This is a genomic window from Gordonia alkanivorans NBRC 16433 (genome assembly GCF_000225505.1).
In the GTDB taxonomy this organism is placed as follows: domain Bacteria; phylum Actinomycetota; class Actinomycetes; order Mycobacteriales; family Mycobacteriaceae; genus Gordonia; species Gordonia alkanivorans.
The window spans coordinates 1-42,751 of sequence record NZ_BACI01000108.1 but is presented as its reverse complement, the minus strand read 5'-3'; the positions used below and the strand labels follow the sequence as shown (position 1 = coordinate 42,751).

Annotated in this window: 20 protein-coding genes and 3 pseudogenes; 14 read left to right on the top strand and 9 right to left on the bottom strand. The window is 68.3% G+C overall.

Going from position 1 to position 42,751, the window contains the following annotated elements:
• Positions 1-309 (top strand): annotated as a pseudogene (locus GOALK_RS19605) (peptide synthetase); the annotation flags it as partial.
• Positions 306-2,198 carry a glycosyltransferase family 2 protein gene (locus tag GOALK_RS19600; RefSeq protein ID WP_006360573.1) on the top strand — a complete coding sequence of 631 codons (1,893 nt, stop codon included), beginning with the start codon at positions 306-308 and terminating at the stop codon, positions 2,196-2,198. The pseudogene GOALK_RS19605 and the gene GOALK_RS19600, both read left to right, overlap by 4 nt.
• On the opposite strand, the gene GOALK_RS19595 is transcribed toward GOALK_RS19600, so the two are convergent.
• Genes GOALK_RS19595 through GOALK_RS19585 form a run of 3 tightly spaced genes read right to left on the bottom strand, consistent with a single transcriptional unit; the run spans position 2,199 to position 4,869 of the window.
• Entirely contained in the window at positions 2,199-3,053 is an 855-nt protein-coding gene (locus GOALK_RS19595; protein ID WP_042377894.1) for an ABC transporter permease, read from the bottom strand. It lies immediately after the preceding gene.
• A complete protein-coding gene (locus GOALK_RS19590) occupies positions 3,050-3,904 on the bottom strand; it encodes an ABC transporter permease (RefSeq protein ID WP_006360571.1) in 855 nt (284 codons plus the stop codon). Before GOALK_RS19590 ends, GOALK_RS19595 begins: the two co-directional genes overlap by 4 nt.
• Positions 3,901-4,869: a daunorubicin resistance protein DrrA family ABC transporter ATP-binding protein gene (locus GOALK_RS19585; RefSeq protein ID WP_006360570.1), complete on the bottom strand. Its 969-nt coding sequence runs from the start codon at positions 4,867-4,869 to the stop codon at positions 3,901-3,903. The genes GOALK_RS19590 and GOALK_RS19585 overlap by 4 nt, the downstream gene beginning before the upstream one ends.
• 305 nt (positions 4,870-5,174) lie before the next feature.
• Here GOALK_RS19585 and GOALK_RS23170 point away from each other — a divergent pair, with 305 nt between their 5' ends.
• The 4 genes from GOALK_RS23170 to GOALK_RS19570 are packed head-to-tail and all read left to right on the top strand — an operon-like array spanning position 5,175 to position 24,253.
• Complete coding sequence (locus GOALK_RS23170) at positions 5,175-13,190, top strand: non-ribosomal peptide synthetase (protein ID WP_050918759.1); 8,016 nt, start codon at positions 5,175-5,177, stop codon at positions 13,188-13,190.
• Entirely contained in the window at positions 13,166-22,594 is a 9,429-nt protein-coding gene (locus GOALK_RS23165) for a non-ribosomal peptide synthetase (RefSeq protein ID WP_006360568.1), read from the top strand. Before GOALK_RS23170 ends, GOALK_RS23165 begins: the two co-directional genes overlap by 25 nt.
• A complete protein-coding gene (locus GOALK_RS19575) occupies positions 22,591-23,454 on the top strand; it encodes a glycosyltransferase family 2 protein (protein WP_006360567.1) in 864 nt (287 codons plus the stop codon). The genes GOALK_RS23165 and GOALK_RS19575 overlap by 4 nt, the downstream gene beginning before the upstream one ends.
• Positions 23,455-23,512: 58 nt before the next feature.
• A complete protein-coding gene (locus GOALK_RS19570; RefSeq protein ID WP_006360566.1) occupies positions 23,513-24,253 on the top strand; it encodes a FadR/GntR family transcriptional regulator in 741 nt (246 codons plus the stop codon).
• On the opposite strand, the gene GOALK_RS19565 is transcribed toward GOALK_RS19570, so the two are convergent.
• The 3 genes from GOALK_RS19565 to GOALK_RS19555 form a co-directional block, all read right to left on the bottom strand.
• On the bottom strand, positions 24,237-25,451 hold the full coding sequence (locus GOALK_RS19565) for an amidase (protein WP_006360565.1): 1,215 nt from the start codon (positions 25,449-25,451) through the stop codon (positions 24,237-24,239). The two genes, GOALK_RS19570 and GOALK_RS19565, sit on opposite strands and share 17 nt — an antisense overlap.
• Before the next feature lie 92 nt (positions 25,452-25,543).
• The gene (locus GOALK_RS19560) at positions 25,544-27,364 is read right to left on the bottom strand and encodes a hydantoinase B/oxoprolinase family protein (RefSeq protein ID WP_006360564.1); all 1,821 of its coding nucleotides are present in this window, start codon (positions 27,362-27,364) and stop codon (positions 25,544-25,546) included.
• A 1-nt stretch (position 27,365) separates the two neighbouring features.
• The gene (locus GOALK_RS19555; protein ID WP_006360563.1) at positions 27,366-29,444 is read right to left on the bottom strand and encodes a hydantoinase/oxoprolinase family protein; all 2,079 of its coding nucleotides are present in this window, start codon (positions 29,442-29,444) and stop codon (positions 27,366-27,368) included.
• A gap of 255 nt (positions 29,445-29,699) precedes the next feature.
• Here GOALK_RS19555 and GOALK_RS19550 point away from each other — a divergent pair, with 255 nt between their 5' ends.
• The 7 genes and pseudogenes from GOALK_RS19550 to GOALK_RS24080 all read left to right on the top strand — a co-directional run.
• Positions 29,700-30,257, top strand: coding sequence for a MaoC family dehydratase (locus GOALK_RS19550; protein ID WP_006360562.1), 558 nt, complete (start codon positions 29,700-29,702; stop codon positions 30,255-30,257).
• On the top strand, positions 30,254-31,465 hold the full coding sequence (locus GOALK_RS19545; protein WP_006360561.1) for a CaiB/BaiF CoA transferase family protein: 1,212 nt from the start codon (positions 30,254-30,256) through the stop codon (positions 31,463-31,465). Before GOALK_RS19550 ends, GOALK_RS19545 begins: the two co-directional genes overlap by 4 nt.
• A complete protein-coding gene (locus GOALK_RS19540; RefSeq protein WP_006360560.1) occupies positions 31,462-32,847 on the top strand; it encodes an MmgE/PrpD family protein in 1,386 nt (461 codons plus the stop codon). Before GOALK_RS19545 ends, GOALK_RS19540 begins: the two co-directional genes overlap by 4 nt.
• Positions 32,848-32,923: 76 nt before the next feature.
• Positions 32,924-34,087 carry an acyl-CoA dehydrogenase family protein gene (locus GOALK_RS19535; RefSeq protein ID WP_006360559.1) on the top strand — a complete coding sequence of 388 codons (1,164 nt, stop codon included), beginning with the start codon at positions 32,924-32,926 and terminating at the stop codon, positions 34,085-34,087.
• A complete protein-coding gene (locus GOALK_RS19530; RefSeq protein ID WP_006360558.1) occupies positions 34,084-34,920 on the top strand; it encodes an HpcH/HpaI aldolase/citrate lyase family protein in 837 nt (278 codons plus the stop codon). Before GOALK_RS19535 ends, GOALK_RS19530 begins: the two co-directional genes overlap by 4 nt.
• Before the next feature lie 98 nt (positions 34,921-35,018).
• Entirely contained in the window at positions 35,019-36,590 is a 1,572-nt protein-coding gene (locus GOALK_RS19525; protein WP_006360557.1) for a hypothetical protein, read from the top strand.
• Between the two features lie 21 nt (positions 36,591-36,611).
• Positions 36,612-37,007: pseudogene (locus GOALK_RS24080) on the top strand (integrase core domain-containing protein); the annotation flags it as partial.
• Here the strand turns inward: GOALK_RS24080 and GOALK_RS19520 are convergent.
• A complete protein-coding gene (locus GOALK_RS19520) occupies positions 37,004-38,152 on the bottom strand; it encodes a polysaccharide deacetylase family protein (RefSeq protein ID WP_373278721.1) in 1,149 nt (382 codons plus the stop codon). The pseudogene GOALK_RS24080 and the gene GOALK_RS19520 overlap by 4 nt on opposite strands.
• 203 nt (positions 38,153-38,355) lie before the next feature.
• On the opposite strand from GOALK_RS19520, the gene GOALK_RS19515 reads away from it, so the two are divergent.
• Positions 38,356-39,270 (top strand): alpha/beta hydrolase family protein, encoded by a 915-nt coding sequence (locus GOALK_RS19515; protein ID WP_040004369.1) that lies wholly within the window; start codon positions 38,356-38,358, stop codon positions 39,268-39,270.
• 169 nt (positions 39,271-39,439) lie between these two features.
• Here GOALK_RS19515 and GOALK_RS19510 read toward each other — a convergent pair whose 3' ends face one another.
• Positions 39,440-41,065: an HNH endonuclease signature motif containing protein gene (locus tag GOALK_RS19510; RefSeq protein WP_006360553.1), complete on the bottom strand. Its 1,626-nt coding sequence runs from the start codon at positions 41,063-41,065 to the stop codon at positions 39,440-39,442.
• A gap of 196 nt (positions 41,066-41,261) precedes the next feature.
• Positions 41,262-42,541, bottom strand: a pseudogene (locus GOALK_RS19505) (integrase core domain-containing protein).
• Positions 42,542-42,751: the final 210 nt, after the last annotated feature.

Sequence of the window (42,751 nt, the reverse complement as noted above, 5' to 3'; positions counted from 1 at the left end):
GCCCTGGTCGTGACCGCCGGCTGGTGGAACCTCCCGACGACCCTGCAGTGGAACGTCTTCTGGGATCTCGGTCGTCAGCAGATCCGGCGCCACCGGCCGACGCCGTACCGGGGTGACATCACCTTGATCCGCGCCGCTGAGAACCCCGACCATCCCGACACCTGGGCGCGGATGGTGACCGGTCGCATGCGCACCGTCACGGTCGCCGCCGACCATCACGCGATGATGCGTGCTCCGCACGTGACCGCCACGGCCGCCGCGGTGTCGGCCGCTCTCTATCTCACCGACAACGAAGGAACCCCGTCATGACCGTGGTCGCCGTCATCCCCACCTTCGAGCCGACGCGAGAACTCGTCGATTCCGTGGCGAATGTTCTCCGGCAGGTGGATTCGGTGATCGTCGTCGACGACGGATCGCCGTCGCTGACGACCGACCCGCGGGGAGCCGTGCGGACCGTCCTCGACGACTGCGCGGCGGCCGGTGCGACTGTGCTCGAGTCGGGATCGAACCAGGGCATCGCACACGCTCTCAACCAGGGTGTCCGTGAGGCGCTTTCGCGAGATGCCGACGCCGTCCTCACCCTCGACCAGGACACCTCACTCGAACCGGACTACGTCCGACGGGCCGTCGATCACCTTGAACTGGCCAAGTCGCTCGGACTGTCGGACGTGATGGCATCGCCGGCCTACATCAACGACGACGTGGCCCCGTTCTGGTTTGCCGTCGAGGGGCTGACCCTGGCTTTCGAGCCCTTGCAGTCGGGCCTTCTCGTCACGCGTAGCCTCTTCGAGAAGATCGGTCTGTTCGACGAGTCGCTGTTCATCGACTGCGTGGAAACCGAGTTCTACCTGCGCGCCCGCGCAGCCGGCGGCCACGCACTCATCGTGCCGGGCAACCGGATTCGGCACCGACTGGGACGGGCCGCAACATGGACCCCGCCGCGGCCGCTTCGATGGTTGCTCCGTGGCCGGGGCGCGGGCGCCGCCGTCGAGTTCACCGAGGATGCGCCGTTCCGGCACTACTACATCGCCCGCAACCGAGCGGTTCTGTACCGCCGCTACTCGCGGACCGAACCCCTCTGGAGTGCCGCGTCGGTCGCGAAGGACGTCATCGCCCGGGGGCGCGCGATGCTCATCGGCACCGACCGACCCGCACGTGTCTACCTGACCTGTGCGGGCCTCCGCGCAGCCGCCGCCGGCGAGACCGGCCGCATACCCGACCGGACGTTGGGCCGCGCCCACGGTCTGACGGGAGGCGATCGAGAGAATGAAGTGGAGAAACCGCGGGTGACCGAACGCTGCGAGGACGTCGAACGTCCGCTTCCCGAGTTGGTGTCGGTCGTGATCTCGGCACTCGACTGCGTCGACGTCATCGACATCCAGCTCGAGGCACTGGCGGCCCAGACCTATGAACGCCCCTTCGAGGTCATCATCGCGGACAACGGATCCACCGACGGATTACGGGAACACGTCGAACACCACTCATTGCGGGAGCGCCTCCGGATGCGCTGGGTTGACGCCTCCGCGGTGCGAGGGATCTCGTACGCCCGGAACGCCGGCGTGGCCTCGGCCGACGGTGACTTCATCGCGCTGTGCGACGCCGACGACCGCGTGTATCCGGAGTGGCTCACCGAATTGACCGCGGTCGCAACGCGTCATTCGGCGGTGGGCGGCGGGCTCGAGACCCATTCGCTCAACTCGCCGGAGGTCCAGAGTTGGCGCCAGATGCTGCCGGCCGATGAACCGTACGCCCTGCAGGGATTCCTGCAGGTGCATCCGACCTGCAATGTCGGGGTCTGGCGGGACGTGTACGAGCGGGTGGGCGGCTTCGATGTCGACTATGTGAACGCCGCAGAGGACTCCGATTTCCTGATCCGGGTCCAGTTGTCCGGGGGGACACTCGGTCTCGCTCCCAAGGCGCTCGTCGCCTACCGTCTGCGGGATACGCTCGCGGGCCTATGGCGACAGTCGGTGACGTGCGGGATGGGCACGGTCCAGCTGTATTCCGACTATCGCCACTACGGGATGCCGCGCTGGCCGTGGTACGTGACCCTCGACATGTTCCTCTTCATTTTGATCCGGAATCCGTTGCTACCCACGGTGATCACCCGAGTGCCGACCGGCAGGTGGCTGTTCACGGCCGGCAACTTCCTCGGCCGGATCAAGGGCAGCATCAAGTACCGCTGCTACTACGGCTGATCATCGTCCCGCCGCCCGCCGGTAGCCGGCGAGCGTCGGCCGCGTGAAGAACAGCAGCAGCGCGGCCGACCAGGCGACGGTGAGCAGGAGCGGTTCGGCGATCGGTCCACCGGCGGCCAACCCGCGGATCGCGTTGACCGCGCAGCTGAGCGGCTGATACTCGACGATCGGCTGCAGCCACCCCGGATACGACTCGGCGGGAACGAAACCCGTGTTGAAGAACATCGCGAGGTTGGTGCCGATGGCCACCCATTCGACGATGTGCGAGTCCCGGCTGAGCAGGGCGAGGGCGGTCACCATGATCGAGAAGGACAGCCCGAAGACGAGGGTGATCCCGAGGATCGCGAGATAGCCGACAACGCCTGACTCGATCCGGAAGCCGATGATGGTGCCGACCGCGAGGACAGCGCTGACCGTGACGACGACGCGGACCGCCTCGGCCAGCAGGCGTCCGACCATCGCCGACGCGCGGTGGACGGGCAGAACCCACATCTTGGTCAGCAGCCCCGAGGTGCGTTCCCTGCGGAGCCCGAGACCGCTGATCGACGCACCGGACATCGCACCGACCAGCGCCACCATCGGGACCATGCCGAAGACGCTCGACGTCCCGGAGTGGGCGCTGACCGATCGGTCCAGTACCAGCCAGAACATCAGGACCATGATCGCCGGGAACAGCAGGGACTGCAGGAGCGTCACCGGATCGGTCGCCCACTTCACCAGGATCCGTTCGGCCTGGATCGTCGAGCCGCGGACCAACGCGCGCGTGGTGGACTCGGCGGTCCATTCCTGGCGCGGCGGGAACCCCAGAACGTCCGGGGAATAGGCGGCAGTTCGGCTCACGGGTACACGAGTCATGGGTACAGCCGCCGGTGGGTCTGGGTGTGATGGGCGAGGAAGACGAAGACCACGGCCAGCGCGCCGAGCCAGATCAGCGCCGGCAGGGCGGTCGACATCATCGGGTTCCCGTCGGCGAGTTCCCGCATGGTGGCGGCGAAGTGGGAGATCGGCTGGTTCCGGGCGAACGGTTGCGCCCACTCGGGGAATCCCGACTCCGGCACGAAGCCGGTCGACAGCAGGCCGAGTACCAGTTGCGGAAGCAGGAGCAACTGGGAGGTGGCCTCCGGATTCCGGGCGATCAGGCCGAGCGAATCCGCGCCGATCGCCAGTACCACCGCGACCGCGAGCGCGAATCCGACGAAGGCAAGAGTGTCGAGTATCCCGCCGTCGAACGAGAAGCCCAGCAGCGCACCGAAGACCAGTGCTGCCGTGATCGAGACCACCGAACGGATCAAGGAGACGGTCATCCTCGAGGCAAGCGGCACCAGGGCCCGCACCGGCATCGACGCGAGTCGCCGGTTCATCCCGCGGAGCTTGTCGAGGGTTGCGCGCTGGGCGGCGGCCATCGCGGTGAAGGCGACGGCCTGCAGCACGATGATCGGCGTCAGGAACTGTGCGTAGTCGATGCCCCGGTCGGCCATCACCAGACGGAGCGGTAGGTAGAAGCCGAGCGCGAAGACCAGCGGCATGACCACCGCGACCGCGAACTCGCCCTCGGCCCACGCCGACCGGACGCCGCGGTCGGTCATCGTCGACCACTGCCGGAGAAAGGGCCATCTCCGTGAGACGACGGACGGGTCGCGGTCGGCGGGCCAGTCGATCCGGGAGAAGGCGTGCGTCTCCCGGTCCGCGGGGTGAGTGGTCGTCATCGCGGTGCATCCTCGGTGGTGCCGCTCGGCGAGCCGGTGAGGGTGAGGAACACGTCGTCGAGAGAGGGGTTGCGCAAGCCGACGTCGGTGAGCCGGATCTCCGCGTCCTTGGCGATGGCGATGACTGCACCCATGGTCTCGACACCGTCGGTGGTGGGGAGGGTGATCGTCGTCTCATCGGCGACCGTCTGCCTCGGGTCGACGCCGAGTCGGGTGCGCAGCAGCCCACACATCTCGTCGGACCGCGACGGATCGTCGAGGACCACCTCGCAGTAGGCGCCGCCGACCTTCCGCTTGAGCTGCTCGGCGGTGCCCTCGGCGACCACTCGGCCCTTGTCGAGCACGATGATGTTGTCGCTGAGGCGATCGGCCTCCTCGAGGTACTGCGTCGTGAGGAGCGTCGTGATGCCGTCGGCCTTGAGGGCTTCGACCAGCGCCCACACCGCCTGGCGGCTGCGCGGGTCGAGTCCGGTGGTGGGTTCGTCGAGGAACACGACCTCGGGCCGGATCACCAGTCCGCAGGCGATGTCGAGGCGTCGTCGCATGCCGCCGGAGTACGAGAACACCGGTCGCTTGCCGAACTCGGCGAGATCGAACTGCTCGAGCAGGTGGTCGGCGCGCTCGCGGGCGGCACCGCGTCGTAGGCCTTGCATCCGGCCGAAGAAGATGAGGTTGTCCCGGCCGCCCAGCGTCTCGTCGAGCGCTGCGTACTGGCCGGTCATCGAGATGGCCTCGCGGACCCCGCCGGGGTTCCGGACGACGTCCTGGCCGGCGACCGTGGCCGAGCCGGAGTCGGGGGTGATCAGGGTGCAGAGGATGTCGACGAGTGTGGTCTTACCTGCGCCGTTGGGTCCGAGGATGCCCAGGACGCTGCCGCGCGGCACCTCGAAGGAGATTCCGCGGACCGCGTGGACGTCACCGAAGGATTTGGTGACGGCGTCCACCCGCACGGCAGGTTCGGTCATCACATCTCCTGAATCGTCGGGCGTCGGCGTACGGCAGGTCCGGCGGGTCTCGTTGGCAGCACCAGGCCGTGTTAAGGTTAGCCTGTGCTAAATCCCGACGGGCAACCCACATGTTCTCGTGGGCCGCATGCCGTGAACTCGGGAGGTTCACCACCGGCGGTCCGCATGTGACGCCGACGAACCACGGCCGTCGAGCCGTCTCACCAAGGCGATTCTAAACGCCCGACCACCCCACCCCAGCCCGGTCATCCTCGCGGTACCGGGTCTTCTTCGGCATGCCCTGACCCACCCGGAAGCGACTAGAAGTGACCACCAACGATGTCCACGAGCGGCACGACGCAGCATCGACGAGCACGTCGGCCCTCGGTGAGCGCCTGGTCCCGTTGTCGGCTGCGCAGCGCAGCATGTGGTTCGCCCAGCAGCTCGTCCCGCAGACCCCGTTCTCGATCGCGCAGTACATCGAGGTGCTCGGCGATCTCGACACCGAACTGCTGACCGACGTCGGCCGGCAGGTGGCCCGCGAGTTCGGCACCGCGATGGTCCGGCTCGTCCCCGCCGACGATCCGACCGAGGCCCCGCTGCAGTACCTCGACGAGGAACTGCGCGATGAGATGATGCACCTGGACTTCCGGGACCACGACGATCCCGAGGCCGCCGCCAGGGTGTGGATGGACGAGGAATTCCGCCGTCCGCTCGACCTCTTCGCCGACCGCCTCATGGAATCGGCGACGCTGCGCATCGATGACCGCCGGTACTTCTGGTACAACCGCGTGCATCACATGCTGCTCGACGGCTACGGTGCATCGGCCTTCGCCGAACGAGCGGCTGCCGTGTACACCGCACGCGCACAGGGCCTTCCGGTCCCACCCCCGAAGTCCGGCTCCCTCGAGGACTTTCATGCCGACGACGAGGCCTACCGGTCGTCGACCCGCTTCGGGCGCGACCGCGACCACTGGGCGCAGCGCCTGAACGACCTGCCCGATCCGGTCCGGCTCGCCGACCCCGTCATCGGTGGGGGAGCCGAATCCCGCACGGTCGGAGGCGAACTCGACCCCGGCCTGATCGCGAACGTCGAACGCTGGTGCGACGACAACTCGGTCACCGTGGCGGCGTTGGCGAGTGCGGCGCTCGCGGTCTACGTCGCCCGGGTGGCCGGTACCGACGACGTGGTACTCAGCCTGCCCGTCTCGGCCCGGACCAACGCGATGCTCCGGCGTTCGGGCGGCATGGTGTCCAACGTCGTGCCCATCCGCAGCGGTATCACCCCCGGCATGGAGATCGGCGACCTCATCGCCGGCATCACCACCGAACTCAGCGGGGCCCTGCGCCACCAGCGTTATCGCTTCGAGGACATGCGCCGCGACCTGGCCGCGCGGTCGGCAGCCGGTTCTTCGGTGGGACGCGGCTTCTTCGGTCCGGCCGTCAACGTGATGATGTTCCGCAGCGAGATGATCCTCGGCGATTGCATCGGTTACAGCCACATCCTCAGCACGGGTCCCACCGAGGACCTCGCGGTGACCATCTACACCGGGGCCGGGTCCGGGGACCTCCGCATCGACCTCGAGGCCAACGCCGCCGCCTATCCCGAACCCGAACTCGTCGCCCACCGCCGCCGCTATCTCCGTGTCCTCGCGGACATCGTCGCCACCGGACCGGACACCCGGGTCGCCGAACTCTACGTCCTCGACGAGGACGAACAGACGCTTCTGGTGCCGGCACGCGGGCCCGTCGCGTCGGAGCCCGTGCTCTTCGCCGACCTCGTGACCCGCACGGCGGCAGCACATCCGCACGCCGACGCCATCGTCGACGGGGCACGCACGCTGCGCTACGACGAACTCGTCCTCCGGGCACACCGGTTGGCACGGATCCTCATCGACCGCGGCGTGGGACCCGGCGTCACCGTCGCACTGCTGTTACCGCGCGGGAGATACTCCGTCGCAACGCAACTCGCGGTTCTTCTCGCCGGCGGCGCCTACGTGCCGATCGACCCGGCGCTGCCCGACGACCGGCTGAGCTACCTCCTCGACGACAGCGCCGTCGATCTCGGCATCGTCGGCCCCGGTGGTCGCCCTCGGCTCGACGGGTTGAACAGCCTGTGCGAGTGGATCGGCTTCGACGACGACCTGGTCGTCGCCGCGTACCGGGACGCCTCAGCACACCCCATCGCCGACGCGGACCGGCTCCGCCCGTTGCACGTCGACGACCCGGCCTACGTCATCTACACCTCCGGCTCGACCGGCGCCCCCAAGGGCGTCGTCGTCAGCCATCGCGGTCTGGCCTCCTTCGCCGACGAGCAAATTCGCCGCTACGGCGTCCGATCGGGCTCGCGCACCATCCACTTCGCATCACCGAGTTTCGACGCCGCAGTGCTGGAAACCCTCCTTGCCCTCGCGTCGGGTGCCACGATGGTGATCGTCCCGCCGCACATCTATGGCGGCGGAGAACTGGCTGCGCTACTTCGCGAACAACGCATCACCCACGCCTTCCTCACCCCCGCCGCGCTGGCCACCCTGCCCGCCGACGCGCACGGTCCCGGCGGACTCGACGATCTGGACACCGTCATCGTCGGCGGCGAGGCCTGCCCGCCCGATCTCGTCGCCCGCTGGGGAACCGGTCGCCGACGCATGTTCAACGCGTACGGGCCCACCGAGGCCACGGTCATGGCGACCCTCGCCGGCCCTCTCGATCCCACCGAGCCGGTCACCATCGGCGGGCCCATCACCGGGACGACCGCGATCGTCCTCGACCACCGCCTGCAACCGGTACCGGCCGGCGCGACGGGGGAGCTCTACCTCGGCGGTGCGGGCGTCGCGCTCGGCTACCACCGGCGGCAAGCCCTCACCGCGTCCCGATTCGTGGCGGATCCGTGGGGCCCGGCAGGCGCACGGATGTACCGAACCGGCGACCTGGTCCGCTGGCGCCGAACCGGCGGAGGCGAGGGTGCTGCTTTCCGGCTCGACTACCTCGGTCGAGCAGATCGGCAGGTGAAGATCCGCGGATTCCGCATCGAACTCGGCGAGATCGACGCCGCGATCGGAGCCGTCCCCGGCGTCGACCTCGCGGTCACCGAACCGCAGACGATGCAGGTCGTCGGCGGAAGCCCCTCTGCCGGAAACACTTTCCTCGTCGGTTACTACACGGGAACAGCCGACATCGAGGCCATTCGCGAGCAGTTGCGGGCGGTCCTCCCCGGACACATGGTGCCGACCGCGCTCCTGCGTCTCGACCGGATCCCCACCACCACCTCGGGAAAGCTCGACCGTGCGGCCCTGCCGGTGCCCACGATCCGGGCGGCGCCCTACACCGAGCCGCGGACCGACACCGAACGTGCCGTCGCCGGTGCCTTCGCCGCGTGCACCGGCGCCGCGCAGGTCGGCCGGGACGACGACTTCTTCGCCCTCGGCGGCGACTCCCTGTCCGCCACCAGGATGGTGTCGACACTATCGGGACAACTCGACACCGACATCCCGGTCCGCTGGGTCTTCGAGTCACCGACGGTCGCCGACCTCGCCGCCCGGCTGGCGGATCCGGCGACCCGTCGAATCCCCGAACTCCGCACCGGAGGCGGTGCGTCCGACGGGGCGGTGCCGTTGTCGCCGGCCCAGCGCCGCATGTGGGCAATCAACCAGCTCGACACGGGCTCCCCGGTCTTCAACATCCCACTGGCCCTCCGCCTGCGGGGCGCCCTCGACCGGCACGCACTGCACGACGCGCTCCTCGACGTCCTCGAACGCCACGAGGCCCTGCGGACCGTCTACCCCGACGGCCCGCACGGTCCGGTCCAGCAGGTCGAGCCGGCCGCCGCAGTCGACCTGCGCACCCTGACCGAACCGGAGAACGTCGAGGACCTCGATGCCCGGTTGGCCGCGCTGGCAACCACCGGTTTCGATGTCGCACAACGGGTGCCGCTGATGATCCGACTGCTCGCCGTCGGCGCGGACGACCACGTTCTCGTGGCCGTCGTGCACCACATCGCCGCCGACGGCTCGTCGACCGCGCCGCTGGCCCGGGACCTCGTCGTCGCCTATCAGGCCCGCAAGGGCGGGACCGCACCCGAGTGGACGCCGCTGCCGGTGACCTACCGGGACTACACGCTCTGGCATCTCGACGTGATGGGCGACGAAGACGACCCGTCCTCGGTCGCCGCCGTCCAACTGGACTACTGGCAGCGACATCTGAGCGGCCTGCCCGATCTGCTCGCGCTGCCGACCGACCGCCCGCGACCGGCCCACCCCCGGATGCGCGGCGGTGAACTGCACACCGAGATCGACGCCGAGCTCGTCGACCGGATGCGCGCGGTCGCACGGAACACCGGGACGACGCCGTTCATGGTCGCCCACAGCGTCCTCGCGATCCTGCTGTCGCGGCTGGGCGGAACCGACGACATTGCCGTCGGCACCCCGGTCGCCGGCCGCCACCACCGGGATCTGGCCGACCTGGTCGGGATGTTCGTCGGCACCGTCGTGCTGCGGACCCGCCTGGACCCGAATCGGACCTTCGCCGAACTGCTCTCACAGGTGCGCACCGTCGACCTCGACGCGTTCGAGCACGCCGACGTGCCGTTCGACCGTCTCGTCGACGCCATCCGTCCACGACGCTCCGCGGCCCATCACCCGCTCTTCCAGGTCGGATTCTCCTACCAGAACCTCGCCCCGGCGCGGCTCACCCTCGACGGTGTCGACGCCGAGATCCTGGAACCGTCGCTGGGAGTGGCGAAGTCCGATCTCCACCTGACCGTGGTGGAGCAAGGCGGGTTGGATCACCGCGGCGACGCGCAGGACCGGACGCCGATGCGCGTGCAGTGGGACTACGACCGGGACCTGTTCGACCACAGCACCGTCGAACGTTGGCACCGGCTGTGGGTCGAGCTCCTGACTGCTGCCCTCGACGCCGTGGACACCCCGGTCGGCGACCTCGCCGCAGACGTCACCTCCGGCACGCTGACCGGACCGGTGAGCGGCCGCGACGACGCCACCCTGACCGCACTCCTGGCGCGCGGTGCCGCTCGGAACCCGGAGGCCGTGGCACTGCACGACGATGCCACCGGGTCGTCGCAGACCTATGCGGAGCTGTCGGCACGCGTGAACTCGCTGGCCCGCAACCTGATCGATGCCGCGGTGGGCCCCGAGGTGCGGGTGGCGGTCGCGATCCCACGATCGGCGGCCCTCGTCGAATCCGTCCTCGCAGTCCTGGCCGCCGGTGGAGCCTACGTCCCCGTGGATCCGGACGCGCCGGCTCGTCGGACCCGGCTGGTCCTCGACTCGTGCGCACCCTCGGTGGTGCTGACCGCGGGAACGCCGACATTCCCGATCCCGGAGTCCGCCGCCGTCCTCGACGTGACGGCTGTTCCGCCGGCAGACACCTCGCCGGTCACCGACCGCGAGCGGATCGCGCCGCTGCGACCGTCGAACACGGCCTACGTGATCTACACCTCGGGCTCGACCGGCACCCCCAAGGGCGTTACGGTCTCGCATCGAGCAATCGCGGCCCAACTGCGGTGGAAGTCCGAAGAGTTCCCCCTCGGACCCGCCGACACCACGGTCCTCAAGACGGCCCTGACCTTCGACCTGTCGGTGTGGGAACTGTTCTGGCCCCTCGTCAACGGTGCCCGCCTGGTCGTCGCGACCGCGCACGGTCACCTCGACCCCCGCTACATCGCCGACCTCTTCGCACGTACCTCGGTCACCGCGGCACACTTCGTGCCGTCCCTGCTCGACGCGCATCTCGACTCGCTCGCCGACACCGCCGGTACTCCTCATCCCGTCGGGCGATTGCTGTGCATCGGCGAGGCGCTGGCACCCTCGACGGCCGAGCGCGCCGCCGACGTGGTCGGTGCGCGTGTCTTCAATCTCTACGGACCCACCGAGGCGGCGGTCGGCATCACCCACCACGAGTGGACACCCACCCCCGTGGCGTCCTCTGCAGTGCCGTCTCCGACGGTGGCTATCGGTGTGCCGGTTGACGATTCCGGTGCGGTCGTCCTCGACACCCGCCTGCACCAGGTGCCGCTGGGCGTCGTCGGCGAGCTGTACCTGCGCGGTGTGCAGCTGGCGTCCGCCTACGAGCGACGCGCCGACTTGACCGCGGACCGCTTCGTCGCCGACCCGGCAGGTACCGGCGAGCGGATGTACCGAACCGGTGACCTCGCGCGCATCCGTCCCGACGGCGTGCTCGAGTTCCACGGCCGCAACGACTTCCAGGTCAAGATCCGTGGCCTGCGCATCGAGCTGGGGGAGATCGAGTCGGCTCTCGCCGCCGATCCCCGGATCGCGGCCGCCGCGGTCGCCGCCCATCACGGTGACACGCTCACCGCCTACCTCGTCCCCGCACCGGGCAACACGGATGCGCTCGACGCGATGGCAGCTCTCGCCGACCTGCGCGCCCGGATCCCCGCCTACATGGTCCCGGTCTCCGCGATCATGCTCGACGAACTGCCGCGCGGTGTCCACGGCAAGGTCGACCGCAATGCGCTGCCCGAGCCGCCGCGTGCCGAGCGCGAGCACGTCGCGGCGCGGACCGCCACCGAACGAATCCTCGTCGGCATCCTGGACGACCTGCTCCCCGCGGATGCCGACCGGGTGATCGGCGCGACCGACGACTACTTCGACCTCGGCGGCAATTCGCTGATGGCGGCGCGACTCTCGGGTCGGATCGCTGATGTCCTCGGCGTCGACCTGCCCGTTCGTACCGTCTTCGAGTCACCCGTGATCGCCGACCTCGCGCGGGCCGTCGACGAGGCCGCGGCCTCCGACCGGCCCCGCCTCGCCGGCCGGCAGCGACCCGGGATCCTGCCGTTGTCGCGGGCGCAGCGCCGGATGTGGCTGCTCGACCAGATGATGCCGGGTACTGCTCTCTACAACCTGCCGTTCGCCGTTCAGGTCGACGGTCCGCTCGACGGCGATGCGCTCCGGACCGCCGTGACCGGAGTCGTCGACCGGCACGAGGTCCTCCGTACGATCTACCCAGCCGAGGCCGGGACGCCCCGTCAGCACGTCTTGACCACCGAGGAGGCCCGGCAGACCGCGGAGATCGACCTCAGCGGCGTGAATGCCGAGGTGATCAGCGGCGTCGAGGAGCACATCGCCGAGGTCGCCAATCGCGGCTTCGACCTGGCCGGTCGAATCCCGTTCCGTGTCGCGGTGTTCCGCACCGGACCCGCGTCGCACGTCATCGTGATCGTCGTCCACCACATCGCTGCCGACGGATGGTCGATGGGTCCGCTCGTCGCCGACCTGCTCGACGGCTATCTCGCAGCCGCCGCGGGGACCCTGCGAACCCGCGAACCGTTGCCGGCTCAGTACGCGGACTTCACGATCTGGCAGTCGACGCTTCTCGGCGAGACCGGGGAGGGGGACGCCCATCCGAGCATCACCCGTCAGCGCGACCATTGGCGGCAGACGCTCACGGACCTGCCCGGACCTCTCCCGCTGCCCGTCGACCGCAATCGACCCGCGCAACCGACTCATCACGGCGACACCGTCGAGTTCGGTATCGACCCCGCTCTGGCGAAGCAACTCGCGGCGGTGGCACAGACCCGGCGCGCCACCGTGTTCCACATCATCCACACCGCCCTCGCCGTTCTGCTCGCGCGACTCTCGGGTACCTCGGACATCGTCGTGGGAACTCCCGTGTCGGGGCGTGGCAGCGAACTGTTCGACGACCTGGTCGGCATGTTCGTCGAAACCGTCGTGCTCCGCACCCACGTCGACGAGGACCGCACCGTCGAGGATCTGATCGACACGGTGCGTGCGGATGACTTCGCCGCACTGACGAACTCGGAGATCCCGTTCGACGAGCTCGCCGACGAGTACGAAATCGACCGCGGCGGTGCACACCATCCGATCTTCCAGGTGATGCTCGCCTTCGGCGATCCGGTCCCCGGACCGATCGACGCCGGCGAACTCACCGCGACCCCGCTGTCGATCGATGTGCCGATGGCCCGCTTCGACCTTCAGCTGACCCTCGACATGCCACCGGTCACCGACTGCCTGGACGCGCCGGTGCGCGCGCGCTGGACCTACGCCACCGACCTGTTCGACCGCCACACCGTCGCCGGATTCGCCGACGACCTGCTACGCATCATGGAACAGCTCGTCGCGCAACCACACTCGCGTGTGCACGACCTGACGCTCTCGACGATCCCCAGCTGGACCGGACGATCGGGCAGTGGGGAAGTGGCGGACCGTCGCCCGTCGACCCCGCTGTTCGCACCCTTGCCGATGCACTGGCCGGGAACGCCGCCGGTCAGGTCATCGATGCCGAGCACACGATCTCGGCCGCCGAATTCGCACGACGCGTGGCACGCACCGCCCGTGCGCTGATCGACGCCGGGGTGGGTCCGGAGCAGACGGTCGTGGTCGCCGTGTCGCGGTCGATCGACATGCTGGTCGCGATCCACGCCGTCGTGGCCGCAGGCGGAGCCTATGTACCCATCGATCTCGCGGCTCCCGCCCCGCGTATCGCCGCCATGCTCGAGACCACCGATCCTGTCCGGATCCTCGCCGTTCCGGACGTCGCGCTCCACCTGCCCGCCGCGTTCTCCGGTCGTCTCCTCGATCCGACGGATCTGCATCTCGACCGGTGCGACACCCCGATCACCGACGCGGACCGGAACAGCCCGCTCCGTCCCGGACATCCCGCCTACGTCCTGTTCACCTCCGGCTCGACGGGCGCGCCGAAGGCGGTCAGCGTGCCGCACGAGGCCATCGTCAACCGACTCGCGTGGATGCAGGATTGCTACCCGATCGACAGCCGCGACGTCGTCCTGCAGAAGACGCCGATCACCTTCGACGTATCGGTGTGGGAACTGTTCTGGCCGTTAATCACCGGCGCCGACCTCGTCCTCGCCGAACCCGATGCGCACCGCGACCCCGCAGCACTGGCCGAGGTGATCGGCGAGCAGGGGGTGACGGTGATCCACTTCGTGCCGACGATGCTCGATGCCTTCCTGGCCACTGCGCCGGTGGAGGCCGTGCTGAGTTCACTACGGCTGGTCTTCACCAGCGGTGAGGCGCTGTCGGTTCCGACGGCTCAAGCAGTCCGCGCGCGAACGACCGCCGCGCTGCACAACCTGTACGGACCCACCGAGGCCGCCGTCGACGTGACTGCCGTCGAGGTCTCCGACACCGCCGACGGCGCCCCGATCCCGATCGGGCGCCCGATGCCCGGGAACACCGTCCACGTTCTCGATCACCGTCTGCGTCCCGTTCCCGCCGGCGTGACCGGCGAGCTGTACCTCGGTGGCGTCCAGCTGGCCCGGGGCTACCACGCCCGCCCGGACCTCACCGCCACCCGATTCGTCGCCGCGCCGTGGGGGAACGGAGAACGCCTCTACCGCACCGGTGATCTGGTGCGCCGGCGTCGCACGGCCGGTGACGCCGCGCCCGTCCTGGATTACCTCGGACGCAGCGACTTCCAGGTCAAGATCCGTGGCCAGCGCGTCGAACTCGGCGAGATCGAGGCCGTCGCCTCGGCGCATCCCGCGGTGCGCGCAGTGGTCGTCGTGACCCACGACGACCCGCGCCTCGGCACCCAGCTCGTCGCTCACCTGGTGGTCGAGAACGATGTGTCGGCCACCTCTGCCGAGCTTCGCGCGCACCTCACCGCGCACCTTCCGGATCACATGGTGCCCACCCACATCCTGTTCTCCGACTCCCTGCCGACGACGACGAGCGGCAAGATCGACCGCCGCGCCCTGCCGGCACCCGAGACGCCGGTTGCCATCGTCGGCGGTGCCACCGAGGCCCGGACACCGACCGAAGATGTTGTGTTGACCCTTATCCGGGAGGTCCTCGGCGACCACGTCGGCATCGACGACGACTTCTTCGCGGCGGGTGGCAACTCCCTGGTCGCGACTCGGGTGGTTGCCGGTATCGCCGCGAAGCTCGGCGTCCGGGTTCCGGTACGCGCGGTTTTCGACGGTCGAACCGCGGCCGCCCTCGCCGCCACCGCGGACGCCACCCAGCGCGGCGCGGCGCCGGTCACCGAGATGGCACGTCCTGACGTGCTCCCGCTGGCACCCGCACAGCTCCAGATGTGGCTGCACAATCGGATCGATCCGGCGTCGTCGGAGTACCTCATCGTCGCGCCGGTCCGGCTCCCGCTGACCCTCGATCGTGAGGCGCTGCGCGCTGCGGTCGGCGACGTGGTCGAACGCCACGAGATCCTGCGGACCGTCTACCCTGAGAGCGCCACCGGCCCGCGCCAGGTGATCCTCGCGCGCGGCGAGTACGACCTCGATCCGGTGGTCAGCGTTCTCGAATCGCCGGTGGCCGAGGGGCTCTCGTCCGAGGAGGACGCGGTCCGCGCCGCCCTGTCCGCGACCGTCGATCTATCCGAGGATCTGCCCCTGAGGATCGTCGTCCGGGAGCTGGGACACGAGACGGTCGTCGTGCTCGCCATCCACCACGTCGCGGCCGACGGCTGGTCGCTACGCGTTCTCGCCGGTGACCTCGAACGGGCCTTCACCGCACGCCTCAACGGTGGGGCGCCCGCATGGTCCCCGCTGCCCATCCAGTACGCCGACCACGTCGTCCGCCGGGCGGCCCGGCTCGGAGCCGCCGCCGACCCGTCGTCTGAACTCGCGGGGCACCTCGCCCACTGGAAGTCGACGCTCGCGGACGCCCCATCGTTGTCGGCACCCGAGGCCGACGCCGACGGCAGCGCACCCGAGGTCCACCACCTGGCGCTCGGACCCGACGAGGCCGAGCGAATCCGCAGTCTCGCGGATCGTTCCGGCAGCACCGTTTTCGGAGTCCTGCACGCAGCACTCTCCCTCACTCTGAGCCGATCCGGACCGGGGCGGGACATCATCATCGGCACCCCGACCTCCGGTCGATCCGACGCGATCGTCGCAGACCTGGTCGGCATGTTCGTGACGATGGTGCCGCTGCGACTGGACGTCGATCCGCACGCCGGCTTCGACGCGCTGGTCACCCGGTCGCGTGACGTCGTGGTCGACGCGATCGATCACGGCGAACTCGATGCCGAGGAGATCATCGAGCACCTGGGATTGTCCCGCAGCGGATCTCGTCATCCGCTGATCCAGGCGACCCTGACCGTCGACGGCGGTCATCCCGCTGCCGCGCGCGACCGTGCCGTCACCGAAGCACAGGCGGTACGCGTCGACATCCCGGTCGCCCGCTTCGACTTGGAGTTCACCGCGGCCCCGACCTCCGACGGTGGCCTCGACCTCGCGCTGATCCATCGACCCGACGTGTATCGGAACTCGACCGCCGCCCGCCTCCTGGCTCGACTCGGCCGCGTCATCACAACCGCCACGGCGACCCCGGCGACACCTCTGCGCGACCTGGACCTGCTCGACGATCACGAGCGGGCCACGCTGGCCGCTCTATCGGGCCCCGAGGCCCCGGCACCGGCCTTCTTCACCGACGCGATCGGCCACCGGGATCACCGCCTGGTCGGATTCGACGCCTCCGGGGAGTGGCGGGCGTTCGACGCCGACGAGGTCGCAGGACGCGCCCGCCAGTTGGCGCGTGCCCTCATTGCTCGCGGTTCCGGTCCGGAATCGATTGTCGCCCTGGCACTCCCGCGATCCGTCTGGTCGGTCGTCGCGACGCGCGCGGTGGCCGAAACAGGCGCCGCCTTCGTCCCCGTCGACCCGGCCTATCCCGCCGATCGGATCGCGTTCATGCTCCGCGATTCCGGCGCGTCGATCATCGTCACCACCAACGGGTTCGGTGAGCAGATGGCCGGCCGGGACGCCGACCTACTGGTTCTCGACGACCCGAACACCGACGCCGAACTCACCGCTCTGCCGTCCGGTCCGATCGTCGACGAAGAACTGCGGGCCCCGCGGCACCTCGACCAGCTGGCCTATCTGATCTTCACGTCGGGCTCCACCGGACGACCCAAGGCCGTCGCGGTCACGCACCGCGGCGTCGCGTCGTTCGTCACCGAACAACGCGGCTACGGCGTCGACCGCGACAGCCGCGTCCTGCACTTCGCGTCACCGAGCTTCGACGCCGCCGTACTCGAACTGTTGATGGCGACCGACGCGGGCGCCACGACCGTCGTCGCGCCCACCGACATCTACGGCGCCGACGACCTCGCCGACCTGCTCCGCCGCGAACGCGTCACCCATGCCTTCCTCACCCCGGGCGTGCTCGACACCATCGACCCCGACGATCTCCCGCACCTGCGGACCGTCGTCGTCGGCGGTGACGCATGCTCGTCGGCGACCGCGCAGCGCTGGATCGCCCATGGCGTGCAGTTCTTCAACGCCTACGGCCCCACCGAGTCGACCATCATGGGAACCCTCGCCGGCCCGATGACCGAGGCCGACACCGACCCGATGTCGGTCGGGCGCGGCATCACCGGCACCCGCATCGCGGTCCTCGACACGACGCTGGCGCCCTGCGCACCTGGCGTGGCCGGCGAACTCTATCTGGCCGGAACGGGATTGGCACGCGGGTATCACGGTCGTGCGGCGCTGACCGCGGCGACCTTCGTCGCCGACCCCGACGGTCCGCCCGGATCGCGGCGCTACCGCACCGGCGACTTCGTGCAGGTCCGGTCGGGTGCCGAATCCGACGGTCCTGCACTGGTTCACCGAGGACGTATCGACCAGCAACTCAAGATCCGTGGGCATCGCATCGAGACCGGCGAGATCGAGGCGCTCCTTCGCACCCATCCGCAGGTCCGGGCGGCTGTCGTCTCCCCACAGTCGGGACCGGACGGCAACGCCACCCTGGTCGCGCACATCGTCCCGGCAATCGACGCTGTCGACCCGCGCGTTCTGCTCGACCATCTACGAGAAACGCTGCCCGGCCACGCGATCCCCGCGGCGATCGTCGAACTCGACGCGATCCCACTGACCCCTGCGGGCAAGGTCGACCTGCGCGCGCTGCCGGCCGCGTCGTTCTCCGTCACCGCCCAGGTCGCCCCCGTCACCGCCCACGAACTGCTGGTGACCGAGGTGTTCGCCGAACTCCTCGGCCGCGAGCAGGTGGGCGCCACCGACGACTTCTTCGATGCCGGCGGCAACTCGCTCATCGGTGCGCAGGCCGTCGCGCGCATCCGCGCGCGTTCGGGACGGGAAGTCTCGGTCCGCGATCTGTTCGACGCGCCGACCGCCCACGCGCTCGCCGAACGACTCGACGCATCGCCGCGCCGCGCCGGTCCGGTACTGGGTGAACTGCCCCGGCCCCAACAGATCCCGCTGTCACCGGCCCAGCAGCGCATGTGGTTCCTCAACCGGTTCGATCCCGGTGCACTTACCGAGAACATCCCGATCGTGCTGCGCCTGACCGGGCAACTCGACGTCCCGGCCTTCGAAGCCGCACTGCACGGGCTGCTGGCCCGGCATGAGGTCTTCCGGACGATCTACCCCGACAGCGCAGCCGGACCGCATCAGGTCGTCCTGCCTGCCGACTCGACGCCGACCGTTCTCGAGAAGATCACGGCCCGTCGTGACGACCTGGACAGCGCCATCCGGGGCATCACCCGCACGACCTTCGACGTCACGGCACAGCCGCCCATCCGGGCCGTGCTGCTGCGTGTCGAAGGCGCGGGACCCGACGAGCACGTCTTCGTCCTCGTCGCCCATCACATCTGCGCCGACGGCCTGACGATGGTGATGCTGGCCGGTGAGCTGGCCGGCGACTACGCCGGAGTGGGTCCGGCGATCGGCGCGCCGTCGGTGCAGTACGCCGACTACGCGCTCTGGCAACGGGCCGTCCTCGACGAGGGGATCGCGAACGCACAGCTGCACGGATGGCAGGAACGACTGCGGGGAGCGCCGCCGGTCGTCGACCTGCCGCTCGACCGGCCCCGGCCATCACACCCGAGCGGTCACGGAGCCAGGATCGACTTCGCGATCGACGCAGCCCTGCACGCGCGGATCGTCCAGGCGGCCAACCGACTCGACGCCACGCCGTTCATGGTTGCGCACACCGCACTGGCCGTCCTTCTCGGCCGGCTCGGGGACAACCGCGACGTCGTCATCGGCACCCCGATCGCGGGCCGCGGGGAACAGCACCTCGATCGGGTTGCCGGCATGTTCGTGAACATGCTCACACTACGGACGGTCATCGACGGCTCCGCGACCGTGGAGGAAGCGGTGGCGGCATCCAAAGAGTCTGCACTGCACGCATTCTCGAACGCGCTGGTGCCGTTCGACCGTATCGTGGGAGAACTCGGCCTGCCGCGATCGACCTCGCATCACCCGGTCTTCCAAACGGCGCTGTCGTTCCAGAACATCGGCTCGATGGATCTGTCCCTGCCCGGCCTCGAGGTCGAGGTGATCGACGACGGCGTCGAGGTCGCCGAGTTCGACCTGCACCTCACGCTCGCGGACACCTTCGACGCCCACGGACGACCTCGCGGACTGACCGGCCAGTTGGTCTACGCCACCGACCTGTTCGACGCCCTGACCGCCGCCGAGTTCGTCGAGCGGTACCAGCGCATCCTCACCGCGTTCGTCGACACCCCGGGCCGGGCGGTGGGGGACCTGCCACTGCTGTCGGAAGAGGAGCAACGGTCCCTCACGACGACCGCATCCCGGTCCGATGCGGAGACGGCGGTGGGGCGGAGCGCGGGCCTCGCGGCGGCCTTCCACGCCCAGGCGGAGCGCACCCCCGACGCCGACGCGGTGATCATCGGCGAGCGCGTGCTGTCGTATCGCGAGTTTGCGCAGCAGGTCACGGCACTGGCACGCATCGTCGCCGATCACGGCGTCGGACCCGACGACCGTGTGGCGATCACCGCGCCCCGCGGACTGCCGCAGCTGTTGGCGATGTATGCGGTGGCCACCGTCGGCGCCGCCTACGTGCCGGTGGACCTCTCGGCGCCGGAACGCGCCTCGATGATCCTCGACGTCGCCGATCCGGTCCTCGTGCTGGGTGTCGGTCCAGATGCACCCGGCGCGCGTCCCTACTGTGATCTCGAACTGCTGGACGTCGACTCGCTGAACCTCATCGAGGGCCCCGACGCGTGCGAGTTCCCGGCGCCGCACCCGGACACCACCGCCTACGTGCTGTTTACCTCGGGTTCCACCGGAATCCCCAAGGGCGTGAGCATGTCCCACGCGGCCGTCGGCGAACAACTGCGCTGGATGCAGCACCGGTACCCGATGGCCGCGGGTGACTCGGTGCTGGTGAAGACCTCCGCGGGCTTCGACCTCTCGGTCTGGGAGTACTGGTGGGCCCTCGGTGCCGGTGCCCGCGTCGTCATCGCCGAACCGGATGCCGAACGCGACGGCGGCGAGCTGCTCCGCATCCTCGACCGCCACCGGATCACCGTCCTGCCGACCGTGCCGTCGGCGCTGGCGATGATTCTCGACGCCGGCGACCCACCGGCCACGCTGACCACCGTCCTGTGTATCGGCGAGGAACTCCCCGCGGAACTCGTGAGCAGAATGCGGTCGGCGGCACCGGAGACAATAGTCCACAACCTGTACGGCCCGACCGAGGCCGCGGTCAGCGTGACGGGCCACGAGGTCACGACGCCGCCGGCGGGCCGTGTCCCGATCGGCTGCCCACAGCCGGCCGTGACCATCCGCGTTCTGGATTCACGTCTCCAGCCGGTCCCCGTCGGGGTGGCCGGTGAGCTCTATCTGGGCGGAATCCAGCTGGCGCGGGGCTATCACGCCGATCCGGCGCGGACCTCGACTGCGTTCGTTGCCGATCCCTTCAGTGCCGAGGCTTCCGGCGACCGGATGTACCGCACCGGAGACCTGGTGCGGCGCAACCGTGATGGCTCGCTGGATTACCTGGGCCGCACGGACCACCAGCTGAAGGTGCGCGGCTTCCGCATCGAGCCCGGCGAGATCGAGGCCGCGCTCCGGCGATGCGCCGGCGTGGTGGATGCGGCGGTCGTGGCTCTCGCAGGTGCCGATGGGCAGGATCGGCTCGTCGGTTTCGTGACGGGCGATGACGCACAGGCCGAGGTCGTCCGGCGCGAGGCCGCTCAGCTGCTGCCGGCCTATCTGCGTCCCGAGGTGCATGTCCTCGACGCCCTGCCCCACAACGACAACGGCAAGATCGATCGGGCACGTCTACCTCGACCGAGGCCGGCCGAGCGCCTCTACGAGGCGCCGCAGACCGAGCTGCAGCAACGTGTGGCCACCGTGCTCGCCGAGGTCACCGGCGCGGCACGGATCGGCCTGGGCGACAACTTCTTCGACGTCGGGGGCAACTCGCTGTCGGCGACGCGGGTCGCTGCGCTCCTCGAAGCCGAGCTCGGTCGTCGGATCCCTGTGCGGATGCTGTTCGATGCGGTCGACGTCGCCGACCTCACCGCCCAGATCGATGCCCTGCCCGCGGACGACCCGTCCGGAGTCGACGTCCCGGCACTGGTCCGCGGCCACGACGACGAGCCCGCACCGCTCGCGCCGGCACAGCGTCGGATCTGGGAGGCCGTGAACAGCGGCGCCGGTGCCGACTGGAATGTGCCGGTCGCCGTGCGCTTCTCCGGTGACCTCCACTCCGAGTCCCTCGCGGCGGTGTTGCACCCGGCCCTCGTCGACGTCGTCGACCGCCACGAGTCCCTCCGCACACGACACGTGCTGGGGGAGAACGGCCCCGAACTCGTCGTACTGCCGACCGGCGGGGTGACCGACCTCATCGGTCGCGGACTCGAGGCACGGGACGTCGAAGCCGACGAACTCGAGCGCGTGCTCACCGACCTGGCGTGGGCGGAGCTCGACGTGGTGAACGGTCCGCCGCTGCGGCTGCAGTTGCTGCGGCTCGATCAGCGAACCCACGTGCTGGTCCTCGTCACGCACCATCTCAGCGTCGACGGGCAGTCGATGGGACCGCTGACCCGCGATCTCGTCACCGCGTTCGTCGCCCGGAGTTCCGATCCGGACGCCACCGCGTCGGTTCTCCCCGAACCGGGCGTCCGCTTCCGCGACTACGCGCGGTGGCGCACCGAGATCCTGGCCGCCGACCGGGAACGTCAGCTCGCCTACTGGACCGAGCGACTCACCGCCGGTACGCGTGATCCCGGTACCGGACCGGCGCTCCACACCGACCGACCCCGGCCGGAACGGTGGGAATCCGCCGGTGCCACGGTCGAATTCGGGATCGACGCCGCCGTGCACACCGCGCTCGAACAGTACGCGCGGACACAGTCGTCGAGCCTGTTCGCCGTACTCCAGGCGGCGTTCGCGGTGATCCTGGCCGACCTGGCCGGCGACCCCGACGTGCGGGTCGGCACCGCGAACGCCAACCGGTCCCATGTCGCGCTCGACGGAGTCATCGGCAACTTCGCCGAGGACCTGCCGATGCGACTCGACGTCGCCGACGCCCGCGCCTTCGGCGACCTGACCCGCGACGTCCACCGGCAGTTGCTGGACGGCCTGGCCCACCCGGACATCTCGACGCCGGACCTCGCCGCGGCGCTCGGGACCGAACGCGACCCGGCCGGATCGTCGGGACACCCGCTGTTCCCGGCGACCCTGATCCTGCAGCAGGCCGGGGCGGACGATGCCGGGATGGACGAGATCGACCTGGGCGGCGTGCGGATCTGTCGGGAGCCGATCCCGAACACCGTGGCCAAGCACGAGTTGGAGTTCACCCTGCTCGACGTCCGGGACTCCGACGGTCCCGCCGGACTCACCGGGACCCTGCTGTACCCGGTGGCACTGTTCGACGCGACGACGGCGGAAGGCGTCGTCGACCAGATGCGAGCGATCCTCGAGACCGTCGCCGCCGACCCGTCCGGCGCACCCACCACTGCCGATCTGAGGAGCGTGCGGCGATGACGGCATCGGTGGTGATCGCCTACTTCCGTGGCCTGCCGGATCTCGACGTCCAGCTCGAAGCCCTGGCGGCACAGGACTTCACCGGCGACTTCGAGGTCATCGTCAGTGACAACGAGGGCAGCCCGCAGCTGCGTGAGCACCTCGACACCCACCCGCTGCGGGAGCGACTGGACCTGCGGTGGGTGGATTCCTCGGACGTCCCCGGGACCTCGCATGCCCGCAACGTCGGAACCCGCTGCGCACGAGGCGACTTCATCGCCTACTGCGATCAGGACGACGCCGTGCACCCGACGTGGCTGCGCGCCATGGTCAACACCGCCCGCGACGCCGACCTGATCGGCGGGCCGCTCGAACGCGACACCCTCAACGACCCGGTGGTGGCCGCCTGGCGAGCCCTTCCGAACCCGGAGGAACCGGTGGTCCTGGGCCGGCATCTGCCGATGAGCTTCGGCTGCAACCTCGGGGTGCGACGTGAGGTATTCGACGCCGTCGGCGGTTGGGACGAGGACTATCCGACCGCCGGGGGTGACGTCGAGTTCTGCTGGCGGGTTCAGACGGCCGGGTACACCTTCGGATACGCGCCCGAGGCGATGGTCGCCTACCGCTACCGCACGGGGATGCGGGAATCCTGGGCTCAGGTCATCGACTACGCCAGCGAAGAGGCGCGGGTGGCGAAGCAGTACGGGGCGCCCGGCCGGCAGTGGTGGTGGTTCCCGATCCACGCCGGCGTCGTCCTCGCGACCTGTCCGCTGTGGCCCTGGGGGTGGTCTCGCCGACGTCGCGGAGCCTGGATCTGGGTGACCGGGAACCTCGTCGGGCGCATCAAGGGAAGCCTGAAGTATCGGGTCGTCTATCTGTAGGCGTCCGCTCACTCTGATCTGGTAGTTTGGGACAAACCCATGAAGATCGGATCATGTTGTGACAGAAGCGAATCAGTCCGGGAGCAACAAGTCCGGACGACGCCCGGCGTACGAGATCGTGGCCGACGCGCTTCGGGTACGGATCCTCGCCGGTGAGCTGACTCCCGGTACTCGTCTGCCCCCGGACGCCGAACTCCGCGCCGAGTTCGGCGTCGGTCAGAGCACGGTCCGGGAGGCCATCAGGACGCTCGCCAGCGAGAACCTCGTCAACACGACCCGTGGGGTGACCGGGGGAACGTTTGTCGCGACACCCGACATCGGTCAGTTGAGTGCGAACCTCGAAGCGGGAGTCACGCTGCTCGCCGCAGCCGAAGGGGTGACCGTCGATCAGCTCATGGAGGTCCGGCAGCTCACCGAGGTGCCCGCCGCCGGAGTCGCCGCCTATCGTCACTCAGACGCCCATCTGGAAGAGCTGCGCGCCACCATCTTCGACCTGTCGGAGGGTGTCGGTCCGGAGGTCTACGCCAACAACCAGGAGTTTCACCGCATCCTGCTGCGGGCGGCGGACAACCCTCTCCTCGACCTGATCACCGTCCCGGTGTTCCGCGTCATCGGCACCCGCTTCAGCCGCGACGTCGCGCCGGAAGGGTTCTGGCGGTGCGTCGACGAAGACCACCGTGCGATCCTCGAGGCGGTCGAGCGCCGGGACTCGATGACGGCGATGACGCTCATGCGCCGGCATCTCGACCACCTCGGCGACGTCTACAAGCAGATGGACCTGCTCAGACGTCAGAACTGACGCGCACGGGCGGGAGCCGGAGATGCCAGTCGCTGTGCTCCTGCACCTGCTCGGCCAGCGCGAGAACAGTCCCCTCGCGCAGACGCGCCGCCGTCAACTGTGCGCCGATGGGCATACCGGACGGATGCACGCCGACCGGCAGTGCCAGTGTCGGACCGTCGTGCAACGACCACGGATACGTCAGCTGTCCCATCCGGCGGGCCTGTGCGACGACCGCCTCCCCGACGCCGATCTGCGGCACATCCACCGGCATCGCCGGGGTGAGTACGACGTCCACGTCGCTGAACATCTCGCTCATCGCCGACCGGAACATGTCCCGCTGGCGTACAGCAGCTGCCCGTTGTTCGTCGGAGATGGTCAGCCCGAGGGAGATTCGCTCGCGGGTCGCCGCCTGGAACCGGGTCGGCTCGTCGCGCAGCCGTTCGGCGTGCATACGCGCCAGGTCCGAATAGATCAGCGTGTAGACCACATCCTGAGCCGATTCACTGTGCGGCACGCGGCATTCCACGATGTGATGACCCAGTTGCCGGATGAGTTCGACGGTCTCGGTGACGGCGTCGGCGATGGCGGGGTCGATGTCGCCGGTCACGAACGGATGGGGGACCGCAACTCTCAGCGACTCGGTGTCCGCACCGGTCACATCCGACCCGGCGAGGACCGCGAACGTCTCACGTACCTGTCGGGCCGTACGTGCGAGCGGTCCGACGGTGTCGAAATCCGCACTCACCGGGAAGATCCCGGACATGTCCAGGACTCCGGTGGACGGTCGAAGACCGGTGACTCCGCAGCACGCGGCGGGCAACCGGATCGAACCGCCGGTGTCCGTGCCGAGTGCGACGTCGACGACACCCGCGGCCACGGCGACACCCGAACCGCCGCTCGAGCCACCGGGCACACGGCGGGCGTCCCAGGGATTGACCGATCCGCCCGAGGCGGAGTTCTGACTGGTCACCCCGACCGCGAACTCGGCCATGTTCAACGTCGAGGTGATCACCGCCCCGGCGCTTTTGAGCGCACTGACACACGTGGCGTCGTCGGCTGCCACGCGGTCGGCGAAGAACTCCGAACCACAGGTGGAGCGGACCCCGCCGACGTCGATGTTGTCCTTCACGCCCACGCGGACACCCGCAAGAGGGCCCCGAGCCCCGGAAGGATCGACCCGAAGCTCCTTGGGCACCCAGCTGATGACCGTGTTCAAGCGCTCGGCGACGGAAACCGCGTCGGCGGTGAAAGATCCGGAGATGCCGGAGGGGCCGGCGACAGAGTCACCGGCCCCTCCGAAGTCACCGGTCAGGACGCCACCCGAGCCGAGCGCAGCGCCTCGGTGGCGGCCTCGTCGATGGTCCAGGTGTCGGTGTCCACCACGACACCGTAGTCCTGTCGGGCCTCCTCCGCGCTGAGGTACTCGTCCCACACGTCGGACAGCACCGCGAACGGATCGCGCAGGAACGGATCTCCGAAACCGCCACCCGAGGGCATGCGGATCTCCAGTCGGTCACCGGCGTGGATGACCTCCTGGGTGACCTTGGAGAACAGCACCTCCTCGTCCGGGGTGCCGGGGTTCCGGATGAATGATCCCGACGCGCCGTCGCCGCCGCCGAGCGCGCCGGCCGGCGGATCCGTGCGGTTGTCGGCCTCCGAGCCCAGGAAGGTGTCGGTCTCCATATACCAGGTCCGCACGCTTCCGATGCCGCCTCGCCACTGCCCGGGGGCCGGGGACTCGTCGCGGAGCTCGTAGCGTTCCGCGCGCATGGCGTGGTTGAGCTCGAGCTCCTCGATCGGGTTGTTGCGGGTGTTGGCCATCAGGGCGTCGACGGCGTCCATGCCGTCCTTGCCGTTGCGCGCACCGTAGGAACCCTCGTTGATCTCGATGTAGACCCAGTACGATTCGCCGTCCTCCGCCAGACCCGAGTACGCGATGGCACACAGGGCGGCCGACGAGCCGGCGATCGCCCGTTCGGGCAGCACCGGCGCGAGTGCCAGGTTGATCGAGTCGAAGATGCGGTTGACCTGGGAGAACCGGGCGAAGCACGATGCCGGGAAGTCCGGGTTGAAGATGGTGCCCTCGGGTGCGTAGGCCCGCACCGGGCGGAAGCAACCGTCGTTCTGTGGGACGAACTCCTCGGTGAGGTGTTCGTCGAGGAGGATGGTGCGGATCGCGCTCACCGCGACGGGCAGCACCGAACCCTCGAAGGGCACGTTGAACGCCGTGGGCACCTGGTCGTTGGAACCGGTGAGGTCGATCAGCACGTCCTCGTCCTCGACCTGCACGCGCACCGCGACCTTCAACGGCACACCGCGGTTCTTGCCGTCGTCGTCGAGGTAGCCGATGGGTGCCTCGTAGCTCCCGTTCGGGATCGCCCGGATGCGGCTGCGCAGCATCTCCTCCGAGTAGTCCATCCACCGGTCCGCGGCGCTCATCACGACGTCGAGGCCGTACTTCTCGAGCAGTTCGATGAAGCGCTTCTCGCCGATACGCGAGCAGGCGATGAGGGCTTCGAGATCGCCGCGGTTCTGTTCCGGGGTGCGCACGTTGTCCAGGATGTGCTGGATCAGCATGTCGTTGCGGACGCCGCCGTCGTAGATCTTCATCGAATCCATCAGCTTGCCCTCGGCCCAGACGTCGACGACGTCCATGCACAGGCCGGGGAAGTTGCCGCCGATGTCGGAGACGTGACCGGTGCAGCCGGCGAACCCGATGTGCTCGCCCTCCCAGAAGATCGGGATGATCACGCCGTAGTCGGGGGAGTGGGCCGCACCGTGATACGGGTGGTTGTGCAGGATCACGTCACCCGGCTTGTAGGTGCCCGCGAGACGCCGGTTCACGCCGCGGATGTAGGCGGGAATGGAACCGCAGTGCATCGGCGTCGAATCCGATTCGCACAGTTCGCGACCGTTGACGTCGAAGATGCCGGCGCCGAGGTCCTCGGATTCGCGGATCAGGCTCGAGTAGGCCATGCGGTAGAGGACCTGCGCCATCTCCTTGGCCATCGAGTTGAGGGCGCCGCCGATGACGCGCAGGGTGATCGGGTCCACCTCGACGGTGTCCCAGGTCCGATTCGCCTCGGCCGCAAGGGAGACGCCGTCCGTGGGCATCAGGGTCTTCGCCATGTCAGGCGCTCCTCTCGATGATGATGTGACCGACGGCGTCGACCGTGGCCTTCTGCCCGATGCCGACGATCGTCGTCGAATCGAACTGCTGAACGATCGCCGGACCTTCGAAGGTGTTGCCCGCCTTGAACAATGCGCGGTCGTAGATCGGAGTGTCGACCCACTCGGGATCGGCGGAGTCGTTCTTCCAGAACAACGCCTGGGTGGTGGTCTTGATCGCTCCCGACGCGTCGGCGTCGCCCTTCTCGATTTCCGAGATGCGGATGTGCTCGACCGCGCCGACACCGGTCACCCGGATGTTGACCAGCTGCACCGGCTTGTCGTCGAAGCGCTGGGAGTAGGTGCGACCGTGCACCTCGTGGAAGGTGGCCGCGGTCTGCTCGACCCATTCGGCAGTGATCTCGCCGGCGGGTGCAGGCACGCGCAGCTCGTAACCCTGTCCGACGTAACGGCAGTCGACGCTGCGCTCGAGGGTGATGTCCTCGTCGGCGATGCCGTCGGCGCGTAGCTGGGCGACGGCCTGGTCGGCGAGTCGGTCCATCTCGCGTCGAAGCAGTTCGAGATCGGGCTCGGCCGAGGAGGTCCAGACCGTGGTGGGGACCTCGTACCGCACGTCGGTGGTCAGCAGGCCGACCGCCGAGGTGATCCCGGGATGGCCGGGGACGATGACGCGGGGGATGCCCAGATGCTCGGCGATCTGCCATGCGTACAGCGGCCCGGCACCACCCTCGGCGACCAGCGAGAACTCACGCGGGTCGTAGCCCTTGCGCACCGAGTGCAGGGAGATGGCCTCGGTCATCGAGTGGGCGAGGATCTGGAAGATGCCCATCGCGGCATGTTCGAGATCGGCACCGAGTTTGTCGGCGATGTGGGTCTTGACCGCCTCGGTCGCCAGCTCGGGCTTCACCTCCATGGTTCCGGACAGGAAGCTGTCGGCTCCGAGCCATCCCATGACCACCATGGCGTCGGTGGAGGTGGGTTCGGTGCCGCCGCGGTTGTAGCAGGCGGGTCCCGGCATGGCGCCGGCGCTGCGCGGTCCGACGCGGAACATGCCGCCCTCGTCGATGCTGGCGATCGATCCGCCGCCGGCGCCGATGGTGTCGACCTCGGCCATCGGGACCATCGCGTGATAGTCACCGATGCGGGTGTCGAGCAGGTGCTTCATCCGGAGCTTGCCGTCCGGTGCGACGCCGATGTCGGCCGAGGTGCCGCCCACGTCGAGGGTGATGACGCTCGGGTAGCCCGAGGCCTTGCCGATGAAGCAGCCGCCGAGAAGTCCGGCGACGACACCGCTGGTCAGCAGCGATACCGGGACCTCGCTCGCGCTCCGCGACGTGACGAGACCGCCGGCCGAGGTCATCAGGTGGACGTCCTCGCCGACCTGTGCGGCCTTGGCCTTCCCGGCCAGGTTCTCGATGTAGCGGGAGGTCTTGGGGCCGACGAAGGCGTTGAGGGCGGTGGTGGAGAAGCGTTCGTACTCGCGGTACTGCGAGGCGACGTCGCTCGAGAGGGAGATGAACACGCCGGGGTACTCCTCGGCGATGATCTCCCGGACCCGCTGCTCATGGGTGGGATTCCGGTAGGCGTGCAGGAACGCGACGGCGATCGCCTCGACCCCGCGTTCGCGGAGTAGCGCGACCTCACGCCGGACCGCGTCCTCGTCGAGTGGGGTCAGCACGTTGCCTGCGGCGTCCATGCGTTCCGGCACCGTGCGCCGGTTGCGGCGCGGCACCAGCTGCCACTTCTGCCAGGGCAGATCCTGGTAGTTGGAGTAGTTCAGCGGACGCTTCTTGCGCGCGATGTGCAGGAGATCGCGGAACCCGTCGGTGGTGATCATGCCGACGTCGCTGCCGTTGTGCTCGAGGACGATGTTGGTCGCCACGGTGGTCCCGTGGAAGAACATCTCGATGTCGGCGACGTCGATGCCTGCGCGCTGGGCGAGCACCTCGATCCCGTCCATCGTGCCGATCGAGGGATCGTGGTTGGTCGACGGCGTCTTGTGCACCGTCACCGTCCCGTCGTCGTCCCACAGGACCAGGTCGGTGAACGTGCCGCCCACATCCACGCCGATTCGTTTCATCGAAACTCGCTTCCTATTCCAAAGCCGTCACGCCGCCGCCGGATCGATGCGATCAGCCGGTGACAGAAGTGATCTGAGCCATAAGTCCGCTCGAGTGCATCTTGCAATACCTCCGATTGTTTCGGCAACCCTAGAGACGAAATTCGTCAAACATCCAGGACCGGCGCGGCCTTGACGGTCAAAAGATCAGATGTTTATGGTGGTCCGCGTCACGGCGCTACATCTTCGGGACGCCGCACCCCCTCAGGAGGACCATTGACCACCCATCCCGCCACGCTCGGACGTTTCTTCGAGGACTACGTCGTGGGCGACGTCTACCAGCACCCGATGGGCCGCACGATCACCGACACCGACAACGCGTGGATCACGTGCCTGACGATGAACACCAACCAGAACCACTTCAACGAACATCTCGCCCGGACGAATCCCATCACCGACGGCAAGGTGATCGTGAACTCGGGGCTGACCATCGCCCTGGTGCTCGGACTGTCGGTGATCGACATGAGTCAGAACGCCGTCGCCAACCTCCAGTTCACCGGCGTCAAACTCCAGCATCCGGTGTACGTCGGCGACACGATCTACGCCGAGAGCATCTGCACCGACCTGCGCCGGTCCAAGTCTCGTCCCTACGCGGGCATCGTGTCGATGGTCACCCGCGGGATCAATCAGGACGGCGAGGTCGTGGTCGCCTGGAACCGCTCGGTCATGGTCGCGACCCGCGAGAGCGGTATCGGACAGAACTACTTCCCCGAGGTCAAGGCGCCCTCGCTGACCGAGGTCGTCGCCGCCCAGACCGAGGACGCGCGGTCATGAGGCCGCTCGAGGACGTCCGGATCATCGCCGTCGAACAGTACGGCGCCGGCCCCTTCGGCAGCGTCCACCTCGCCGACCTCGGGGCCGACGTGCTCAAGATCGAGGAGCCGACCTCCGGTGGCGACGTCGGGCGATACGTTCCGCCCTACAACAAGGGCGAGGACTCCCTGTTCTTCGAGACCTTCAACCGCAACAAGCGCAGCCTGTCGCTCGACCTCGGAACCCCCGGCGGGCGCAGGGTGTTCGAAGATCTGGTGCGCACCAGCGATGCGGTGTACTCGAATCTGCGCGGCGATGTGCCGGCGAAGATCAAGATCACCTACGACGACCTCAAGCACCTCAACCCGGCCATCGTGTGCTGCAGCCTGACGGGGTTCGGCATGACCGGTCCGCGCGCGAAGCAGCCCGGCTACGACTACATCCTGCAGGGCCTGGCCGGATGGATGGACCTGACGGGTGACCCCGATGGACCGCCCACCAAATCCGGTCTGTCCCTTGTCGATTTCTGCGGCGGGTACGTCGCGGCGCTCAGTCTGATGTCCGGCCTGCACGCCGCCCGTCGCGACGGTGTCGGCGGCGACTGCGACGTCTCGCTCTACGACACCGCGATCTCGATGCTCACCTACCCGGCCGCCTGGCACCTCAACGCCGGATACCGGCCGGGACGCACCAAGAACTCGGCACATCCGTCTCTGGTGCCGTTCCAGGCCTTTGAAGCCTCCGACGGCTGGTTCGTCGTCGGTTGCGCCAAGGAGAAGTTCTGGGTGCGGTTGGCCGAGACGATCGGGCTGCCGGAACTTCTCGAGGACCCGCGGTTCACCGACTTCACCGCCCGTGGTGAGCACAAGGACGAACTGCTGCCGTTGCTCGAGAAGCGATTCGCCGAGGCGACGGTCGATCACTGGGTGTCGTTGCTGACCGAGGCGGGTGTGCCGACGGGGCCCATCAACGACGTCGAACAGGCGCTGACCGAGGAACACACCCTGGCGCGCGGGCTCATCGCCACCACCGAACACGAGGTGTGGGGTGAGGTACGTCAGGTCACCTCACCGGTGCGCTTCGGCAACGAGCCCGCGGAGTATCGTCGGGCACCGCGTCGCAACGAGAACTTCGACGAGGTGATGGAACTGCTCGGCTACAGCGCAGAGGACGTCCGCGGGCTGGTCGACGCCGGTGCTTTCGGATCGATCGCACAGGCCACGCCATGACCGCCCGCCGCCTCGCGAGCTGGGCCGCGGCCCTCGACATCGATGACATTCCCGAGGCCACCCGGCGGGCAGCGCTGCGACACCTGCTCGACGGCATCGGCAATGCCATCGGAGCCCGCCGGCTCGACCAGGGCGGACCCGGACTGTCCGTGGCCCGCGGGCTCGGCGGCCCGGCGCAGGCACATCCGCTCGGTGACTCCGACGCCATCTCGGCGCCCGCGGCAGCCTTCGCGAACGGGGTGCTGATGCATGCCCTGGACTTCGACGACACGCATGCCGGTGCACTCGTGCATCCGACGACGGTCGTGGCGCCGGCTGTCCTGGCCGTCGCCGAGGAAGTCGGGGCGACCGGCGCGCAGACGGTGACCGCGCTGGTGGCCGGGCTGGAGATCGCCTGTCGACTGGGCGCGGCCGCACCACACGGCTTCCACGCGCGCGGCCTCCATGCGACCGCCGTCGTCGGCCCGCTCGCCGGTGCCGTCGCCGCCGGCCTGCTGTACGGCGCCGACGCCGATCGTCTGACCGATGCGATCGGCATCGCGGCGTCGTCGTCGGGCGGCTTGCTCGAGTTCCTCGACACCGGGGCCAACACCAAGGTCCTGCATCCGGGGAACGCGGGTTTCAACGGCGTCCTCGCCGCGCGCCTGGCGCTGGCCGGGGCCAGCGGACCCGAATCGGTGCTGGAGGGCCGGCGCGGGCTGTACCGCGCGCTCGCCGACCGCGACGTGGATCCCGACGGGATCGTCGCCGATCTCGGAACTCGTTGGGAGAGCGCCGGTATCGGCATCAAGCCGTACCCGAGCTGTCAACTCATGCATGCCTCGCTCGATGCGGTCGCGCAGGCTCTGGCCGAGGCCGCGCGATCGGGCACCGAGGTGTCGGCGTCGCGTATCACTGCCATCAGCGTCGACGTCCATCCCGACAGCGTGGACATCGTGTGTGGGCCGGGCACCGGTACACGCAGTCCCCGCAGCATCTACGACGCGAAGTTCGACCTGCCGTGGAGCGTCGCCGCACTCGTCCACGACGGAGCGGTCACCGTCGACACCTACGCCGAGGCCTCGATCGTCCGACCCGAGGTGGCCGCCACCGCCGCACTCGTCGACGTCGTCCCCGCACCCGATGCCCGCCCGGCCGCCGACGCCGCCGGCCGGGCGGTCATCACCCTCGACGACGCCACCCGGCTCGTCGGCGAGGTTCCCTGCAGCCGAGGCACTTCCGGCCGTCCGATGGACGATGCCGCGGTCGCCGAGAAGTTCCGGGGCAACGCCGGCGGGGGAGAGGCCTCCGAGGCACTCGTCCAGACCGTTCTCGGTCTGTGCGACGCACCGTCCGTGGGGCAGATCCCGGCGCTCGCGGCCGACATCCTCTCCGCGAGCTGACCCACCTTCACCTGCCGGTCCGCGGCCGGGCCCGGGTCTAACATCTCCGATCACCTCTCAGATCAAGGATCACACAATGGATTTCAGCTTCACCGAGGAACAGCGCGACTTCCGGTCGGCGCTCCGTCAGCTGGTCGACAAGGAGATCATCCCGGTCGCCAACGAATGGGAACGCGAGGGCCGCTATCCCACGGAGATCGTCGCGCGGCTGCGGGACATGGGTCTGTTCGGGATCACCACGCCGGAGGAGTACGGCGGACTCGAACTCGACATGGTGTCCTTCACCCTCGTCTACGAGGAGATCGCCCGCGGCTGGATGGGTATCGCCGGCATCCTGGGCAGTCACAACCTGGCGTGCTGGATGATCGCGCGGCACGGCACCGAGGAGCAGAAGCAACAGTGGTTGCCCCGGCTGGCGACCGGTGAATGCCGTACCGGCATCGGACTGACCGAACCGGGTGCAGGCACCGACCTGCAGGGCATCAAGACCACCGCCACCCGCGACGGCGATGACTACGTCATCCGCGGCACCAAGACGTGGATCACCAACGCACGCCACGCGAATGTGCTCCCCGTCCTGGTCAAGACGGATCCGTCGGCTTCGCCGGCGCACAAGGGCATGAGCATCCTGCTCGTCGACACCACGACGCCCGGATTCGAAGTGCAGCGAGACCTCGGCAAGCTCGGTTACAAGGGCACCGAATCGTGCGAGATCTTCCTCGACGAGGTGCGGGTACCGGCGTCGACACTGCTCGGCGGGGTCGAGGGCCGCGGTATGCAGCAGGCGCTGTCCGGGTTGGAGATCGGCCGCCTCAACATCGCCGGCCGCAGCGTCGGCATCGCGCAGGCGTCGTACGACGCGGCGCTCAACTATTCACGCGAGCGCACCGCCTTCGGGAAGCCGATCTCCGACTTCCAGGCGATCCAGCTCAAGCTCGCCGACATCGCCACCCAGCTGCAGGCGGCGCGTCTCATGACGTATTGGGCTGCTGCCAAGGCGGATTCGGGTGCACGTGTCGACGGGGAGGCCGGAATGGCGAAGTACTTCGCGTCGGAGACCGCGATCACCGCCAGCCTCGAGGCGATGCGTATCCACGGCGGCTACGGCTACTCGACCGAGTTCAACGTCGAGCGCTACTACCGCGATGCGCCGTTGATGTCGATCGGCGAGGGGACCAACGACATCATGCGGACCGTCATCGCCAAGGCGCTGGTCAACGGAACCGTCACCGTCGGATGAGTTCGCCGCTCGTCTACCTGTACGTACCGGGCGACCGGCCCGAACGGTTCGGCAAGGCGACCACGTCCGGTACCGACGCCGTGGTCCTCGACCTCGAGGACGCGGTACCGGTCGCGGCCAAGGACTCCGCGCGCATCGCGGTGGGGACCTGGCTGGAGAAGCGCGACCGGGCCGGGGTGCCCACGTGGGTACGGGTGAATCCCGGCGCCGAACTCCTCGACGACCTGACCATGGCGGTCCGGTGTGGGGCCGACGGCATCTGGCTGCCCAAATGCGATGATCGCGCGACGCTGGATCGCGTGGACCGGATGCTCACCGACCTCGAGGCTGCGGAGGGCCGTCCGCGGACGCCGGTCTCACCGCTGATCGAGACCGGTGCGGGTCTGGTGAATGCGCCGGCGATCGCCGCCGGCCCCCGCGTCGAGTTCGTGCAGATCGGCGAGGTGGACCTGGCTGCGGACCTCGGCGTGACGCCGGTCGTCGGCGACGAGTTGCTCTGGGCACGTTCCCAAGTCGTGGCCGCGTCGGCGGCGGCACGGATCCGGCCACCACTCGCGGCCGCGTCGCCGGTCATCGACGATCCGGAGTCGTTCGAGACCGAGACCCGGCGCCTGACCGGGCTGGGCTTCTTCGGTCGTGCGTGCATCCACCCGCGCCAGATCCGGCCCGCCCGTGCCGGTCTCGCACCGACCGCGTCCGAGGTGGACACAGCGGTCGACGTGCTGGCGGCATTCGATGCCGCCGGGCAGGGAGCCGCGACCGACAGTGCCGGCCGGCTCATCGACGAGGCGGTCGCCCGCATCGCGCGTCGGACGCTGACTCGCCGGGGCTGATCCCCGCGAACGACATTCCCGTGACAGACTGCCGGCAAGAATGCGGATTCTTCTCAGGACCTGCTCAGGATGCCTGATTTGTCCGCTACTGTTTTGCCATGCTCAGTACCCGGTCTCGCCTTCGCGCGTCATTCTGTGTTTCCGCTGCCGGCCTGGCGGTTGCCGCGGCCGCTGCGTTCCTGACCGTAGGCGCCGACACAGCGGACGCCGCACCGGTCGTGAATCCTCAGGCCGGAAAGGTCGTCGCCCACTCCGGGTTCGATGTGAAACGCGACGGCTTCTCCTTCGAGAATTGGGGAGACAACGACGCCCTGCACCGGCGCGGACTCACGACCGAGGGAATGCGCGCGGTGTTCGGTGACGAGGTATGCGCCCGCATCGTGCTCGGCATCTGCTCACCGACCACCGTCGCCGAACTCGTGATGGCGGAGTTCAACGCGTCGATGAGGGGCGGTCATTGCTACGGCATGGCGGCGCTGGCAGGCCTGTACAACACGAAGCGGCTGAGCCAGTTCCCGCTGGCGCTGCCAGGACAGAGCGTCTACAGCATGCCGGCGTCGGGGCCGCTGGACGAACTGATCGCCCGGATGTTCATCACCCAGGGCTTCCCTCCCACGGACCTCGCCGAACGTGAGGTCTCGGTGCCACAGGCGCTGTCGAAGCTCCGTACCGCATGGTCGCGCAACGACAACTACATCCTCGCCATCTATACGGACGAGGAACATTCCGCCGGGCATGCGATCACACCGATCGCGCTCCGTGACCTCGGTGGCGGCAAGCACGGAATCGTCGTCTATGACAACAATTTCCCGGGCCGGGAGAAGATGGTGGTCGTCGATCCCGCCGCCGACTCCTGGTACTACTCGACGGCGACGAACCCGTCCGAGCCGACGATGCTGTACCAGGGCTCGCCGAAGAACAGGATGATGCTGGTCCCGCTGGCCCAGGTTCTGAAGCGTCACCAGGATCCCGACCTGCACACCGACGACACCGTCGTGCTGGTCAGTGACACCAACGGCACGGCGCAGGGTGTCGGTGACGTGGACTGGGACGTCCGGGTCACCGATCCGTCCGGCAAGCCGATTCCCGGTGTCGAGCAGCGGATTCTGTTCAACAATGACAATTCCGCACGATTCACCGTGCCGGCGGGCAAGCGTTTCCGCATCGTCGTGGACGGTGTCGAGGCCGGGCGTACCGCCGACATCAACACGACCGTGCTGAGCGCGGGTGGAGCGGTGGCGGTCGGCGACCTCGAGGTCCCGGCGGGTGCGACATCGGCGCTCGATGTCGATCCGGTTCGTCACGCGGTTCGGGTGAGTTCGTCGGCACCGACGACAGCCGTGTTCGAGGTCGCCACCGAGGACTCGTTGCGGTCGGTCTCGGTCGACACCTCGCAGCTCGCCGTCGGCCCGGGCTCGTCGGTGTCGGTAGGGGCCACCTCACCGGTCGGCGTGACCGTGCGGACCGAGGGACGTTCGCAGAAGTTCCAGGTCGCGGTCGAACGCAGCGACACCATCGCCGACCGGAGTGCGGTCACCCGGACTCCGGTCACCCTCCGGCCGGGCGCGACGCTCGATGTGCCGGTGGATCTCTGGACGGGCTGGACCCCGCTGACCGCAACGGTGCGCGCCGGTGGGTCCACGACGCCGGTGCCCCTGACGGTCAGGTGATTCCGCCGTCCGGCGAGTCGACGTGACATAGGGAGAATCCCCGACGGTGGCCGACATCGCGTACACGGCCGCGCCCAGGGCACCCGCAACTCCAGCGCGCACCGCGAGCCTGGGCGAACCCGCAAAGTTGCTGGCCGCCCGAACCTGGGGTACGCGTTCCTCCACCACGCCGTCGACGACCACTCCCGGTAACAAATGGACCCGACCGTACCGACCGCAAACCAACGGCAAGGTCGAACGATTCAACCGAACCCTCCAGGAGGAATGGGCCCACGCTCGCCCCTACCTCAGCGAATCCGAACGCGTCGCAGCCTTCCCCGAGTTCTTCACAACTACAACCACGAACGCGGCCACACCGCACTCCGAGGCAACTCACCCGCCGACCGCGTACCCAACCTGGCGGGTCGGTACAGCTAGTGATGCGCGTCGACGGCGACCGGGGCCATCGACCGCCACTTCTTCAGGACGGCGGGGTCCTGCAGCTCCATCCAGGCGATGACGTCCTGGTGGGTGGCGCAGATGACCTCCGGCTTGGTGCACGCGCGGCGCATGAAGGCGGCGGTCGCCGGGTTGAAGGCGTTGGTGTTCCAGGTGTTCAGATGGTTGGCGATCACCAGCGGCGCGCGGTTTCCCTCATAGGCCCGGCGCAGCATGTAGTCGTAGGTGCTGGTGACGACCCGCGCGATCCGCGCACGATCGGCGGGCCGATCCGTCGCCTTGTTGACGCTGTACCAGAAGTTGTAGTCGAGCGCTGTCTGGCGTTGCTTCAGCGCCGGCGACCAGACGTAGGGGACAGGGAATTCCCAGATGCCGTTGATCTTCGACGGCCAGTAGACACCCGGTCGCGACGCCGGCATCGACGAGTCCCACAGCATGTCGTAATCGCGCAGCGCAGGGAAGAGCGCTTTCATCGAACCCTCGAGGCACTGTGTCCGAGCGCCTTTCACCGCTTCGGGTCCGAAGGCGAGGTCGGGTCCGGTGCGGATTCCGTTGAGTTCACGCCACTGCGTCATGAGCCGGAAGAACTGAGCCAACTCGTGACGCCACTCGGCACTGGTCCACGACTTACCGGGATTCTCTGTGCCCGCGCAGAAATGGCCCACGAAGTGGGTGCCCATCTCGTGGCCGTCGTACCAGGTGCGGTTGAGGTAGGTGATCTCCTCGATCACCTCCTTCTTCGATCCGCCGAATCCGATCGCCGCCTCGCCGGGTTTGTATCCGGGACCACGGTACTGCCGCTTCTTGGCGTCGGTGAGGAAATAGAGCCCGGTCATGAGCGCGGTGAATCTCGCGTCCGATTCGGCGGCGGTGCGCAGGAACAGGTCCCAGTTCTTCGACACCCCGACGCCGTCGAAGGAGAACAGGATGAATTGGGGCGGTTTCTCACCCGGTGCCAGTCGCTTCATCGGGACGTTCAACGCCACTCGTGTGGGCGGTGACGGCGGAGCCGGCGAGAGTGTGGTACTGATATTTGGAATCGTCTCGGGCACAGCCGACTTCGCCGAGGTGGCGCACCCGGCGAGTAGAACGGTCAGAACCACGACGATCGGCGCCGAGATCATCCGCGTTCCGCGCCCGATCGCCAATTGGATACCCCCGTCATTACTTTCGCTTTACCTTATGCGGCAGAATGTGGAATGGCCTCGTGGCCGGAAAGGCAGGCACAGAATTGTTGCCTTCGTTGACCCTTCGTGATTCCCGGCGATCCGGCTGGTCGCCTGTCCCACTTCGACTTCTGGGCGTCGCACTCGCCGCCGGTCTCGGACTGACGGCGTGCACTGCCGACGATCCGTCGGCGTCGGGTCCGGTCAAGACCCAGACGGCGACCTCCACCGCAGCGGTGGAGTACCTCGACGAGGTCACCGTTCACCGGTTCGAGTACCCGACGCCCGGCGAGGCCGACAGCGAACAGAACTGGGCCGAGTTGTACCTGCCGGAGGGGGAGCAGCGGGTCGATTCGATCCCGCTCGTCGTCCTGATCCACGGTGGTGCGTGGCAGAGTGCGCTGGGCGCGGACATCTTCGAGCCGCTCGCGCGGGATCTCGCGGATCGCGGGATGGCGGTCTACAACGTCGAATACCGACGGGTGGGTTCGGGTGGCGGCTGGCCGACGACCTTCCGGGATGTCGCGAGTGCGCTCGACCACGTCTCGGTGGTGGACAAGCAGTTCCCACAGATCACCACCGACGATGAGCTCGTCGTCGGACACAGTGCGGGCGCGCAGCTCGCCGTGTGGGGCGGCACTCGGCACAAGCTGGACGACGACGAGGTCGGTGCGAGGCCGGTGTTCCGGCCGACACGCGTCGTCTCGCTCGCCGGACCGCTCGACATGGTCTATGCCGCAACGCATGGCGACGATCGCATCGTGACCGCCCTCGGTGGCACACCGCGTCAGGTGCCGAAGCGCTACGCAATGGTCGATCCGATCCAGAACATCGATCCCTCGACGCCGGTTGTCGCCGTGCACAACACCGGCGACCGCATGGTCTCGTCGGCCAACTCGAGTCGCTACGTCGAAGCCGTGGTGAAGCAGGGAGGCGAGGCCACCGCGGTGCTGCTCCCGGGCGGCAACCACGGCTCGGTGGTGACCTCTACCGCGCCCGAGTACCCGAAGGTTCTCGACATCATCACCGGCGCGTCGTCTGCGGACCTCGACGATGTGGACGAGGTGACAAACTGACCAGCGCCCGTTCCAGCTCCCCGGGTTGTGTGCGGGAGCGATAGCGTGCGTGGGTTTCTCGCTCCCTGAGGTGTGTGTGGGAGTGTCTGCGCCCACGTTCCTCGCTCCCTTGGGGGTGTTTGGGAGTGGTGGCGTGCGTGCGTTCCCGCTCCCTGAGGTGTGAGGAGCGTTAGCGACGAACCTCGAAGGGCCGGTGACCTTCCCGTCCTGAGCCTCCGTACGCGTGGTCGAGAAGCGCTGAGGCGACGACGAGTTCGGCAGGAGTGGCGTTGCGTAGGTCGATGATCTGGCGCATCTGGAGGCGTGGGGTATCGCCGGACTCCGGTTCGGGTCCGTGGATCTCGTCGCGTACCTGTTTGAGGTGGTCGGCGAATCGGCGGGGTATGTCGGGTCTTCGGTTGATGCGTTCGGGGTTGGGTGGTGCGCCGGGTGCGGTGTTGAGTTGCCAGGTGGCGCGGCCTTCGTCGGGGCCGTCGCGAACTATGCGGGTGGTGAATTGTCCGGGCTGGTTTCCGACCATGTGGTGGTGGCGGGTGCAGGCGGGGGTGAGGTTGGTGATGTCGGTGAATCCGCCATCGACCCAACCGATGTGGGCATGATGCATTTCCACGTGGGCGGCGGGTACACAGCAGTCGGGGTTGGAGCAGCTTTCACCATCGGGCCGGGCGAAGGACACCAAGCGCTGTTCGCGGGTGGCGAGGCGTTTGCCGCGGCCGAAGTAGAGCGGGACGGCGGTGGCGTCTTTGAACACCGCCAGCCAGGGTTGGGCGTCGGCGGCGAGGTTGATCAGGTCGGGGATGGGAATCTGGGTGCCGGTGGCGGTGACGGCGTAACCGGCTTCGCGGACGAGGTCGTTGAGGTCGGCCTTGACGATCACCTGCATAGGCAACCCGCGATGACTCTTCCCGAGCATGCCGTCCTCGAACACGGCTTTGAGGAGTGCGTTGAGGGCGTCGTGGTTGAGCTGGGCGGGGCTGCGGTCATCACGTTCGGCCGCGGCCGCGACGGCTTCGGGATCGGCGTCCTCGATCGAGCCGTGCGGGGACTCGGGATCGTCGGGGTTGTTCATCCCCGGTTTGGCCCACACGGCCAGGAACATCGACACCCGTGCCAGCAGTTCAGGCGTCAGGGTGCCGGCCATCTTGGCGGTGCCATCGGCGCGTTGCCGGTTGAGGTACAGGTTGCGGCGCCGTTGACGGTCGGTGTCGTCGGCGAGGGTGCCGTCGGGATCGAGGTAGCCCAGGAGTCGGGCGCCGGCGTCGGTGATCTGGTCGGGGGTGAGGTTGACGGCTTGTTCGGCCATGGTGCGTTCGGCGGCGACCTTGATGTCGTGGTCGACCGCGTGGGGGATCTGGTCGAGCACGTCCATCACCGCATGCACGTGCCCGGACCCGACCCGACCGTCGGCGAACTCTTTCGCGAGGGTGGGGTGGACGGGTTCGAGGGGTTGGCCGGTGGTGGCGTCGGGGTAGGTGGCGGTGGCGCGGGTTTGTTTGAGGCGTCTGCCGGGGTAGGCCATGCGCAGCCGGTGTTTCATGTAGTCGATGACGCTGCGGTACCCGGCTTTACGAGGTAGGTCGCGCTGGTCGGCTTCGACGATCTGCTGGTTGCCGGTGTAGGTGAGTCGGGCGATGGCTTGTTCTATACGGATGCCGGCGTCGTCGACCTCGGTATCGGACAGGCGGGTGAAACCGGTGGTCTGCAGCTTGTCGACGAGCGCGTCGAGTTCGTCGAGCAACTCGGGCATCCCGGCAGGGAACTCGTCGACCGCACCGGTCGATGCGATATCGGTCATGACGATCACCCCCCGCGGATCGATTGTCGAATACACGTTCGACTGTACGCGCTATTCCGTTGGCGTGCAACAAGACTGGCACGACTTCGCAGACGGAATCTTGTCGGTGGGATGGTGTAGTGGACCGCAATTCGGCTGTGATGTATCGGGTCTTCGGTGACAGTTCTGTGTCAGGACTTCGGTGACAGTTGATGTGTCAGGACTTCGGTGACGGTCTGGTCTTCGTGGGGCGTGGGCCGCGGGGTTGTCGGTTGCCGACGTAGCTAACTCCGGGAGCGGGGTCGAAGGTGTTCGACTACGACCTCTCCATCGGTGTTCGCGATGACGATAGCGCTGTCGTCGGCGACGACGAGGACCTGGTCGAAGGCGTGGTCCACATCGACCGTGTAGGTGACTGAGTCCACGCTGATGGTGCCGGAAGTGCTGACAGTCCTGACCAGGACGCCCTCGGGTAGATCGGCGGTTGGGCGCGGCGCGGGCCGCGGGCGCGATTTAGGCCGATCGAACAGTGACCCACCGGCTATCGGGTGTGGCGCATGGGCTTTCGGTGTGGCTTGCCACGCGGCCAGTGGTGTGACGCGCCCTGGCAGGCCCTGGTGAGGCCGTTGGGTGTTGTAGATGTGATCGAACGCATCAACCTGGGCCTGCAGCTCGGCCAGGGTGTCAGCCAATGGCTGCTTGTCCAGATACCGGAACAACGACTGATGGAATCGCTCGTTCTTTCCCTGCGTGGTCGGCTTGTAGGGCTTGCCGGTGATCGTTTCCACCCCGAGCACGCGGACGTGCTCGACGAGCTGACCGAGACGGCCGCGCCGCGAGGGGTTGAGCGCGGGCCCATTGTCGGTGAGGAGTCGTTGAGGTACTCCGTGGGCGGTCACTGCCTTGTCGAACACGGCGATCGCAGCCTCAGCCGTTTCGCCTGCGGCCACATGTGAGCCCACGGCGTAGCGAGAGTGATCGTCGATGAGCTGCAGGATGACGCACCTGCGTCCACCGGTCAGGACGTACTCGGTGCCATCGAGTTGCCAGCACGCATTCGGCGCCGGGTAGACGAACCTCCGCCACGCCGAGCGGGGCTTCTTCTTTTGGCTCACGGCGAGCGACACCGGCTTCGCGGAAGATCCGGGCCAGCGAGGCCGTTGAGGGCACCTGAGTCAACCCCATCGACTGCATCTTGTCGTGCACGCTGATCGGCCCGTGATCCAGACCTGAGGCTTCCAGAGCGGCGCGCACGGCCACCGCCTGCGCTTTGACCTCGTCATTGAGCGCTGACGGGCTCGACTTCGGGCGGCGGGTACGGGGTTCCAGGACCGCCGACGGCCCATCCGCTCGTGCTCGTTTACGCAACTCGTAGAACGGCTTCCGCGAAATCCATTGTTCGGCGCAGAATGTCGAGACCGCTCCGCGGGGTGCATCATCATGCCACTGCGAGATCGCCAGCCGCACGACAGGATCGATAGGTTCGTTAACTACCACCGCCTGAGCGTCGAGTGCTTGCAGTGTGAACCGAAGGCCAGGGTGCCGGCTTGGCTGGAGCCCATCGGGCGTGTCGTACCCGCTAAACGGAATCGACGCCTTGCCGCTTGCATCGACGTGTGTCAATATTGACGCGTGTCGAATAAGAATCTCCTGCTGTCACCGGGCCGCGGTCTGAGTGGTGACGAGACCGGGGCTGTCACCCCATTG

What these genes read in the sequence shown, in the direction of transcription:
- GOALK_RS19560 (WP_006360564.1), bottom strand. Translation starts at nt 27,364, where the DNA reads ATGGCGAAGACCCTGATGCCCACGGACGGCGTCTCCCTTGCGGCCGAG.
- GOALK_RS19590 (WP_006360571.1), bottom strand. Translation starts at nt 3,904, where the DNA reads ATGACGACCACTCACCCCGCGGACCGGGAGACGCACGCCTTCTCCCGG.
- GOALK_RS19530 (WP_006360558.1), top strand. Translation starts at nt 34,084, where the DNA reads ATGAGTTCGCCGCTCGTCTACCTGTACGTACCGGGCGACCGGCCCGAA.
- GOALK_RS19545 (WP_006360561.1), top strand. Translation starts at nt 30,254, where the DNA reads ATGAGGCCGCTCGAGGACGTCCGGATCATCGCCGTCGAACAGTACGGC.
- GOALK_RS19595 (WP_042377894.1), bottom strand. Translation starts at nt 3,053, where the DNA reads ATGACTCGTGTACCCGTGAGCCGAACTGCCGCCTATTCCCCGGACGTT.
- GOALK_RS19540 (WP_006360560.1), top strand. Translation starts at nt 31,462, where the DNA reads ATGACCGCCCGCCGCCTCGCGAGCTGGGCCGCGGCCCTCGACATCGAT.
- GOALK_RS19585 (WP_006360570.1), bottom strand. Translation starts at nt 4,869, where the DNA reads ATGACCGAACCTGCCGTGCGGGTGGACGCCGTCACCAAATCCTTCGGT.
- GOALK_RS19575 (WP_006360567.1), top strand. Translation starts at nt 22,591, where the DNA reads ATGACGGCATCGGTGGTGATCGCCTACTTCCGTGGCCTGCCGGATCTC.
- GOALK_RS19535 (WP_006360559.1), top strand. Translation starts at nt 32,924, where the DNA reads ATGGATTTCAGCTTCACCGAGGAACAGCGCGACTTCCGGTCGGCGCTC.
- GOALK_RS19600 (WP_006360573.1), top strand. Translation starts at nt 306, where the DNA reads ATGACCGTGGTCGCCGTCATCCCCACCTTCGAGCCGACGCGAGAACTC.
- GOALK_RS19555 (WP_006360563.1), bottom strand. Translation starts at nt 29,444, where the DNA reads ATGAAACGAATCGGCGTGGATGTGGGCGGCACGTTCACCGACCTGGTC.
- GOALK_RS19525 (WP_006360557.1), top strand. Translation starts at nt 35,019, where the DNA reads ATGCTCAGTACCCGGTCTCGCCTTCGCGCGTCATTCTGTGTTTCCGCT.
- GOALK_RS19510 (WP_006360553.1), bottom strand. Translation starts at nt 41,065, where the DNA reads ATGACCGATATCGCATCGACCGGTGCGGTCGACGAGTTCCCTGCCGGG.
- GOALK_RS19520 (WP_373278721.1), bottom strand. Translation starts at nt 38,152, where the DNA reads ATGATCTCGGCGCCGATCGTCGTGGTTCTGACCGTTCTACTCGCCGGG.